At 37.1% G+C, this 57,671-nt stretch carries 59 protein-coding genes, 2 pseudogenes and 1 other annotated feature (1 of these 62 running past the window's edge); of the genes and pseudogenes, 11 read left to right on the forward strand and 50 right to left on the reverse strand.

Annotated elements, in window-relative coordinates; translation table 11 throughout:
- Nucleotides 1-97 precede the first annotated feature (97 nt).
- The 30 genes and pseudogenes from nusG to NML75_RS00150 form a co-directional block, all read right to left on the reverse strand.
- Nucleotides 98-634: a transcription termination/antitermination protein NusG gene (gene nusG / locus NML75_RS00005; protein ID WP_004254102.1), complete on the reverse strand. Its 537-nt coding sequence runs from the start codon at nucleotides 632-634 to the stop codon at nucleotides 98-100.
- 49 nt (nucleotides 635-683) lie between these two features.
- Nucleotides 684-860, reverse strand: coding sequence for a preprotein translocase subunit SecE (gene secE, locus NML75_RS00010; protein ID WP_004254104.1), 177 nt, complete (start codon nucleotides 858-860; stop codon nucleotides 684-686).
- 9 nt (nucleotides 861-869) lie between these two features.
- Nucleotides 870-1,022: a 50S ribosomal protein L33 gene (gene rpmG / locus NML75_RS00015; protein ID WP_001809375.1), complete on the reverse strand. Its 153-nt coding sequence runs from the start codon at nucleotides 1,020-1,022 to the stop codon at nucleotides 870-872.
- A 120-nt stretch (nucleotides 1,023-1,142) separates the two neighbouring features.
- Nucleotides 1,143-1,835 carry a phosphoglycerate mutase gene (locus NML75_RS00020; protein ID WP_070679035.1) on the reverse strand — a complete coding sequence of 231 codons (693 nt, stop codon included), beginning with the start codon at nucleotides 1,833-1,835 and terminating at the stop codon, nucleotides 1,143-1,145.
- Between the two features lie 133 nt (nucleotides 1,836-1,968).
- Nucleotides 1,969-2,337 (reverse strand): hypothetical protein, encoded by a 369-nt coding sequence (locus tag NML75_RS00025; protein WP_070679033.1) that lies wholly within the window; start codon nucleotides 2,335-2,337, stop codon nucleotides 1,969-1,971.
- Nucleotides 2,338-2,437: 100 nt separating this feature from the next.
- Nucleotides 2,438-5,230 (reverse strand): isoleucine--tRNA ligase, encoded by a 2,793-nt coding sequence (gene ileS / locus NML75_RS00030; protein ID WP_004254109.1) that lies wholly within the window; start codon nucleotides 5,228-5,230, stop codon nucleotides 2,438-2,440.
- 46 nt (nucleotides 5,231-5,276) lie between these two features.
- Nucleotides 5,277-5,488: a binding site (T-box leader), on the reverse strand.
- A complete protein-coding gene (locus NML75_RS00035; RefSeq protein ID WP_004254111.1) occupies nucleotides 5,486-6,292 on the reverse strand; it encodes a DivIVA domain-containing protein in 807 nt (268 codons plus the stop codon). Its footprint overlaps the feature before it by 3 nt.
- Before the next feature lie 16 nt (nucleotides 6,293-6,308).
- Nucleotides 6,309-6,563: a DivIVA domain-containing protein gene (locus tag NML75_RS00040; protein WP_004254113.1), complete on the reverse strand. Its 255-nt coding sequence runs from the start codon at nucleotides 6,561-6,563 to the stop codon at nucleotides 6,309-6,311.
- 8 nt (nucleotides 6,564-6,571) lie between these two features.
- Nucleotides 6,572-7,357, reverse strand: coding sequence for a YlmH family RNA-binding protein (locus NML75_RS00045; protein WP_254731003.1), 786 nt, complete (start codon nucleotides 7,355-7,357; stop codon nucleotides 6,572-6,574).
- Nucleotides 7,354-7,614: a YggT family protein gene (locus NML75_RS00050; protein WP_254731006.1), complete on the reverse strand. Its 261-nt coding sequence runs from the start codon at nucleotides 7,612-7,614 to the stop codon at nucleotides 7,354-7,356. The genes NML75_RS00045 and NML75_RS00050 overlap by 4 nt, the downstream gene beginning before the upstream one ends.
- On the reverse strand, nucleotides 7,614-8,162 hold the full coding sequence (locus tag NML75_RS00055; RefSeq protein ID WP_254731009.1) for a cell division protein SepF: 549 nt from the start codon (nucleotides 8,160-8,162) through the stop codon (nucleotides 7,614-7,616). The genes NML75_RS00050 and NML75_RS00055 overlap by 1 nt, the downstream gene beginning before the upstream one ends.
- A gap of 9 nt (nucleotides 8,163-8,171) precedes the next feature.
- Nucleotides 8,172-8,843 (reverse strand): YggS family pyridoxal phosphate-dependent enzyme, encoded by a 672-nt coding sequence (locus NML75_RS00060; RefSeq protein ID WP_254731012.1) that lies wholly within the window; start codon nucleotides 8,841-8,843, stop codon nucleotides 8,172-8,174.
- 5 nt (nucleotides 8,844-8,848) lie between these two features.
- Complete coding sequence (gene ftsZ, locus NML75_RS00065; RefSeq protein ID WP_006149538.1) at nucleotides 8,849-10,102, reverse strand: cell division protein FtsZ; 1,254 nt, start codon at nucleotides 10,100-10,102, stop codon at nucleotides 8,849-8,851.
- Between the two features lie 16 nt (nucleotides 10,103-10,118).
- Nucleotides 10,119-11,486: a cell division protein FtsA gene (gene ftsA / locus NML75_RS00070; RefSeq protein ID WP_070679027.1), complete on the reverse strand. Its 1,368-nt coding sequence runs from the start codon at nucleotides 11,484-11,486 to the stop codon at nucleotides 10,119-10,121.
- A 412-nt stretch (nucleotides 11,487-11,898) separates the two neighbouring features.
- Entirely contained in the window at nucleotides 11,899-12,996 is a 1,098-nt protein-coding gene (gene glf / locus NML75_RS00075; RefSeq protein WP_254731015.1) for a UDP-galactopyranose mutase, read from the reverse strand.
- 11 nt (nucleotides 12,997-13,007) lie between these two features.
- Nucleotides 13,008-14,420: a flippase gene (locus tag NML75_RS00080; protein ID WP_254731017.1), complete on the reverse strand. Its 1,413-nt coding sequence runs from the start codon at nucleotides 14,418-14,420 to the stop codon at nucleotides 13,008-13,010.
- Nucleotides 14,421-14,574: 154 nt separating this feature from the next.
- Nucleotides 14,575-15,528 (reverse strand): glycosyltransferase family 2 protein, encoded by a 954-nt coding sequence (locus NML75_RS00085; RefSeq protein ID WP_254731020.1) that lies wholly within the window; start codon nucleotides 15,526-15,528, stop codon nucleotides 14,575-14,577.
- A gap of 1 nt (nucleotide 15,529) precedes the next feature.
- A complete protein-coding gene (locus NML75_RS00090; protein WP_254731022.1) occupies nucleotides 15,530-16,534 on the reverse strand; it encodes a glycosyltransferase family 2 protein in 1,005 nt (334 codons plus the stop codon).
- A gap of 8 nt (nucleotides 16,535-16,542) precedes the next feature.
- Nucleotides 16,543-17,625: a glycosyltransferase family 4 protein gene (locus NML75_RS00095; RefSeq protein ID WP_254731025.1), complete on the reverse strand. Its 1,083-nt coding sequence runs from the start codon at nucleotides 17,623-17,625 to the stop codon at nucleotides 16,543-16,545.
- Nucleotides 17,626-17,632: 7 nt separating this feature from the next.
- Nucleotides 17,633-18,469, reverse strand: a complete 837-nt coding sequence (locus tag NML75_RS00100) for a LicD family protein (RefSeq protein ID WP_254731028.1) — start codon at nucleotides 18,467-18,469, stop codon at nucleotides 17,633-17,635.
- Between the two features lie 110 nt (nucleotides 18,470-18,579).
- Nucleotides 18,580-19,776 carry a polymerase gene (locus NML75_RS00105; RefSeq protein ID WP_254731031.1) on the reverse strand — a complete coding sequence of 399 codons (1,197 nt, stop codon included), beginning with the start codon at nucleotides 19,774-19,776 and terminating at the stop codon, nucleotides 18,580-18,582.
- A 20-nt stretch (nucleotides 19,777-19,796) separates the two neighbouring features.
- Nucleotides 19,797-20,591, reverse strand: coding sequence for a DUF4422 domain-containing protein (locus NML75_RS00110; protein ID WP_254724916.1), 795 nt, complete (start codon nucleotides 20,589-20,591; stop codon nucleotides 19,797-19,799).
- A 279-nt stretch (nucleotides 20,592-20,870) separates the two neighbouring features.
- Nucleotides 20,871-21,506 (reverse strand): sugar transferase, encoded by a 636-nt coding sequence (locus tag NML75_RS00115; protein WP_036756069.1) that lies wholly within the window; start codon nucleotides 21,504-21,506, stop codon nucleotides 20,871-20,873.
- 51 nt (nucleotides 21,507-21,557) lie between these two features.
- Entirely contained in the window at nucleotides 21,558-22,250 is a 693-nt protein-coding gene (locus tag NML75_RS00120; RefSeq protein ID WP_254731034.1) for a tyrosine-protein kinase, read from the reverse strand.
- A 10-nt stretch (nucleotides 22,251-22,260) separates the two neighbouring features.
- Nucleotides 22,261-22,953, reverse strand: coding sequence for a CspC family polysaccharide chain length determinant protein (locus NML75_RS00125; protein WP_049496023.1), 693 nt, complete (start codon nucleotides 22,951-22,953; stop codon nucleotides 22,261-22,263).
- An 8-nt stretch (nucleotides 22,954-22,961) separates the two neighbouring features.
- Nucleotides 22,962-23,693 (reverse strand): capsular polysaccharide biosynthesis protein Cps4B, encoded by a 732-nt coding sequence (gene cps4B, locus NML75_RS00130; protein ID WP_254731038.1) that lies wholly within the window; start codon nucleotides 23,691-23,693, stop codon nucleotides 22,962-22,964.
- 1 nt (nucleotide 23,694) lies between these two features.
- Nucleotides 23,695-25,143 carry an LCP family glycopolymer transferase CpsA gene (cpsA, locus tag NML75_RS00135; protein WP_254731042.1) on the reverse strand — a complete coding sequence of 483 codons (1,449 nt, stop codon included), beginning with the start codon at nucleotides 25,141-25,143 and terminating at the stop codon, nucleotides 23,695-23,697.
- 194 nt (nucleotides 25,144-25,337) lie between these two features.
- Entirely contained in the window at nucleotides 25,338-27,296 is a 1,959-nt protein-coding gene (locus NML75_RS00140) for a peptide ABC transporter substrate-binding protein (RefSeq protein WP_254731045.1), read from the reverse strand.
- Nucleotides 27,297-27,457: 161 nt separating this feature from the next.
- A pseudogene (locus NML75_RS00145) lies at nucleotides 27,458-29,415 on the reverse strand (peptide ABC transporter substrate-binding protein).
- A 169-nt stretch (nucleotides 29,416-29,584) separates the two neighbouring features.
- Entirely contained in the window at nucleotides 29,585-31,195 is a 1,611-nt protein-coding gene (locus tag NML75_RS00150; RefSeq protein WP_254731048.1) for a glycoside hydrolase family 13 protein, read from the reverse strand.
- Between the two features lie 153 nt (nucleotides 31,196-31,348).
- Here NML75_RS00150 and NML75_RS00155 point away from each other — a divergent pair, with 153 nt between their 5' ends.
- On the forward strand, nucleotides 31,349-32,833 hold the full coding sequence (locus NML75_RS00155; protein WP_006149519.1) for a DUF1846 domain-containing protein: 1,485 nt from the start codon (nucleotides 31,349-31,351) through the stop codon (nucleotides 32,831-32,833).
- A gap of 157 nt (nucleotides 32,834-32,990) precedes the next feature.
- Nucleotides 32,991-34,466 (forward strand): M protein trans-acting positive regulator PRD domain-containing protein, encoded by a 1,476-nt coding sequence (locus NML75_RS00160; RefSeq protein WP_254731052.1) that lies wholly within the window; start codon nucleotides 32,991-32,993, stop codon nucleotides 34,464-34,466.
- Nucleotides 34,467-34,543: 77 nt separating this feature from the next.
- Here the strand turns inward: NML75_RS00160 and NML75_RS00165 are convergent, their stop codons facing one another.
- The 7 genes from NML75_RS00165 to NML75_RS00195 form a co-directional block, all read right to left on the reverse strand.
- Nucleotides 34,544-35,071 carry a hypothetical protein gene (locus NML75_RS00165; protein ID WP_254731055.1) on the reverse strand — a complete coding sequence of 176 codons (528 nt, stop codon included), beginning with the start codon at nucleotides 35,069-35,071 and terminating at the stop codon, nucleotides 34,544-34,546.
- Nucleotides 35,072-35,175: 104 nt separating this feature from the next.
- Nucleotides 35,176-36,984: a glutamine--fructose-6-phosphate transaminase (isomerizing) gene (gene glmS, locus NML75_RS00170; protein ID WP_254731058.1), complete on the reverse strand. Its 1,809-nt coding sequence runs from the start codon at nucleotides 36,982-36,984 to the stop codon at nucleotides 35,176-35,178.
- 248 nt (nucleotides 36,985-37,232) lie between these two features.
- On the reverse strand, nucleotides 37,233-37,523 hold the full coding sequence (locus tag NML75_RS00175; protein ID WP_254731061.1) for a DUF5960 family protein: 291 nt from the start codon (nucleotides 37,521-37,523) through the stop codon (nucleotides 37,233-37,235).
- Entirely contained in the window at nucleotides 37,516-37,878 is a 363-nt protein-coding gene (locus NML75_RS00180; protein WP_254731064.1) for a hypothetical protein, read from the reverse strand. Before NML75_RS00180 ends, NML75_RS00175 begins: the two co-directional genes overlap by 8 nt.
- On the reverse strand, nucleotides 37,875-39,290 hold the full coding sequence (locus NML75_RS00185) for a Y-family DNA polymerase (RefSeq protein WP_254731068.1): 1,416 nt from the start codon (nucleotides 39,288-39,290) through the stop codon (nucleotides 37,875-37,877). Before NML75_RS00185 ends, NML75_RS00180 begins: the two co-directional genes overlap by 4 nt.
- A gap of 3 nt (nucleotides 39,291-39,293) precedes the next feature.
- Nucleotides 39,294-39,980 carry an XRE family transcriptional regulator gene (locus NML75_RS00190; RefSeq protein WP_254731071.1) on the reverse strand — a complete coding sequence of 229 codons (687 nt, stop codon included), beginning with the start codon at nucleotides 39,978-39,980 and terminating at the stop codon, nucleotides 39,294-39,296.
- A gap of 146 nt (nucleotides 39,981-40,126) precedes the next feature.
- Complete coding sequence (locus NML75_RS00195; protein WP_254731074.1) at nucleotides 40,127-40,639, reverse strand: GNAT family N-acetyltransferase; 513 nt, start codon at nucleotides 40,637-40,639, stop codon at nucleotides 40,127-40,129.
- Nucleotides 40,640-40,764: 125 nt separating this feature from the next.
- Between NML75_RS00195 and NML75_RS08810 the strand changes: the two genes are divergently transcribed.
- Nucleotides 40,765-40,896, forward strand: a complete 132-nt coding sequence (locus tag NML75_RS08810; protein WP_261674156.1) for a hypothetical protein — start codon at nucleotides 40,765-40,767, stop codon at nucleotides 40,894-40,896.
- Between the two features lie 40 nt (nucleotides 40,897-40,936).
- Here the strand turns inward: NML75_RS08810 and NML75_RS00200 are convergent, their stop codons facing one another.
- From NML75_RS00200 to NML75_RS00210, 3 genes are all read right to left on the reverse strand, one after another.
- A complete protein-coding gene (locus NML75_RS00200; protein ID WP_254731077.1) occupies nucleotides 40,937-41,509 on the reverse strand; it encodes a DUF6287 domain-containing protein in 573 nt (190 codons plus the stop codon).
- A 370-nt stretch (nucleotides 41,510-41,879) separates the two neighbouring features.
- Nucleotides 41,880-42,827, reverse strand: coding sequence for an AEC family transporter (locus NML75_RS00205; protein WP_254731080.1), 948 nt, complete (start codon nucleotides 42,825-42,827; stop codon nucleotides 41,880-41,882).
- A 77-nt stretch (nucleotides 42,828-42,904) separates the two neighbouring features.
- Complete coding sequence (locus tag NML75_RS00210; protein ID WP_254731083.1) at nucleotides 42,905-44,530, reverse strand: malolactic enzyme; 1,626 nt, start codon at nucleotides 44,528-44,530, stop codon at nucleotides 42,905-42,907.
- Nucleotides 44,531-44,888: 358 nt separating this feature from the next.
- On the opposite strand from NML75_RS00210, the gene NML75_RS00215 reads away from it, so the two are divergent.
- Entirely contained in the window at nucleotides 44,889-45,239 is a 351-nt protein-coding gene (locus tag NML75_RS00215; RefSeq protein WP_254731086.1) for a helix-turn-helix domain-containing protein, read from the forward strand.
- Nucleotides 45,240-45,363: 124 nt separating this feature from the next.
- Nucleotides 45,364-46,242: a LysR family transcriptional regulator gene (locus NML75_RS00220; RefSeq protein ID WP_254731089.1), complete on the forward strand. Its 879-nt coding sequence runs from the start codon at nucleotides 45,364-45,366 to the stop codon at nucleotides 46,240-46,242.
- Nucleotides 46,243-46,872: 630 nt separating this feature from the next.
- Here NML75_RS00220 and NML75_RS00225 read toward each other — a convergent pair.
- Nucleotides 46,873-47,373, reverse strand: coding sequence for a hypothetical protein (locus NML75_RS00225; RefSeq protein WP_021144854.1), 501 nt, complete (start codon nucleotides 47,371-47,373; stop codon nucleotides 46,873-46,875).
- Between the two features lie 136 nt (nucleotides 47,374-47,509).
- On the opposite strand from NML75_RS00225, the gene NML75_RS00230 reads away from it, so the two are divergent.
- Together NML75_RS00230 and NML75_RS00235 are read left to right on the forward strand one after the other, a co-directional pair.
- Nucleotides 47,510-47,698 carry a hypothetical protein gene (locus NML75_RS00230; protein WP_014713950.1) on the forward strand — a complete coding sequence of 63 codons (189 nt, stop codon included), beginning with the start codon at nucleotides 47,510-47,512 and terminating at the stop codon, nucleotides 47,696-47,698.
- Nucleotides 47,691-48,302, forward strand: coding sequence for a Fic/DOC family protein (locus NML75_RS00235; RefSeq protein ID WP_155124136.1), 612 nt, complete (start codon nucleotides 47,691-47,693; stop codon nucleotides 48,300-48,302). Before NML75_RS00230 ends, NML75_RS00235 begins: the two co-directional genes overlap by 8 nt.
- A 192-nt stretch (nucleotides 48,303-48,494) precedes the next feature.
- On the opposite strand, the gene NML75_RS00240 is transcribed toward NML75_RS00235, so the two are convergent.
- From NML75_RS00240 to NML75_RS00275, 8 genes are read right to left on the reverse strand one after another with little or no spacing between them, the layout of a single operon-like run.
- Nucleotides 48,495-49,250, reverse strand: a complete 756-nt coding sequence (locus NML75_RS00240) for an SDR family NAD(P)-dependent oxidoreductase (RefSeq protein ID WP_254731092.1) — start codon at nucleotides 49,248-49,250, stop codon at nucleotides 48,495-48,497.
- Between the two features lie 13 nt (nucleotides 49,251-49,263).
- Entirely contained in the window at nucleotides 49,264-50,457 is a 1,194-nt protein-coding gene (locus NML75_RS00245; RefSeq protein WP_254729405.1) for a thiolase family protein, read from the reverse strand.
- Nucleotides 50,458-50,491: 34 nt separating this feature from the next.
- Complete coding sequence (locus NML75_RS00250; RefSeq protein ID WP_254729350.1) at nucleotides 50,492-51,238, reverse strand: SDR family oxidoreductase; 747 nt, start codon at nucleotides 51,236-51,238, stop codon at nucleotides 50,492-50,494.
- Nucleotides 51,238-51,876, reverse strand: a complete 639-nt coding sequence (locus NML75_RS00255) for a hypothetical protein (RefSeq protein ID WP_254731095.1) — start codon at nucleotides 51,874-51,876, stop codon at nucleotides 51,238-51,240. Before NML75_RS00255 ends, NML75_RS00250 begins: the two co-directional genes overlap by 1 nt.
- Nucleotides 51,877-51,910: 34 nt before the next feature.
- Nucleotides 51,911-52,393 carry a tautomerase family protein gene (locus NML75_RS00260; RefSeq protein ID WP_254731098.1) on the reverse strand — a complete coding sequence of 161 codons (483 nt, stop codon included), beginning with the start codon at nucleotides 52,391-52,393 and terminating at the stop codon, nucleotides 51,911-51,913.
- Between the two features lie 10 nt (nucleotides 52,394-52,403).
- Nucleotides 52,404-53,243, reverse strand: coding sequence for a Cof-type HAD-IIB family hydrolase (locus NML75_RS00265; protein WP_254731101.1), 840 nt, complete (start codon nucleotides 53,241-53,243; stop codon nucleotides 52,404-52,406).
- The gene (locus NML75_RS00270) at nucleotides 53,191-53,964 is read right to left on the reverse strand and encodes an AfsA-related hotdog domain-containing protein (protein WP_254729358.1); all 774 of its coding nucleotides are present in this window, start codon (nucleotides 53,962-53,964) and stop codon (nucleotides 53,191-53,193) included. The genes NML75_RS00265 and NML75_RS00270 overlap by 53 nt, the downstream gene beginning before the upstream one ends.
- Nucleotides 53,954-54,346 carry a carboxymuconolactone decarboxylase family protein gene (locus NML75_RS00275; RefSeq protein WP_254729360.1) on the reverse strand — a complete coding sequence of 131 codons (393 nt, stop codon included), beginning with the start codon at nucleotides 54,344-54,346 and terminating at the stop codon, nucleotides 53,954-53,956. Before NML75_RS00275 ends, NML75_RS00270 begins: the two co-directional genes overlap by 11 nt.
- A gap of 157 nt (nucleotides 54,347-54,503) precedes the next feature.
- On the opposite strand from NML75_RS00275, the gene NML75_RS00280 reads away from it, so the two are divergent.
- Entirely contained in the window at nucleotides 54,504-54,866 is a 363-nt protein-coding gene (locus NML75_RS00280; RefSeq protein WP_201061648.1) for a MerR family transcriptional regulator, read from the forward strand.
- Between the two features lie 602 nt (nucleotides 54,867-55,468).
- Here NML75_RS00280 and NML75_RS08830 read toward each other — a convergent pair.
- Nucleotides 55,469-55,810, reverse strand: a pseudogene (locus NML75_RS08830) (helix-turn-helix domain-containing protein); the annotation flags it as partial.
- A gap of 158 nt (nucleotides 55,811-55,968) precedes the next feature.
- On the opposite strand from NML75_RS08830, the gene NML75_RS00290 reads away from it, so the two are divergent.
- The 3 genes from NML75_RS00290 to NML75_RS00300 form a co-directional block, all read left to right on the forward strand.
- Complete coding sequence (locus NML75_RS00290; RefSeq protein WP_201041728.1) at nucleotides 55,969-56,412, forward strand: hypothetical protein; 444 nt, start codon at nucleotides 55,969-55,971, stop codon at nucleotides 56,410-56,412.
- 278 nt (nucleotides 56,413-56,690) lie between these two features.
- Entirely contained in the window at nucleotides 56,691-57,113 is a 423-nt protein-coding gene (locus NML75_RS00295; RefSeq protein ID WP_201041727.1) for a hypothetical protein, read from the forward strand.
- Between the two features lie 2 nt (nucleotides 57,114-57,115).
- A protein-coding gene (locus NML75_RS00300; RefSeq protein ID WP_201041726.1) for a replication initiation factor domain-containing protein crosses the window boundary here: on the forward strand, nucleotides 57,116-57,671 show its 5' portion. Its footprint extends 473 nt past the window's final position; 556 of the gene's 1,029 nt are visible here — the first part of the coding sequence; the start codon lies at nucleotides 57,116-57,118; its stop codon lies beyond the right edge, outside the window.

Below are 57,671 nucleotides of genomic sequence, written 5' to 3' on the forward strand. Positions count from 1 at the left end.
ACTCTTTCTATTATACCTACTTTTAGAATCCTGTCAACTAGTTTTTTAAAAATTAGTTGACAGAATTCTAGATTCACAAGTAGATAAGTAACTGATATTACAATTCAGCAATTTGATTCAAGTTTACTTCTGCTACTGTATCATTACCAAACATTGAAATAATCATTTTCACTTTGTTATTATCAATTTCAGTAATTTTTCCTGTGTAATCAGCAAAGGCACCGTCAATGATTCGAACTGTTTGACCAACTTCAACATTGATATCGAATTCTTGAACCGTTTGTCCCATTGATACCAAGATATCTCTGATTTCTTGTTCCAAAAGCGGAGTTGGTTTAGATCTGTTTCCGTGTGAGCCAACAAATCCCGTAACGTTTGGTGTATTACGAACCACAAACCAAGCTTCATCGGTCATAACCATTTCTACAAGGACATATCCTGGGAAGCGATTTTCTTCAACTTCTTTTTTCTTCCCATTTTTTTCAACTTGCACAGTTTGAGTTGGAATTTCCACACGTAGGATATTATCCAACATATTATATGTTTGTGCACGTTGCAAGAGATTTTCTTTTACTTTATTTTCATAACCAGAATATGTTTGTAGGACAAACCATCCTTTATCAAAACTATCCATCTTTTTTCCTTTCTTAATGGTAAACTTCTTTCAGCCTATTTATACTATCTTAAAAAATGTTAATGAATCGGATTAATCCGCTAACGATTAACTGGTCAAAAATATAAATGATGACAACAAAGAAGGCAGTGTATTCCATGATAGATTTGAAATCTACCCAACTTTGTTTTCGAGTTGGCCAAGTTGTATCTTTAAGAAGTGTAAAGATATCCTTAATAAAACCCATTCTTATCTCCTATCTCGTTTCTCGATGTGTTGTGTATTTACCACAATGTTTACAAAATTTATTTACTTCTAAGCGAGTCGGTTTTGGATTCCCACTAATTTTAATTGAGTAGTTTCTTGAACCACAAACCGCACAGGCTAAACTTGCTTTTTTAAGTGCCATAGCGCCTCCATCTTATCTATTATAACAAGAATCCCTGTCTTTGACAAGTTAAATTACACTCTGCATTTTCCTATTTTCAAAATAAAAAAGCCTAGGAATAATCCTAGACTCTATTTTACATTATTTACCAAGGTAGTATTCAGAAACTACGTTCAATTTTTCGTCAAATTCGAATACCAATGGTGGGAAGTTAGGGATTTCCACATCCATGATTTCGTCGTCTGACAAACCTTTGATGTGTTTTACAAGAGCACGAATTGAGTTACCGTGTGCACCTACGAATACGTTTTTACCATCTTTAAGTGCTGGAGCGATTTTATCTTCCCAGAATGGAAGGGCACGTTCCAAAGTAACTTTCAAGTTTTCAGCATCTGGAATTACTGAGTCATCAAGTGAAGCATAACGACGGTCAGTGTGAGCTGAGTACTCATCATCACGAGGCATTGCTGGAGGCAATACATCGTATGAACGACGCCAGATGTGAACTTGTTCATCACCAAATTGTTCAGCAGCTTCAGCTTTGTTTTTACCAGTCAAACCACCGTAGTGACGTTCGTTCAAGCGCCATGATTTTTCAACTGGAACCCAAAGTTGGTCAGATGCTTCAAGTGCAAGGTTAGTTGTTTTGATTGCACGTTTCAATACTGAAGTGTAAGCTTGGTCAAATTCAATACCAGCTTCTTTGATCAATTTACCAGCATCGATAGCTTGTTGAGTACCTTTTTCAGAAAGATCTACGTCAGCCCAACCTGTGAAAAGGTTAGCTTTGTTCCATTCAGACTCACCGTGGCGAGCGAAAACCAATTTTACCATTAGTTGGATTCTCCTTTTATTTTTCGAGGTTTCCCTCGTTTATCTATTCTATTTTACACAATTTTTCACAAAAAAGCTAGTTAAAATCAACGAAAAAGAGAAGAGCGCTTGAACTCTTCTCTTAGACAATCATTTATCCTTCAATTTTAAATTGTTTCAAGCTTGCTAGGTACAGAGCTCCACCAATCACAAGAACAATTCCACCAATCCATCCAAAGAAAGGAATCAAGGCAACTACAGAACCAACGATAAATAGAATCGATGGTGCTAGCGAAATACGTTTGTCATCCTTATAATAGACAAGTGAGAGAATTCCAAGAATGAGGGTCGCAATTTTCACCAATGAGAACACAATGAAAATAATCCCCAATACCACTCCTGCAAAATCTTCATCCTCAGAAATAGCTGCAAGAAAAATAATAAAAAATGGTAAGAAAGCCAAAATAGCTCCTGCAATAATACCAATAAATCCATCTACTTGTGCAAGTGTTTTTGTCTTCATAAATGTCTCCTTTTATTTTGATAAAGTATATTATACCATATTTTTATTAAAGTTTTAATTTTTAAAAAAATACAGGAGTAACTCCTGTATTTTTGTTAGACTATTTAGCTTCAAATCCTTCTGCTACTGCATCCGCAAAGTTTTCTTCAACGATGCTTGCACAGTGATCGCAGATAGTTGCATGGTAGCTACGTTCTGCTGTACTTGGGTCGATACGACGACAACGGTCACAAACTTCACCAGCCGCACGGTCAACTGTGAAGGCTACATCTTCAAAGGCCACTGCAGCTTCTGGAGCTGATCCTTCAGCGATGGTCAATTCAGAGACGATCAAGAGTTGGGCTACATTGCTATCAACAGCTCCAAGAAGAGTTTTCACTACTTCATTTGGATAAACTGTCAAGTGAGCTTCAAGTGATTTACCAATCACTTTTTCATTACGTGCTTCTTCCAAGGCTTTTTGAGCTTGTCCACGGAAGTCCATAAAGGCTGCCCATGTATCCAAGATTTCCTCTTGGTTGGCAAAAGTTTGAGCTTCTGGTAATTCTGATAATTGAACAAAGTCTTCTGTTTCAAACTCGAGATATGACCAGATTTCTTCTGCAGTGTGAGGAAGAATTGGTGTCAAGAGTTTGGTAATTTTCACAAGGATGTCATAGAAGACTGTTTGCATCTGACGGCGTTCGAGAGATTTTGCACCTTCGATGTAGACAACATCTTTGGCAAAGTCAAGATAGAAAGCAGACAAATCAACGTTGATAAAGTTCACTAGGGCTTTATAGATTGTCAAGAATTCGAAGTTTGCATAAGCGTCACGAATGGTCTTAACAAGCTGATTAAAACGGATAGTCATGTACTTATCAACAGAACGAAGTTCTTCGTAAGCTACTGCATCTTCAGCTGGGTTAAAATCAGAAGTGTTAGCAATCAAGAAACGAAGGGTGTTACGGATCTTACGGTAAGTTTCAGAAACTTGACTCAAGATATCCATAGAGATACGTACGTCGTTGCTTGAATCAACACTTGTTACCCAGAGACGCAAGATTTCCGCACCAAATTGTTTTTCAACATCGCTTGGAGCAATGGTATTCCCAAGAGATTTAGACATCTTCTCACCTTTACCGTCAAGGGCAAAACCTTGCGACAAGATTTGTTTGTATGGTGCTACACCATGATTAGCCACAGATGTGATGAGAGATGAGTTGAACCAACCACGATATTGGTCAGAACCTTCTAGGTAGAGGTCTGCTGGATATTTAAGTTCGGGGCGATTAACTACGACACCATTCCATGATGAACCTGAGTCAAACCAAACGTCCATGATGTCTGTTTCTTTCTTGAACTCGCCATTTGGTGAACCTGGATGTGTAAATCCTTCTGGCAAGAGGTCTTTGGCATCACGTTCCCACCAGATGATTGAACCATGTTCTTCAAAGAGTTGAGCTACATGCTCGATGGTTTCAGCTGTCATGATTGGTGTACCATCTTCTGCATAGAAGATTGGAAGAGGAACTCCCCAAGCACGTTGACGAGAGATGACCCAGTCACCACGGTCACGAATCATGTTGTAAAGACGGACTTTACCCCACTCTGAGTGGAACTTCACTTTTTCAATTTCGTCCAAGATTTCTTGGCGGAATTTAGATACAGAAGCAAACCATTGAGGCACTGCACGCCAGATGATTGGTTTTTTCGTACGCCAGTCAAATGGGTAAGAGTGAGAGATTTCTTCTTGAGCAAGAAGTAAATCACCAAGTTTTTCAATAACTGTTGGCACAACCTTGTCGTAGAATTGACCTTCGAACTCTGCTCCAGCATTGGCCATCATGATCCCGCGTTCGTTAACAGTCACAGCAACTTCAAGCCCATTGGCAACACCGACATTGTAGTCATCCTCACCAAAACCAGGAGCTGTATGGACGATACCAGTACCAGAATCAGTTGTAACATGGTCACCAAGGATAACGAGTTCATCTACTGCTGTATCCCATGGGTGCTCTGTCACAATTTGGTTCAATTCTGAACCACGGTAAGTAGCCAAAACTTGAACATCTGCCCAACCAAATTTCTCAGACAAACTGTTCAACAATTCTGAAGCAACCACAAACTTACGAGTTTCGCCAGCTGGTTGCACCAAGACGTAATCAATATCCGCACCGACTGTCAAACCGCGAGAAGCTGTGATGGTGAATGGAGTTGTTGTCCAAACGACGATATAAGTATCAGTGTCTAGAACACCTTTGCCATCTTTGACCTTATTGGCATAGTAAAGGGATGTTGAAACCAAGTCGTGGTATTCAATTTCCGCCTCAGCAAGGGCTGACTCTGATGACCATGACCAGTAAACAGGCTTCGCTCCACGGTAGATATAGCCTTTATTAGCCATTTCACCGAAGACACGGATTTGCGCTGCTTCATAGTCAGGAGTTAGTGTTACATATGGATTTTCCCAGTCACCAGAAACACCCAAACGTTTAAAGTCTTCGCGTTGTTTATCTACTTGAGACAGAGCGTATTCACGGCAAAGTTTCAAGTATTCAACAAGGTCCATTTCTTTGCGTTTAACACCTTGTTTTGCCAAAACTTGTTCAATTGGCAAACCATGAGTATCCCAACCTGGGATGTAAGGTGCATAAAAGCCTGACATAGACTTAGAACGAACAATGATATCTTTAGAGATCTTGTTCATGGCATGTCCTACGTGGATGTTCCCGTTGGCATACGGAGGACCATCATGAAGCGTGAAATGCGGTTTTCCTTCATTTAATTCTTGACGACGTTGATAAAGTTTAGCTTCATCCCATTCCTTTTGCCAAACTGGCTCTTTGGTCGGAAGACCAGCACGCATTGGAAATTCTGTTTTCCCAAGATTGAGGGTTTCTTTAAGTTTCATGTTTACTCCTTTAATGTAAATTGATAATATAAAAACCACGACTCGCAAAAAGGACGAAAATCGTGGTACCACCTTTGTTCGGAAAAAGACCTAGTCTCTTTCCCTCTTTTCCCGTAACGTGGGCAACGTCAAATCTTACTATTTTCAGATTTGATACTAAGAGAGGATAAACTTACCAACAGGGATTGTAGGACTTCCACCATCTCCTACTCGCTAGAAATTTGATTGATAAATTCTTGTTCTCTAATGAGATTCTTATAAAATTAGAACTGATTCTTGTTGAGTGTCAGCATCATCTTGAGGTCCTTCCTCATGTGCTGGCTCAACAGGAGTTTCAGCAGCTGGCAGAACTTCAACTTCAGTTGACTCTTCAGCAGCTTGTTCAGCCTCTAACAATTCTTTGTTAGCAGCTTCAATACGCGCTTGAAGTTCTGCAACTTCTTCTGGAGAAAATTGACGAGTCATGTCAATTGGTTCTTCATCATGATATGAAGATACATCTTCACCTAGAACCTCTTGGACGACTTCCTTGAATGCTTCGTCGCTCGTTTGAAGATAAGTTGCAGTCGGACGCAAAATTTCTTCCCAATCTGATGAATCAACAATAGCCAACTGACTTTCGATTGTTGATTTCAAACGTTGGTGGAAGACGCGACTCTTGTTCTTCAACTCTTCAGTTTCTACAGCAACTTTTTTAGCATTATCTGTTGCTTGTCGCAAAATTTCATTGGCTTTATATTTTGCTTCATCAAGCAAGCGTTGGGCATCTTGCTCAGCCTGCTTAATGATGTTATTAGAACGGTCGTTCGCAGCTTGTTTCACACGTTCAGCTGTGTCTTGAGCAATCAATACTGACTGACTCAATGAATCTTTGATTTCATCAAAATAAGATAGACGCTCTTCTAAATTTTTAATGTGCTGTTCTTTTTCATGATTACTACGAACCAAATCTTCATAGTCACGAACAACAATATCTAAAAATTCATCAACTTCTTCACGGTTAAAACCTCTAAACTGAACACCAAAGGTTTTATCCTTAATTTCTAACGATGTAATTGGCATATTTTTCCTCACTTATTTAATAAAAAATAGAATCATGAATTGCTTCTGGTTCTTGCTCGTTTGTTACTGTTCTTTTAGGAATATCAGTCGTATAGTCGGAAAGACGTTCTTCTAGTTTTTTGATGTAGAGTTCAGTTTCCTCTTTGTTTCGGATTAATTCCTCTAATTCAAAATAAATCTTATCTAGAAATAGGTCAACTTCTTCCTGATCGTAGCCTCTGAATTTTCTTGAGAATTCTTTATCAGTAATTTCTTGTGGTGTAATCGACATGTTTATTCTCACTTGCTTAATAGTAGCTGGACTGTTAATTTTTTCTTATCCTTTTTGGTTTGACCGTTTTCTTTGAGTAAGATAATTCGACCAAAGCGTCTGACGCTGATTAAATCACCAATTTTTACCGGATAGTCCGATTTTTCAACTATATGATAGTTGACTTGAACCAACTTTTTTTCAACCAGAGCCGAAGTTTGGGAACGAGATAATTTCAATATGCTAGATAAGAAGGTATCCAGACGAAGACTTGAAACCAAGACTTCTTTTTCTTGATAGTCATCTTTGGATTCTATCATATCTGAAAAAGGACATTCTACTAAACTTACAGGCAACTTGGAAATCTTTTGAATTCCATCTTGGAAAAGAGTAGTAAATCTTCGATCGACAATAATTTGGGCTTTTTCTTCTGTCACCAGAATATCTCCGAATAACTTACGGTCAATACCTAGTCGATTGAGAACTGTACCCAATATCTTTGAATGGGTCAGTTGCTGAAACTTGCTAGGATACACAATCTCAAGCAAGGTCATTTCAAAATCTTCCAAACTTGGCGTGAAGTAATCGGGCGCTAAAATAACCCTAGCGTACTCCGAAGAGATATAACTCGTACTAGAGAAGACTTTTAGCCCTCTATTATTTCCCAAAGTTTCCAAGATAAATACTTGGTGAGGATTTATAAAAGGAGATAAAATCAGTGCATAGTGTTCCTCAACTTGACTCAACCATTCCAAGCCCTTATCGATGAATGGAATATCCTCCGTTGCGAAATGTTGGTAAAGTTCCTTGCTCATAATACGACCAGCAAACTGATGAGATAGCGGCTAATCATCCGCAAGAGAATTAGGGCTATCCAAACAGAGAAATCCAAACCTGCGATTTGAAGAGGTAGACGTTTTAGAGGCTCAAGAATTGGTTTACACAAAGTCTCTAAAAATTTCCCCAACTGTGTGTTATAGGCATTTGGAAACCATGATAATAGAGCAAAAGCTACAAGTATCAGTGAATAGATATCTGTAGCATTTTGGATAAAACGAATTATTAGAAACATTAACGTACTCTATTTCTCTTCATGTCAAAGTCGTATTCTTCGCTTTGAGCTTCTTCAGGTAAACGAATATCTTCAATGTTTACCACAACACCAACAGGTGTCAAAAGATACATTGTGTTCGCTACTTTTCTTAACTCACCAGCAAGAACATGACGTGCTCCATCCAAGTAATCCAAACAACGACGAGCTTGAACTTCTGTCATATATTGGAAGTCAATCAAGATACTCTCATTTCCAGCCAACAAATCAACAATATCTGTTGCATCTTCGTAACGGCGTGGATAACGAACATCGATGGTTACTTTTTCAGTAGAGCGATGGCTTTCAATTGCTAGTTGTTGCTGACGCGCATGAAGTTTTGTAATATTTTTCTCTTTTGCTTCGACTGAAGAAGATTCTTGAGCAGCAGCTTGCTGTGGCAATTCTCTTTTTTGAGGGACCGAAGCTAGTGAACGTTCAGGTTGTGCAGCTACAACTTCTGAAGCAACTTCATCTCCATCTTCTGTAAAGTAATCTATAAATTTATCAAATTTATCTTTTAATGACATGATTATTTCCTATTTAAAAAATGCTGTACCAATTCGAACAAAAGTCGAGCCACATTGAATCGCTTCTTTGTAGTCACGACTCATTCCCATACTTAGTTCTGTCATTGGCATATTGGGGAATTGTTGTTCACGAATGTATTGTTGCAACTCTTGCGTTTCTTTAAAGATTTTTTGCAACTCTTCTGTTTGGGCCTCAAAGGGAGCCATGGTCATGAGACCAACATACTCGATTTGATCCAAGCTAGACAAGTCTGGCAGGACTGTCAATAGTTCCTCTTTTGAGAAACCATGCTTGCTTTCCTCTCCAGAAATATTGACCTGCAAAAAACATTTAACGGTTCGATCGGCACGTTTTTGAATCTCTTGGGCTAATTTCAAAGAATCTAAAGCGTGAAAATAATCAACATAAGGAATGATATCCTTGACTTTTCTTCTTTGTAAGCTACCAATCAAGTGCCAAGTAACATCTTTATCACTTAAAGCATGATACTTTTCAAGAAATTTGTCAACACGGTTTTCACCGATGTGTTTGACTCCTTGGTCAATCAAATTTTCTGCAGTTGCAATATCAACATATTTTGTTACGGTAATTACAGAAACCGAACCGTCTTCACGGCCGGTTTCTTGAATTGCTTTTGTAACCTGTTGAAATACCTGATTTGTATTTTCTTTTAAATCCATCTCTATTAACGGTTTTTAAAGAATGGTGGTGTTTCCAACTCATCTTCGTCAGAAGCTGGTGCTTCAAAACGCTCAACTGGAGATACGACTGATTCACCTTGACGAACAATTGAATCACGTCTCAAGTCCCAGTCACCAAAAGCTGATGCTTTAGGCGCTTCAGTGTGACGTTGTGAAGGAGTTGGAAGTTCAGCTGTTTCTGCCAAATCAAAATGACGGTCATAAGTGTGTGTATGTCCAGATTTTACTGGTTCACGGAATGACGCTTGTCTTGGTTGGGGCGCTACAACTTTTTCGACTGCATCTTGACGAACTCCAGTTGCAACAACAGTTACACGGATTTCATCTTTCATTGATTCATCAATAGAAGTACCGAGCCAGATATTTACGCCATGTCCAGCAGCTTGATTGACGATTTCAGAAGCTTCTTCCGCTTCAATCAAAGTCATATCCAAACCACCAGTTACGTTAACGATAACATCTTCCGCTCCATCAATAGTTGTTTCAAGAAGTGGTGAGTAGATAGCTTTACGAGCTGCTTCGATAACACGCTCTTCTCCGCTACCGATACCGATACCCATAAGGGCATTTCCTTTGTTTGCCATTACTGTCTTCACGTCTGCGAAGTCCAAGTTGATCAAACCAGGATTTGTAATCAAATCTGTAATCCCTTGAACACCTTGACGAAGAACGTTATCTGCTTCAGACAAAGCTTCAAGAAGTGGAGTTTTCTTGTCAACAATTTCTAATAAGTTGTTGTTTGAGATAATCAAGAGAGTATCAACATGTTCACGTAGTTCGTTGATCCCTTGGACTGCGAATTGACCACGTTTGCTTCCTTCGAAACCGAATGGACGTGTCACAACACCGACAGTCAAAGCACCTAAACCTTTAGCGATACGAGCGATAACTGGTGCAGCACCTGTACCAGAACCACCACCCATACCAGCAGTGATGAAGACCATATCTGCACCACTGATAGCTTCAGTAATTGCTTCTTCGCTTTCTTCAGCAGCCTTACGACCAACTTCAGGCTGTCCTCCAGCACCAAGTCCGCGAGTTAATTTTGGACCAAGTTGGATAACTGTTTCAGCTTTTGTACTGCTCAAGGCTTGCACATCTGTGTTGGCTGCGATGAACTCAACACCTGAAACGCCTTCGTCAACCATGCGGTTAATGGCGTTTCCACCGCCACCACCGACACCAATTACTTTAATTACTGCACCTTGTGCTGCTGCTGTATCAAATGAAAATGTCATATTTTATTCCTCTATCCTATTCATCAAACATGCTTCCGATTAAGCTACGGAATCGGTCAGTCAATTTTGGTTTTTCTTCTGATTGATTTGGAGTTGCTGATTCAGCAGTATAAGTTGGTTCTGCTGATTCAGTTGAAGTTGTACCAAACACTGAACGTTGAGAAGCTGCAGGTTTTTCCTGACTTGAAGTTCTGAAATCAATTGGTTGTTGACGTAGAACTTGGTCTCCTCTGATAGCTCTTTGAGCTAAAACATTCACTTCTGTAAGACTTCCAGCAAATTCTGACAAACTAATCACATGAGCAAATGCAGGATTGCGGATACCTACTTGGTTTGGAACATAAAGTTTCACACGAACTCCAAGTACTTCTTGGGCAAGCTCAACGATACCTGGTAGAATAGCATTCCCACCAATCAGAGCAATACCTCCCGGCAAGTCCAACAAATGTCTTCTTTCCAAATCTTGTTTGATTTGTTCAAAGATGTGTTTCAATCTAGCTGAAATAATTTGAGCCAAGTATTCTTCTGTAACTTCAACAGGTTCTACTTCACCAATCACTTCAACTTGGAAAGTTTCTTTGCTTGCAAGTTGCGGATAAGCTTCACCGTAGTTAAGCTTCAAACCTTCTGCAATCTTCTTAGAAGTTTTAAGAACTTTCGAAATGTCTTTAGTGACGTAATCGCCACCTTCTTGGTAAACATTTGTGTATTGAAGTTCTTGATTACGGATAGTAGCAACACTTGTTTGGCCACCACCCATATCGATAACAGTCGCTCCAAACTCACGTTCGCCTTCGTTAAGAACAGAGTTTACAATTGCAAGCGGTGAAATGATCACGTTATCGACTTGAACTCCAACACGTTCTACAGTTTTACGAAGGTTGTGAAGAATGGTTCTTGGACCTGTATAGAGAAGTCCACGCATTTCCAAACGAACACCCATCATACCACGAGGGTCACGAATACCTTGGAAACCATCTACTACAAATTCTTCTGGCACAAACGTAATCACTTCACGATCAGGTGTCATGCTCTTAGTCAAAGCTGATTTGACAACATTCTCAACATCTTGATCTGTAATTTCTTTTGTATCTGATGTTACAGGAATCATTCCTTGAGTTGGTTCCACTTGCAACAAGTTTGCTGGAAGTCCAACGTTTACTGATTTGATTGAAATCCCTGCTTTTTCTTCTGCTTGAGAAATAGCAGATTTGATAGCCGTTGCTGCGGCTTCGATGTCAACGATAATCCCATCCTTGACACCTTTACTTTTGGCGTTGCTAACACCGATTACATTTACTTCACCATCTACAAGCTCAGCAACTAACACTTTAATTGAGCTTGTTCCAATATCTAAGCCTGTAAAGAAACCATTTCTAGTCATTACATTGCGTCCTCTCTATCTTCCAAGTTTCACACTTTGATTTTTTAACAGCTACAAGAAGGCATAGCTATTCACAGAATATTATATCACAAAAATCCGATTCGTGCCTAATTTTTTGTGATTTTATCGAAGGTTTTTCATTAAATTTATTTTAATATTCCATTACAAGCCCCTCTTTTTTATTTTTTCTATGAAAAACAGTGTAAAAATGTCAGAAAAGCTGAAAAATGGCTATGAAAATCCCTATCTTTTCCAAAACTGATATATCCATTTGCAATTATTTTCCTATTCATTTTCAAAGCAAGGGGTGATATCAAAATACACTAGGCTATACGCTCCCCTTTTTGCATGATATTATCGTTCATTTTTATCTTCCTAAAAAAGAAAAAAGAAGCTAGAAACTAGCTTCTTTTTATGAAAATTCTTTCTCTACTACCTCAAGAGCACGTTCAATGACCACATGCATGTCGTAGTATTTATAGTCTGCTAGGCGGCCACAGAAGATGACCTTGTCATTTTTGGCTGCTTCTTCTTGATACTTAGCAAACATAGCGTTGTTCTTTTCATCGTTGATTGGGTAATATGGTTCGTCTCCACGTTTCCAATCAGCAGGGTACTCACGAGTGATAACCGTCTTCGGTTGAGTACCATACTCGAAATGCTTGTGCTCGATGATACGAGTATAAGGAATCTCACGTTCTGTATAGTTGACCACAGCATTCCCTTGATGGTTTTCCTCATCCAAGACTTCGTGCTCGAATCGAAGGCTGCGGTATTCTAACTCCCCATGTTTGTAATCAAAGTACTGGTCAATCATCCCTGTAAAGACAACTTTTTCCGCTGAGCTTTCTAGCTCTTCACGATTAGCAAAGAAATCAACCCCAAGTTCTACTTCTACATCGCCTAACATGTTTTCGATGATGACGTTGTAGCCACCGATTGGAATCCCTTGGTAACGGTCGTTAAAGTAGTTGTTATCAAAGGTCAAACGCACCGGAAGACGCTTGATGATAAATGGAGGAAGGTCTGTTGCAGAACGTCCCCATTGCTTTTCTGTATAGCCCTTGATCAATTTTTCATAGATATCCGGACCAATCAACTTGATGGCTTGTTCTTCAAGGTTTTTAGGCTCAACATCTTTCATATCAGCTGTTTGCTCTGCAATCTTATCCTTGACTTCTTGTGGTGTCTTAGTTCCCCACATAGCGTAGAAGGTATTCATGTTGAAAGGAAGATTGTAGAGGCTGCCCTTGTAGTTAGCCACTGGTGAGTTGATATAGTTATTGAATTCAGCAAACTGGTTCACATAGTCCCACACTTTTTTGTTAGAAGTATGGAAAATGTGGGCACCATACTTGTGGACATTGATGTCTTCAACATTTTCACAGTAGATATTTCCACCGATGTGATCACGTTTGTCAATCACTTTTACTTTTTTTCCACGTTTTGTAGCTTCATGTGCAAAGATTGCCCCAGACAAACCTGCACCAACGATAAGATAGTCGTACATAGTTAACTCCATTATTTCTTAATGATTTGTTTTAATTCTTTTACATCTACCACTTTCAGAGATAGAATTGCAAAAAGATAAATGATTCCGCCAAGCACTGCAAATGCTAGAACATTTAGGGTTGGCGAAAAATGTATAACTGTTTTTGAACCTAGCAAAATGCCATACATGATAGCTGATGCTAGAATAATTTTTGTCATAGATCCAATAATAGGAACTTCTTTTAGGTATCTGCGGGTAAAGTACAATTGAATCGCCCACACTAGCGCCTCTGTTAAGACAGAAACAATGGCTGCTCCGATATAACCAAGTTTAGGAAGGAATAATAAGTTTAATCCTACACTGATAATTGCAGGAGCCGTTGTTGAAATCATGAATTCTTTATTTCGGTTATGAGGAATCAATATCTGAATTCCCATAATATTGGTCCAACCGATGAAGAACATACGGAAGATCATAATGGCAATTGCATAGCGTGCATCCTGAAAATCTTGACCAAGGAAAAATTGAACAAAATCATCATTGACAATCAAGATCCCTGCCATCATTGGAAAAATGACTAAATTATAAATGAGGAAGGACATCTCATGCATCTTATTGACCGCCTTATGATCACCTGTGGCTAATAAATGCGCAACACGAGGTAGCATAACACTCCCCAAGGAAGTTACCAAGGTCAGAAGGATATTTACCAACTTTAGAGCCTGGTCATAAATCCCTACATCCTTTGTAGAGGCTAAGGCTCCAAGCATGGTACGATCTAGCGTTACATACAAGGAAATCGCCACTTGTGGAAGGAACAATAAGATGACGGGTTTCAAATGATGCCTAGCATATTCTATGTCAAAATGAGGTCTACCGATAAACTCTCGAGCAGGCAACCACATACTTAGTTGCCCCAAAAGCTCAAATATGGTTAGTAAAAAAACATAGAGATATAGGTCGTTTGCAGATTTGACAAAGAGAAAGATAGAGGTAACTCCAACGATTTTAACCGTGATGTTTCGAACAGTAATCTTTCGAAAATCCTCCAACCCTTGAAAGAGCCAAGAGATGTCTAAACCTTTAGAAACTAAACTCAAGCCTAGAATGTAGGCTACCGGATTTTGCATAAAGGGAAGAGCCATACAAAGAAGGCCATACAAGGTTAGAGAAAGAAAAGTTGCACCTAATTGCAGGGAGTAGATTCCCCAAAAGTTTTTTTCGATTTCCTTGCGATGCCCTGAAATGACCTTTGTTCCATAGTTAGCAACTCCCAGTGTCGCTAATAGAATAAAGTAGGTGACAATGGAATTAAAATAACCATAAGTTCCTAAATCATCCGAAGAAAAGACCCGTGTCACATAGGGAGTCGTAATAATCGGGAGTATAATCACCAACAATTGATAAGAAAGATTGTAGGCGTAGTTTTTTAATACTTTCATGTCAATCCGTCCTATTTATAATCAATCCGTGAAATTAGAAATTGTGACCGAACAGACTTATAATGGGCAATTATTCTAAAAGCTTCTATCATATTTCCTCTTTCCTACATTTTTTTGATATTTGTTGCAAATTAAATTGGTTTTATGCACGATACTATCGTAGCAACAAATACAATTTAGGGCTAAACATAAAAATAAGGTATTTTAGTTTTACTTTCCATGATAGCTTACTATTTTTTAGCAACTCACTCATTTCGACTTTCAACAACTCTTTATCTTTTGAAAAATCTTTTAAGCCTGAGTCAGCTTTTGCACCAATCACTACAAAACCACCTATTAATTTTTTAGCTTGCAAAGCTTGCTTTAATGCCGGGCTCTGAATGTACTCTCTTTTAACAACTTCCTCATTTTTTGCAACAGCTTTAAAGAAATCATATCTTTTTTCAGTAAATGTTGAACGAACTATACTCCCTTCCCTACGATAGTAATTGTAGGTTTCAAGCGGGCTTATCACGATTCTTTCAGCCAAAGCAAGGTGTTCTCCTACAACATAAAAATCCTCATAGATTTTCCCAACTGGAAAAGGGACGCGTTCCAATATGCTTTTTTTATAAAGCTTAGCACAGGCAGAAACCGTTGCAACTTTGTCGTCCAACATTAGTTCCAAGGCCTTCTCCTTTGTAATCACACTCAAGCTTTCATAGTCTGACTGTTTAAGATGATAAGAACTATAATCATCATACTTTGAAGTTGCTTTGACCTTTGTTGAAATCAAGTCTGCTTGATGTATTTCTTGTATTTTTACTATTAATTCAAGCGTGTAGTCTTCAAGGTAATCATCTGGATCTAAAAAGAAAATCCAATCTGAGTTGGCTTTTGTAACTCCAAAGTTACGCGCATCAGATAAGCCTCCATTTTCCTTGTGAAAAACATGGATATTTTCATATTCTCGGGCGTAATCTTCACACAATCGAGGAGAATCATCTGTTGAACCGTCATTAACGAGGATTACTTCAAAATTTTGATAGGTTTGTTCCAGCAGGCTATCTATCGCATAGTGCAAATAGTCGGCAATATTATATACCGGAACAACGATGCTAATAAACATCCTAAACCCCTCTCTCTTTTTCTTTCTTTTTAGAGTATTTCTTCAAAATTGGATTAAGTATTAAGGCCATTGCAAACTTGGTCTTATAGTTCAAATAAGACAATCTGTCAATTTTTTTCGTAGGAATATAGTCATATGCACTTTTCTCAATTTTGCTATATAGTTCTTTCAAGAGTGTTTCGGAATCAGTAACCATCCAAGACAAATCAACCTGCAAACTGATGAGATAATCTAAGGTTTCAGAAACTACTCGGTTTAAAACGGGATCACTTTCAATTTTTGTAAAATAATCTAGAATTGAATTTGTAACAGTCAAATGGTGACGGACATTACGCTTCATACTCTCAATATTCATACTTTGCTCTGGTCTACCTATGTAGTATTGATAAATATCATAATTCCAATAACTGAAACTATGAACATACTCCAAAGGAAAAAGCGTGTATTGAATATCAACATAAAATGTTTTTTCACTTAAACGAATCTTGTTTTCCGACAAGATTGATGTCTTATAAGTAACCGAGTGCATCGGGATGCGAACATCCGGAATTCCCATGTATTTTTTGCCAATTTCATACTTGTCTACGAAGTCATTTCGTACTGTAGTATTATTGTAGACATGCTGCTCTGTAAAGTCTGTAATCACCATATCCACATCAACAGTTTCAAGAGTATCTAAAAGCTTTTCAAATTCTGATGGAATAACCCAGTCATCCCCATCAATTACTTTAAAAAATTTTCCCTTTGCTTCTTGAATACCGCGATTGATAGTTGAACCATGACCACCATTTTCTTTTGTAATGACACGGCCATCCAGCAACGAATCTTGGGCTAATATTTCTTCTGCTACTTTAGCAGTATCGTCTGTACTTCCATCGTTAACAACCAGTACTTCAAATTTATTTTTATAATCTGATTGCACTTGTTGGAAAGACTCCAGCCCTTTTGAAACGTAGTCCTGAATATTATAACTAGGCATTACAATTGTTAACAAACAATCCTTCATCTTATCTCCTAAATCGTCTCAATTAGTTCAATCCACTGCTTGAGAATTTTATCTTTATCGAATTTATCCATATTTTCTTTTGCGTGTTCTGAGAAAGACTGTCTCAAAACTTCATCTCCCATCAGTTCAAGCAATTTTTGGCTCAACTTATCCGTATCATAACACTCAACCAAATAGCCATTAACTCCATCTTCAACAATTTCGTTCGGTCCTGTCGGACAACTAAAGCTAACTATAGGAAGATTGTATTGTTGTGCTTCCAGCAGAACTAGAGGTAAACCTTCATAGCGAGAAGTCATGACATAAATCCCTTTATCTCCATAAATCAAATCCTGATTTTTTTCGAGTCCTTTTATGACTAACTTATCCTGTAAATCATTTTCGTTGATTAAATTTCTGATTTTGTCCACTTCGTCTTGATTTCCGGAACCGTAGATTTCCCAAGTCCAGTCAAACCTTTTCGCTAACACTTTTTTCGCGACTTGAACAAGATAATCATATCCTTTTTGATAGTCAAAACGGCCAACCGTCACAATTTTAGTTGATTTTTTATTATAGGATACATCTGAAAGAGCAGCCTCTTTCCAATTATAGATGTAGCAAATTCTTTCATCAGAAACACCGTATTTTTTTATATAATTTTCACGGTCTTCTTGAGTAAGGGTCACGAGTTTATCAGCAAATTTCGCTCCAATATATCTTTGTATCTTCTTAACTTTAGTATCAATATCTACTATAGAATTTGTATGGTCGCAGGAAACAAATTTTGTTCTCAAACCAATTGTGCTTGCTACACCAACTGTATTCATACTCATTCCGATTCCAAAAACAATATCAATGTTCTCTTCTTTCAGATAGTTTCTCAATAACTTGACCGCTTCGAGAAAATTTTTACTCATTGATATTTTCTTTGATGATAAATTTTGATATCGAACCGATTGTTTCAGCGAGAAGAAATTGTTTTCTGTAGAAATCATCGAGAGAAGATGAACTTCATACATAGTTGATAACTCATTTGCAAGACTGGTTGCTACTTTCAGTCCTCCATCTGTTCTATCAATACTCCATTTCACTAAAGCGATTTTTTTCATCTTTAAACTACACTTCCCCTTCATTTTCACCCAGTGAGATAATCTCGTAGTGGTGAAGAGCCCTTTTATCTTCTGGTGGCAATTGCATATAATCCGCTCCGTAAATGGCTGTTAGATATTCTTTGTATTTGTAAGGACAACAAAGTTTAAGATCTTCAAACTGTAATAGGACTGGTTCTCCAAAGTAATCACTCGGTACTATCTCTCTTAATTTGTAAGCTCCCGTAAAATTTCCTGCGTAAGCTTCATCAAACGAATATTTTTTTATCGTTTGCAAATATTTTTTCTGTGCCCAGGTAAAGGAAATAATCTTCTCAATACTAACAGCATTCGCAAAAGCAATAATTATCTTTTCAATGAATGGTCGATTTTCTTTTTTCTGATTCACCAAACTATTGAATTGCGAGAGTTGAACCATCATCCTTGCATACAAGTATCTTAAAGAATGAATTTTTTTCTTTAAAGCATTAGAAGGCATACCATCTAGCGGGAAAATGTCTATCCACAAACTTTCTACCAATTCTTCTTTACTATAATTCATGATGATTTTTGTAGAATCATCTCGAATCACAGAGAAAGCCTTTTTATAGTTTAATGTATCTTCGCTTAAAAACTTGTAGTTTTCTGGCAAGACATTTGAAGCTATTTTTTTAAACTTTTCGTAATCCTCTCTCGGCATACCGATATCGATGTCATCATCCCAAGGTATGAATCCTTTATGACGTACCGCTCCTAGCAAGGTTCCACCTAGAGCATAGTAGGTTAGGTTATTTTCTTCGCAAATATTAATAAACTCTTTCAAAATAGATAAAATCTTATCTTGAATGATTTTGATATCCGACATACTTTCCTCCTATATATAAATCGAAATAAAACCGTCTTACCAGTCTATGCTCTTTTAAGTTCTCGTTAAATACTTCTTACCATTTCACTATACGTTTTTTCAAATGAATATTATTTTAACTGTTCATCACCTTCATCAGAGAACTGATAATCTGGGTAGATTAAAGTGCCTACCAAGATCCAAAAAATATTGTTATGAAGATAGAAATTCAAATCATCAATCATGGAATGAAAACTCATTAATATCAAAATCAGAGCAAGAACCCACTGGCGTTTCTTAATTACTTTAGACAAAGTCAAAGTTAGGACTGAGAGCATCAATCCCAGGATGAGTAAGCCAAATCTTTGTAAAACTTGAACATACAAATTGTCTACATACAGATAATAGGTCTGATAGTCCCTAACTCCTTCAACAGTCAGACCATTTCCATTCCATTCAACCTGTCGTCTAAAGAATCCATAACCATACAGGTTTAAAGATTTGTTTGCCAAGTATATACGACCACCTAACATACGGTTTACTTTAAAAAGAAGGTCATTGATAAAAGAATGACTTGAATTGAGATAGATAACAGAGACCCAAAAACTTATAACTGCATTAACGATAAAGGTCAGTTTAAAAACTTTAAACACATGTCCTAGTTTAGAGAATAGTTCAGGGAACCACTTTATTAGCAAACTGCTTAGCAAAAGTACACAGGAACTATAAAATGTTAAACGAGAATCCGTTTTACCATATAACCAATAAACAGAAAGAGCTAACAGCAGCCATTGCCAATATTGGATTTTATTTTGCTTCAAATAAAACACAATAGCGACTATATTCATTAGTAAAATAGAAGGGTAGAGAGCATATCTAAAACCTAGGTAGCTCCGTACTCGAGAACCAGAAATTTCAAGATAATTCGTTATTATTCCTAATTTTGCGCTGATGATAACAAACAACAACAAGCACATACTAACGACTAAAGAAGTTTGTGCTACCTTCTTAAAAGGAACATCTCGTAAAGCGTAAATAAATAATATACTTACAGAAAGTTCTGAACTGAGAGCTGTCATTTTCCCTACGATAAAATAAATTAAAATTGTTGCAAACAATCCAATGAGAGCTCTATAATCATATTTTCTCTTGAAAGACTCTTTTAGGAGCAAAAGAAAGATTGAAAAAGCTATCGCTAATTTATAAACTGTTCCAGGCAGATATCGAGCATAAAAAGTTACATTTAATATCGAAACCGTTAAAAATATTCCTAAAGCAACAAGAGCTAGAAGCTCTGGCAAAGATTTTATTTTTACTACTAATTTCATCCTTATTCTTTTATCCCTATCTAAAAACTCTGTCCATATTTTTTCCCGAAGAATTTTGCTTGTAGGAAGGATTTTCCTTTTTGAATCAAGTCAATTTTCTCCATATAGATAAACGGTATCTCTTTTACCCGCAAATCTTGTTTTGCCAACCAAACATTGAACAAGCGTTCACTGATACGACCAAACAATCTAGCATCAAAAGCAGAATAGTCTGTAATATCCAATCTCTTATAGAGCTCATCAATAATCGGGAACAACCATTCACAGTAGGCTGCTACATTTTCTTTGGACATGATAAACATATTGAACATATAGCCACTGCGTTGTTTCATGACCTGATCAAAAGCATCGATATAGTCCGGTCTCAACTCGCTAACAATCTGGCGTGTTACGTCTAAATGATTGGCATCATGCGTATGTGCATAGTGTGAGTATAGCGTTTCAATGTAGTATTTCCGTTTTTTTGGAACGATTACATCACTTTCAGCCAACAAATCTTGCAGTTCTGATTTAGACAGGATAATATCATTCATATCAATCGTTTCACTATATGAGTGACGTTTTGCCGTGAAATAGCGACGATAGTGTACCAAACCAAGATAGTCACATTCTAAATTTTTCCACGCCCAATAAAGTCCAGTTAATTCGCAATAATAGGGGTTCAAACTTGAAATATTGTCTCCTTCATTATCACATTGGTATCCTAACTTTTCTTTTCCTTCACTACCAACATGGATAGGTAGGTAAAGATCAGTATCAGCAGGCATGGTAAATTGCTTGTGTGTTGCCACGATAATTTTATAATTCTTTGTCATTTTAACCCCCTTCATTTAGATTGAACTGTTTGCGCTAAAAAAGAAACCAAACACTAGCATCCTAGTTTCACAGAGTTCACCTAAGAAACTAGTTGACTCTTTTGCCATGCCTCTATTAGACTACTCAGATCATATAACTCTGGAAGCATATTTCACCATTTTAAAATGGTAAAACACCCTTTCCAAATTCTAAAACATGACTACCAGTATTTGATTTCGTATCATTTTCATTTTGAACTCATCAACAGATTATAAAATCCTAAAAAACTTATCTGTTCTTTAATGAGCCCCTTTTCCTAGCAAAACTTGCTTAATGGTTAATAAAAATATCTTTACATCCAATTTGAAAGATTGATTTCTAGGATAATATAATTCCATCTCGCAACGTTCAGGATAATAGACTTCACTTCTCCCAGAAACTTGCCACATACCTGTTATCCCTGGCTTCACTGAAAGCAGAAGTTTCTGTTCCTCTTCGGAATATTCTTCTAACTCCTTATCAAGGATTGGCCTAGGTCCTATAAAGCTCATCTCACCTCGCAAAACATTTATAAACTGAGGAAATTCATCAATACTCGTTTTTCTAATGAAATTCCCAATAATCGTTAAGCGTGGATCTTCGTTAGGAGGCAATTTGTAGCTATTGTCAATATATTTTTGATGTAACTCTTTATTGGCCAAGAGAATTTCTTCAGCATTTTCAACCATTGAACGAAACTTAATAATTTTAAATTTTTTCCCATTCAAACCTACTCGATACTGAGTAAAGAAAATGCTACCCTTATATCCTTTAGCTTTATATATGATGAAAATAATCAAGGAAGCTGGAAAGGCTAATACAACAGTTCCAACCAATCCAATAAAAAAGTCTGCAAGTTGCTTAAAACTTTTGTATAAGACTTCACTAATCTCCACTTAAACTTAACCTACTTTTCATATAATCTTCTTTTTAATATTTACTTTTTCTTATTTTTTCCCATAGGAACCATAGTTCCCGTATGATCCGTAAGAACCATATTTTTCAAGCTGAATATTAAATTTATTCAGAATAACTCCTAAGAATGGTGTTCCTGTTTGCTCTAACTGGTCTTTAGCTTTTTGAACTTCTCTCCGTTTTGTTGCAGAAGCTTCAGTTACCAGGATAGAGGCGTCGCATTTTTGTACAATAATCGCTGCATCAATGACAACTCCGATAGGGGCCGTATCCACAATGATATAGTCAAAGTATTTGCGTAAAGTCTCAATCATTGCTTCAAATTTGTCACTTTGAAGCAGGGCAGTCGGGTTTGGTGAAACAGCCCCTGATTGAATGACAAACAAGTTTTCTACGCTTGTTTCACACAACCCATGAGATAGATCTTTGGTTCCTGATAAGTAGTCTGTCAAACCTGTAATTCTTTCTCGAGACTTAAAGACACCTGACATTACCGAATTTCGAATATCGGCATCAATAAGGAGTGTCTTATAGCCTGCACGCGCGAAAGCCCAAGCTATATTGGTTGAAGTGGTTGATTTCCCTTCTCCAGGTCGAACTGAAGAAATAGCAATCACTTTGAGACCATCTCCACTCAACTGGATATTGGTCCGTAATGCGTTATAATACTCCTCAGCTTTTTTTACAGAGTTTAATCGTTGTTCTGATAATTCTAACTTTGCCATGTTTACTCCCTTACTTTAATTTCTCTAGATTTGGAATAACTCCCAAAAGTGAGAGATGCATTACTTCTTCAATATCCTCTGGACGTTTCACTCGATCATCCATTAATTCAACTAAAAGCACGATAACCGTGACGAATCCTACACCTGCTATAGTGGCCATCATTGTATTGCGACGAATGTTTGGTGAAGATGGTGATGTCGCTGGTCTTGCTTCCTCAAGTGTGGTTACATCCGACACTCTTGTTACAGAAATGATTTTCTGAGCAGCTACTTCTCTAAGTGCATTGGCGATACGACTCGCTTCCTCAGGTTTCCCATCTCGAACTGAGATTGATACGATACGCGTATCTGCAGGAACTGTTACTGAGACTTTTCTCCCAAGAGTTTTGGCATCCATCGTTAAGCTTTGATCAGCCACCACTTTTTCAAGAACATCCTGAGAAAGAATGATCTCACGGTAGTCTTTTACCAAGTATGAGCCCGCCTGCAAGTCTTGGTTCGTCAAACCTGGCTTATCCCCCTGGTTACGATTGACAACGTAGATGCGAGTGGTACTAGCGTACTGTGGCTTAATCACAAACGAGCTATAAGCGAAAGCTGTCACGCCTGCTACTAGTGCAACTAAGGTGATGACAAATTTTCGTTTCCAAAGCACTTTTACTAATTGCAGTACATCAATTTCAAATTTATCTTGTTCTTTCATCATTTCTCCTAAATAAGTTGATCATTTATAATGTTTGATGGGTTTGTTTCAAAAAGTTCACGAGCTTTTTCTGCTCCATATTTTTTAGCAATGAGTTCATAAGCTTCTCTCATATAAGGTGGACGATTATCCAGGTTATGCATATCGCTAGCCACTACATGGACTAAGTCCTTGTCCAAGAAATACCTAGCACGTTTTTTCATAAACTTGTAGGTGTCACCAAATAGTCGCGGCTTTAAGACACTCGAACTATTAATCTGCATATAGCAACCCATATTGATGAGTTCCCTTACCTTTTTATCATCATTTTCTAAAGCGTGATAACGCTCAATATGAGCAACCACAGGCGTAATCCCTAACATGAGAACTTTTGTCAAGGCGCTATGAATATCTCTGTAGGGAGTATTCATACTAAATTCAATCAAGGCAAAGCGTGTGTCATTAAGCCTTGGAATTAAATCTTTTTCTAACTTTTCCAAAGCATCGCCAGAAAAATAAATCTCAGCCCCATATACTACAGTCAAATCCGGAGCGATTTCTTGAGCCATCTGTTTGACTTCACTAAAATTAGCTGCAATTTTGTCTTCTGGTGTTTCAAACATCCCTTTTCTGCGATGAGAGGTCGAAACAATAGTACGTACCCCTTGTGCGTAAGCTTCCTCAAGGAGAGCCTTGCTCTCAGCTTTATTTTTAGGTCCATCGTCAACATCGAAAACAATATGTGAATGAATATCAATCATCTTAATTTCCTTCCATGGTATCTTTAATGGCCGCCTTAACAGTCTCCAAGCTTGTTGGATCGATTTCCAACATGTAAAGATTGCTATCTGGCATAGCGTAAGACGGAAGATCCATACGACCAGTCCCTTTCAGATCTTGATTGGTTACTGTATATTTCCCTCCGCTTGCCAACTGAGCATTGACAAGACTTACCATTGTTTCTGGTGGCATATTGGTCTGAACTGAATCCTGCAAACCTTGAATAACGCCATCGTAGTTTTTCAAGGCTTCTGCCGAAGTCATCTTTTGAATAATGGCTGTAATGACTTTTTGTTGGTTACGACCGCGATCTCCATCACCATTTGTCAAAGAGTAACGTTCACGGACAAAACCTAAAGCCAATTCTGAATCAAGATGAATATTTCCAACCGGGTAGTGCTTGCCATTTGTATGAGCAGTAAACTCTTGGTCATTATAGACGTCAACACCACCGAGAAGGTCAATCAACTTCAAGAAAGAAGTGAAGTTGAGGCGAGCATAGTAGTTTAAATCGATACCATAAAGATTTTCTAAGGTATGAATAGAAGCATCTACGCCATAGATACCCGCATGCGTCAACTTATCATTTTGGTTATTCCCGCCATCTGCGATAGGAACGTAGGCATCTCGAGGAGTTGTCGTCAAAAGAATCTTTTTGGTATCTTGATTCACTGTCATGATGATATTGACATCTGAGCGCGAAACAGAACTGATAGGACCATAGGTATCAATCCCGCTAACATAAACATTGAAAGAATTTCCTGTCGCAACCTTAGGCGCTTCCACTTTCTTTGTCAAATCCTTGGTATAGATTTTCTTGATCTTTTTAGCATGGTCAGGGTATTCCTGCTCAATCAGATTTTCAAAGACACCGTTTAAGACTATTGCTTTGGTTTCTCCATCTAACAAACTCTTATAGGATGCTAGGTAAGAAGAAGCTTCCTCAACTGTCAATTCCTTGCTTTGAGTTGTTTTAATGTCATCTATCAATTTTTGAATATTCTCAGCATCTGTTCCTGTTGGAGCAGTTACACTAGAAAGTTGAGAAACGTTATTAATCTCACTGTCTGCTAGCACTGCCACACTCATAGAGTAGCTTGAATAATTTGAAGTTGCGTTAAATTGATTGGCGAGCCCTACAAATCGATTGACAGCTACTAATGCTACCGAACTAAATAAGACTGAGACTAGCAGTATTATCAAGGTAAAAATTTTAGCTTTTCGATTTACTATCAGCAACAGAGACAATAACGCGATAAGAACTAAAACCACTGCCAAGATAATATTAAAATAGCTGACCGCTAAAATCTGATATTTAAAAATCAAAAACAATAAAAAAGAAGCTAGAACAGCATAGATTAGCAACAAACTTACATTTAAACTTTGCTGAAATTTACCAGATTGACTTTTTTTTATACGTCTATTTTTCATGGAATACCTCTTCAAAACATTTTAGCTTAATTATATCATAAATTACCTCTCAAGACCATCAACACCAATCAAGAAAGCGCTCACTTTTGGGAAGTGTTTTCGTTTTTTATATTTACTATAGTTTTTGCTGCTTTTTGTGTTTCCAAAATACAACTATAATAAAAAATAGAGCTCTTAAAAAGCTCTATTTTTTATTATTTAACGTGACTTTCGAATTCTTTTTGACTCTTTTCGACTGAGTTTTTACGTTCTTGTTCCCATTTGGCTTTAGCTTCGTCAAATTGAGCAGTTGTTACCACTTCTGTTTGCAATTTCATGTACTTATAGTTACTTCCAGTACCTTTGATTCCGACAAGTGAGTAAGCTCGTGTAAATGGTGTCACACGTGTTACCGAAGCTCCACCACCGTTTGAATTTACAGGGAGCAATAGCGAACTATCAATCAGCCAAGCTTGTGCGTCTGCATAATTTTCATAACGTTTGGCTACGTCTGTATTTTCTGCATCTGCCGCTTTCAATTTTTGAGTATATTGGTTCAATCCGATATTTGTAATCTTATCAGTATCCTTGCTTGGATCAAGTCCTAAAATCTTGAGATAGAATCCATCCTCAGCGTTGAAAGGATTGAGATAAGTCGATGGATCTTGGTAGTCTGCAGACCAACCATCCAAGTTCAAGTCATAGTCATGATCAGCTGTGGTTGGCGCTTGGAATGTCGCATTAGCATAGTCTTCTGTTGAAATTTGAACGACATCAATCACTACATTTTCTGCCCCAAGAGTTGATTCGACAGATTGTTTAAGCGAATGAATCTTCGGAAGCAAGGTTTTGTTAACTTGGTCTACAGGCAAGTCCAAATGAATTGGGAAGGTCACACCTTGTGCTTCTAATTCTTTTTTAGCCTCTGCAAACTGAGCTTGTGCTTTTTCTTTATTGAAGTAGCCGTCTTGAGCATCTTCAAGATTCATATTTGACCACTGTGTACCATAGTTTACCAACTTAGATGAAACTGTCTCACCAAAAGTCTTGTCACCTACTTGCACGAAAGTTGGTGGCACAAGTGTGTTACGAAGAGTGTTTTTAGCTGCTTCTTCTCCATTAGACTGAGCTGAGTAGGCTGTACGGTCAATGGCAAAGTTGATTGCTTGACGGAAATTTTTATTTAAAATCGCAGCTTGGGTAGCTTGTTTTTGCTCATCGCTAGTCTTAGCTGTATGATTGTATGTTTGGCGATTAACGTTAAAATTATAGTACCAAGAAGTCGCATCCTGCAAGCTATAGACGATGTTGTCCTTGTATTTTTCCTTTGTCTTAGCAAAGTTTGAACTATTTGGATAGACACCAGCAGACGAGTAGGCTCCGCTTTCGAAATTACGGATCGTCATATCTTGGTCAGAACCATCAACATAAGCCAACTTAACTCTTTCAATCGTCACTTTTTCTTGGTCATAGTAATGAGGGTTCTTCATGTACTCGAGTGATGATTTTGATGTGAATTCTTTTAACAAATAAGGACCACTGTAGAGAATGCTATCTGGTTTCAATTCCCCAAATTCTTTACCTTTAGAAGTCAAGAACTCTTCATTGACAGGGAACAAGATACTATTGGTAGTCTTAGAGTTCCAGAATGGTTCTGGACGTGTCAAAGTATATTGGACAGTGTAATCATCTACAGCTTTCACACCAACATTTGAAAAGTCAGTATTTGCGCCTGTCACATAATCATCTAATCCCTTGATTGAGTTCTGAATCAAATCGAGAGCTTGACTCTTGTTATCAGCTGCATACTTGATACCTGTGATGAAATCTTGTGCTTTGATTGGGGCATACTCTTCCCCGTCAGCAGTGAACCATTTTGCATCTTGACGAAGTTTATAAGTGTAAGTCAAACCATCCTTTGAAACACTCCAATCTTCTGCAAGAGCAGGAATGAGATTTCCATAATTGTCATTTTCAAGCAAACCATCTACCAAGTTGGTTACAACAGCGGTATTATCACCAGAGTAGTCCAACAGGTAGTTGAAGGTTGTTGGATCGGCACCAAATGTTGACGAGTAGGTTTTAACATCTGATGCTGACTTCCCACACGCTGTCAATAAGACCGCCGCAGCAAGCGTCAACCCCGCTCCAATCAGTCGTTTTTTGAGTTTCATGATTCATTTTCTCCTTAAATGTTAGGTTTTATGACATATAGCTATTCTATCAAATTTTGCCCCAAAAGTAAAGTTATTTAATTATTTGCCCTCTCGTCAGTATATGAAAAAAAGAAAGAAATCCCGCATAAAATCAGAATTTCCTTCATCGTTGTTTAGGATTATTTAACGTGGTTCGCTAACTCTTTTTGATATTTAGCGTTTGTTTCAAGTTTCTCTTTTTGCCATTTCTTAAGAGCTTCTTCGTATTCTTTAGTGGTTACAATATCATTTTGCAACTCTAAACCTTTAAATACAAACGGATCTCCCTTGATACCAACTTGAGAGTAGGCTTTCGAAAATGGTACTGTACGACTAACTGTAGGAGAACCTCCTGAAGATGCTACAGGAATGAGGAGTGAGCCCAAGCCTGTGCTTTAGCATATTTTTCATAGCGTTTGTTAAGGTCGGTTGTTTCTGATGCTGCGTCATCCAAGAGTTTCTTGTACTCATCAAGTCCAACTTGAGCCATGACTTCTGGATCTTTACCTTTTGTGATACCCAAGTGTTTAAGGGCAGAACCCTTCTTAGCATCCAAGATATTTAGATAGGTAGCTGGATCTTGATAGTCTGGTCCCCAACCAGTTCCGTTCAAGTCATAGTCTTTTTGAGAAGGAACCTTAGCTTGAGAAGTAATACTCATTTTCTCATTATCTGTCATTTGAAGCACATCTATGACAACATTTTCAGTTCCAAGCGCTGCTTCGACAGATTGTTTGAGGGAGTTGGTTTGTTGAACAGCAATGACATCTGTCTGTTCAACTGGAATATCCAAATGGATTGGGAAGGTTACACCTTTAGCTTGCAATTCTGATTTTGCTTTTTCAAAGGCAGCTTTTGCTTTTGTTGGATTGTAAATAGTGTCTTTACCATCTGTCAAAGCTACATCTTTCCACTGGTCTCCGTATGTTACCAGTTGCTCTTGAGCCAGTTCTCCGAAGGTCTTTTCACCAACCTGAACATAGTCGTAAGGTACAAGGCTGGTACGAATAATCTTGTCTGCACCTTCTTCACCATTCATCTGAGCAGAGTAAGAATGACGGTCAAGAGCAAAGTTGATTGCCTGGCGGAAGTTTTTGTTGAGAAGCGCTTCTTTTGTAGAAGTCTTTTGAGCTTCATCTGTCTTTGCTGTTTTATTGTAAGACTGACGATTCACGTTGAAAGTAAAGTAATAGCTGGTCGCTTCTTGCGGACTATAGACAATCTTATCCCCATATTCTTGCTTAGTTGAATCAAAGTTTGAACTTGTTGGGAAGAGACGAGCTGTTGTATAGGCTCCTGATGAGAAACTACGAATCAATGATTCTTGGTCAGATCCATCGTAGAAAGTAAGTTTGACGTGGTCAATCTTAACATTGTCTTTATCCCAATAATTTGGATTTTTTTCGTACTCGATCACTGATTTTGAAGTGAAGTTCTTCAAAATATATGGTCCATTATAGAGAATACCTGAAGGTGTTGCTGCACCATAATCTTTACCTTGAGAATTCAGGAATTCTTCATTAACTGGGAGCATAGTCGCTGTTGTTACCTTAGAATTCCAGAAGCTTTCTGGTTGGTTCAAGGTGTATTGAACAGTGTAGTCATCAATTGCTTTAACTCCAACTGTTGAGAAGTCATTGCTTTCACCACTGACATATTCTGCTAAACCTTTGATAGAATCTTGGATCAGACTTAAGCCATCTGACTTACCATCAGCAGCATGCTTCAAACCAGTCACAAAGTCTTGGGCTTTGACCTCGGCGTACTCTTCACCTTCAGAAGTATACCATTTGACACCTTTACGTAGTTTGTAAGTATAAGTCAAACCGTCTTGTGAAACCGACCAGTCTTCAGCAAGAGATGGAATCAAGTTTCCGTATTTGTCATTTTCCAAGAGTCCGTCGACCAAGTTAGCAATGACGTCCGATGTTGAACTTTTACTAGTAACGCTATAGTCCAACGTTGATGGATCGATGGCATATACGTATGAAAATGTTGTAGGAGCATCTGCTTTTTTCTCTGTCTTTCCACAAGCCGCTAAAAGAAGAGTTGCACTCATCGTTATCCCTGCTACTGCGAGCAACTTTTTCGATTTCATCGGTATTCTCCTTTAAAATACTATTTTTCACCATTATACCCTATTTTTTTATAAAAGCAAGGGTTTTCATGCAATTTTTTAGAAAATTCAAAATAATATTTTTTTAAGAAATTTCTACACTTATTTTAGAAAAAAACTCAAGCATCTTGGATACTTGAGTTTTTAAGGTTTAATTGGTCAATTCGACACAGAATGCATCCCAAGGAGCTAGTGTTAGTTGCTCGAGTTTTTCTTGAACCTCGGTGTTAGCAACTAAGATTGATTTGAGAACTCCATCAAAGTGAAATTCTTGTTCTTGACTTGAGAGGTTAACGACTACTAGGAAACGGCGTTTCCCATCCTTGCGAATATAGGAAAAGATTTTCTCAGCTGTTTCTAATAATTCAAAGTCAGCTTGAACCAACCAGCTGTTCTCCTTGCGAAGTTGGACTAGTTTTTGATAGGTATAAAAGATAGAATCTGGATTTGCTAAAGCCTCTTCTACATTTATCTTCGCATAGTTTGGATTAACTCCCAACCAAGGCTTCACATTTGAAAATCCAGCATAATCGCTAGCATCCCATTGCATTGGGGTACGGGCATTGTCTCGCCCTACTGTACGAATACTGTCCATAATTTGCTCGAGTGGAACACCTTGCTCAAGCGCTTCTTTGGCGTAGTTGACAGACTCAATATCTTCAACTTGCTCCAAGCTTTCAAATGGGAAATTGGTCATACCGATTTCTTCACCTTGATAGATATAGGGTGTCCCTCTCATCAAGTGAAGTAAAATCGCAAAAGCCTTGGCTGACTTCTCACGGTATTGGCCTTCATCACCCCAGATAGAAACGATTCGTGGAAGGTCGTGGTTATTCCAAAATAGGGAATTCCAGCCCTCTTCAACTCCTAATTCTGTCTGCCATTTATTGAAAATCTCTTTTAATTTCCCAACATTTAGCTCTTTTTGGTACTGCCACTTAGGTTGTCCTTCCTGATACTGAAGACAGATATGTTCAAACTGGAAGACCATAGACAACTCTTGACCTTCTGGATTCGAATAACGTTTAGCTTCTTCTGGATTTGCTCCCCAAGTTTCCCCTACTGTCAAAAGGTCTTTGCCACCGAAAGTAGCCTGATTCATTTCCTTGAGGTAGGGATGAAGCATGGGACCATTGTTGACAATCTTCTGGTCAGGTATCTTCCCAATCATGTCAATAACGTCCATACGGAATCCACCAATCCCTTTATCAATCCAGAAATTCATCATCTCATAGATTTTATGACGGAGCTCTTCGTTTTCCCAGTTGAGGTCTGGTTGTTTCTTACTGAAAAAGTGTAGATAGTATTGACCCGATTTTTCATCATATTCCCATGCAGAACCACTAAAAGTAGAGGTTAAATCATTGGGTTTATCTCGCCAAATATAGTAGTCACGTTTGGGACTTTGAGGATTTTCACACGCTTCAATAAACCAAGCATGCTCATCGGATGTATGATTGACAACCAAATCCATAATGATTCGAATATCTCTTTTTTTAGCTTCAGCAATCAGCTCGTCCATGTCTTCCATGGTTCCAAAGATAGAAGCAATGTCTTGATAATTGGCAATATCATAACCATTGTCATCCATAGGGCTATCGTAAACTGGCGAAAGCCAAATTGCTGTAATCCCAAGCTTAGCTAAATAATCTAACTTGCTAGTAATTCCAGGCAAATCACCAATTCCATCCCCATTACTATCCTTAAAACTTTTAGGGTAGACTTGATAGACTACGGCATTGTGCCACCATTTTTCTTGCATCTTTTCACCTCATTATTTTAATAATCTATGGTCTATGATAGCGCTTTTCATAATTTTATGCAAGCGTTTGCTTTATCTTTTTTTCTTACTTTTGTGACTCTCTAGTTTCTTATCTTCTATTTTTTTTATATAATAGAAAACAGAGGTAAAAAAATGAAAAAACAAGCTTTTAGTTCTGAAAAATATTTGAATCTGCAACGCGACCATATCTTGGAACGCATCAACCAATTTGACGGCAAACTCTACTTGGAGTTTGGGGGCAAGATGTTGGAGGACTTCCACGCTGCCCGTGTACTTCCTGGATATGAGCCGGATAACAAAATCAAACTCTTGCAAGAGTTGAAAGAACAAGTCGAGGTTGTTATTGCCATTAACGCTAGCAATATCGAGCACTCAAAGGCTCGTGGAGACTTGGGCATTTCATACGACCAAGAAGTGCTACGTTTGATTGATAAATTTAACGAACTTGGTATCTTTGTTGGTTCTGTTGTTATCACACAATACGCCGGTCAACCTGCTGCAGATACCTTCCGTAATCAATTAGCAAAAAATGGGATTGACTCTTATCTCCACTACCCAATCAAGGGTTATCCGACAGATATGGACCATATCATCTCTCCTGAAGGTATGGGGAAAAACGACTATATCAAAACGAGTCGCAATTTAATTGTCGTGACTGCTCCTGGACCTGGTTCAGGTAAGTTGGCAACTTGTATGTCCAACATGTACCACGACCAACTGAATGGTATCAAATCCGGTTATGCTAAGTTTGAAACCTTCCCAGTTTGGAATCTACCTCTCCATCATCCAGTTAACCTGGCTTATGAGGCTGCTACTGCAGACCTTGACGATGTCAATATGATTGACCCATTCCATCTCCAAACTTATGGAGAAACTACAGTCAACTACAACCGTGATATCGAAATTTTCCCTGTTCTCAAACGTATGCTCGAACGTATCTTGGGTGAATCTCCTTATGCATCTCCAACTGACATGGGTGTAAATATGGTTGGTTTTGCAATCACTGATAACGATGCTGCAATTGAAGCATCAAAACAAGAGATTATCCGTCGCTACTACCAAACAGTTCTCGACTTTAAAGCCGAAAAAGTTGCTGAGTCTGCTGTCAAGAAAATCGAACTTCTCATGAATGATCTCGGCATCACGCCAGCTGACCGTAAGGTTGCTGTTGCCGCTCGACAAAAAGCTGAAGAAACAGATGGACCTGCTCTAGCACTTGAGTTACCTTCTGGTGAAATTGTCACTGGTAAGAACTCGGAACTCTTTGGTCCGACAGCTGCTGCCGTGATCAATGCTATCAAGAAGTCAGCGAACATCGATGCCGAAACCAAGTTAATTGAACCAGAAGTGGTAAAACCAATCCAAGGTTTGAAAATCAATCACTTAGGTAGTCGCAATCCACGTCTTCATTCTAACGAAATTCTCATTGCTCTTGCAATTACAGCTATGCAGAATCCGGATGCAGACCGTGCTATGAAAGAACTCGGAAATCTCAAGGGAAGCGAAGCTCATTCTACGATTATCTTAACAGATGAAGACAAGAACGTTCTCCGTAAATTGGGAATTAACGTAACCTTTGATCCATACTACCAATACGATCGTTTATATCGTAAATAGATTGAAGACTCGTAGGAATTTCTTATCAAGCATCACCCCTCTTCGATAGATTTCGAATCTCTCTTAAGGGGTGACTTTCTTTTATGCTAGAATTCTGACAATCTCCAATTATCTTCTTTTCTAATTATTCTAACATTACTTCGGGAGTTTATTAAAAATGAGAGAATTACTCAGCCAAAAAGAGCAAAGGCAATTAAAGATTTTAGAATATTTGTTTGAAAACCCTGATTGGATTTACCTAGATGATTTATCTAAAACCATTGGACACAATGCTCGCATCATTAAAAGTGATATCAAAGAATTACGTGAAATCTTTCCTGATTTTGATATTCGACACTCAACTGCGGGAATTATGATGGTGAATACAAAAAATAATGGCATCGAGCGAATTTACCAATATTTTTTACAGACGTCTGAGTATTTTCAAATTTTAAAAGCATTTTTCCTTTTGGACAGCCCCTTTACCTATGAGCATCTTGCCGAATCTCTGGATATTTCCCTTCCTTCTTTGAGAAAGAAAATTGCGGATATCAATAAGACACTTGATGGAACTTACCGCTTTAAGCTCAAGGTAACCCCAATCTCTATTATTGGAAATGAAAAAGATATTCGATTTTTCTTCTCCCAATTTTTCCACGAAGCTTATAATTTTCTGGACTGGCCATTTGAGGAGGTTAAGGAAGAAAATATAAATGATTTTGTCTCTTTCTTCATCAATTTGGCGAAATTCCCTGCAAAATATCAAAATCTTTACCAAATCAGAACGAAGGCTACAGTCGATTTGCACCGAATGAAGAGAGGATATTTCGTTCAGTTATCAAAACAAAACATTTCCTGGTTAAATCCTATTTTCGACCAACTACCCGATTTTCAACATCAGTTACAAGAATTGGCCCAAGGACTTAACATTGATATCAATCCGGAAAATCTCTATCAAATCTTCAGTCCATTTGCTGAACCTAGCCTCTTCTTCACAGTCGAAGACTTTCTAGCTGCTCGTCAATCTGACGAAAAAGTTAATTTGTCCTATCATGCTGCACGAGACATTCTGGACAACTTAACTCGAAAATTTGGCGTCCAATTTTCAAATACGGATACTTTAATTTGGAACTTGCACAATACTGCCTTACTCGAGCGAAGAGAAATCAACTCCGAATCGATCATTTCACAAAATAAAGACTATACACTTGGAAAGATTAAAAAATTCTTCCCTAATTTTTATGAAGCAACAGTCTTTGAAATGATGCGCTATAAGAATATTATGGGACAAAAGGAGAAGATACCTGCTCTTTCTCACCTGATCTACACCCTGTTTACTCACGCAGAGGGGCTTACAGATCAATTATTTGAACATAAAAAGAAAGTCAAAGTCTTAGTTCTCAGTGAGTATGACTTTGCTCATCCAGAATTCTTAATATCTCTCTACGAATTCCATACTTCAAATAACATCCAGTATGAAACTTGGGATAAAGAAACCCTAAATATCGAAGAAATTAGGCAAAGTGACTATGACGCTATTATCACTAATTTTGATATTAAAGAAATCGATAATAAGCGAATCATGAACATTAGCCGACTATCTATTCTGCAAGTTGTTAACGAACTTAATAAGATTTCTATGCAAGATTTATAATTTTAAAAACCTCCTAGAAAGAATCTAGGAGGTTTTTAGTAATCTATGTTTTTCTACAGAATCATGAACCAAACACATTATTCAAAATCAACAGTCTTATTCTTAATCACAAGCTTAGTATGAGCTGTTATATATTGTCGGTCAAGGGTTGTTGTAACTTCCCCTTCACCATTTATAATATGCCAAGCTCCATCTTTATGAACAACCATAGCAACTTCTTGTTTGTTTTTATCTTCATTCTTAACAGCCAAGGCATAGGCGTCATCGACCCCTTCTAGCAAGAGTTCTTTGTTGCTACTGAGTGTCAGTAGATAATAGGCTCCGTCTCGAACACCAATATCGTATTGTTGATTCACAAATATGGTTTTGTCGTAGCTAGGTCTTGGTTCAGAAGTCCCTGATCCATTTCCAAGAATACTTTTAAAAGTACTTTTTTGTTTTTCTGACTCTGCCTGTTCTTGAGATTTGATAAATTCCTGAACTGCAGCAATCTTTTCACTCTCTTGTTTCTTTGCAGCTCTCATTTGATGAATAATGACAGTCCGAATCAAAAACGAACTTGCTAACAAGAGTCCTATGATAGATGAAATTTTCCCCTTTTTCATTTCCGCTCCAATCTCCTTATACTTCACTATTAACGACTTTTCTATAGTATAACAAGATTTTTATAGGATGACAAGAAATGTTAGCATTTAGTAACAGGACTTCCTTATTCTACCGTTACAGACTTAGCAAGATTCCGTGGTTTGTCCACATCGAGTCCACGGTGTAGGGTTGCAAAGTAAGCGACTAATTGTGTTGGTACGACCATTGAGATTGGTGAGAGGTAAGGGTGTACGGTCGTAAGAACGATATCGTCTGTATCTTTTGCAACATTTTCCTCAGCAATAGTAAGGACCTTAGCACCACGCGCTGCCACTTCTTGGATATTTCCACGAGTGTGGTTAGCAAGAACTGAGTCTGACAAGAGGGCCAAAACAGGTGTCCCATCTTCAATCAAAGCAATGGTTCCATGCTTGAGTTCTCCTGCCGCAAAACCTTCACACTGGATGTAAGAAATCTCTTTGAGTTTGAGACTGGCTTCCATGGCTACATAGTAATCTTGACCACGTCCGATGTAAAAGGCATTGCGAGTTGTTTCAAGAAGGTCACGAACCTTAGCATCAATCAATTCTTTTTCTGAAAGAGTTGATTCGATAGACTGAGCTACGATTGACAATTCGTGAACTAGGTCAAAAGCTTTGGCTTTTTCATTCCCATTTGCTTCACCAACCGCTTTTGCAAGAAAGGCAAGAGCTGCGATTTGCGCCGTATAAGCCTTGGTTGATGCTACAGCAATTTCAGGTCCTGCATGAAGAAGCATGGTATGGTTTGCTTCACGAGAAAGAGTGGATCCTGGGACGTTTGTCACTGTCAAGCTTGGGATTCCCATTTCATTAGCCTTAACCAAAACCTGACGGCTATCAGCTGTTTCACCAGATTGGCTGATAAAGATGAAAAGTGGTTTCTTGCTGAGAAGTGGCATACCATAGCCCCACTCAGAGGAGATACCGAGTTCAACTGGCGTATCTGTCAATTCTTCTAGCATCTTCTTAGAAGCAAATCCTGCATGGTAAGATGTTCCAGCTGCAAGGATGTAGATACGGTCTGCATCTTGAACAGCCTTGATGATAGCTGGGTCTACCACTACTTGGCCAGCCTCATCTGTGTAAGTTTGGATCAACTTACGCATCACAGTTGGTTGCTCATCGATTTCCTTGAGCATGTAGTAAGGATAAGTTCCCTTACCGATATCAGACAAGTCAAGTTCAGCAGTGTAGCTAGCACGCTCACGACGATTGCCATCATAGTCTTGAACTTCAACGCTATCAGCTTTCACGATTACCAACTCTTGATCATGGATTTCCATGTATTGGTTAGTTTCACGAATCATAGCCATGGCGTCTGAGCAGACCATGTTATAGCCTTCTCCAAGGCCAATCAAGAGAGGTGATTTATTCTTGGCCACATAGATGACATCTGGATTTTCAGAGTCGATCAAGGCAAAAGCATAAGAACCACGGATGATATGAAGAGCTTTTTTGAAGGCTTCAAGTACTGACAAGCCGTCTTCTTCTGCAAATTTTCCAATCAAGTGAACGGCGATTTCTGTATCCGTTTGTCCCTTGAAGTTGTGTCCTGAAAGGTATTCTTCCTTAATTTCAAGATAATTTTCGATCACCCCATTGTGGACCAAGACAAAACGTCCTGTCTCAGAGAGATGTGGGTGAGCATTATCTTCTGTTGGTTTCCCATGAGTGGCCCAACGAGTATGTCCGATACCAGTTGTTCCCTCAACCCCAGCTGTCTTAGCAGACAATTCTGCGATACGTCCAACAGCCTTGACTAAATGGCTCTCAGCACCACCTAGAACAAAAATCCCCGCAGAATCATAACCACGGTATTCGAGTTTTTCAAGTCCTTGAATCAAAATGTCAGTTGCATTTGTGTTTCCAACAACACCAACAATTCCACACATAGTATATACGACACAGACCAGCTGTGCTTTCTCCTTAAAATTGGTATAGTCTGATTTTCTGTTTTTAGAATCAGCGAAAACAGTATATACTTGTTTCTTTTACTTGTCAAGAATAAAAATTGGTATAGTTCAATTGCTTTTAAACAGCAAACAAAAAACCATTCAAGAAACAGCTCTTGAACGGCTGAAAATTATAGTTGTTTTCAGTGTTATTATTGCAACAAATATATCTAAGATAAGAATTTTTACTAATGATTTCGCCCCAGTCCAAGATAGGTATAGGTTCGAGTACGTGGACAATCTTTTTCCATCTTCACTCTAAAATAAAACCGATGTTCCCTACCGTCCTTGGCATTTTCCTTGTTCAAGACAAAGTAGTCCTTTTGGTTCATAGCCATGGTTCGTAGAATGTCGTCAATCAAGAAAGTCAAGGGTACATTCATGGCAGAGTATTTTTGGAAATCTTCCTCAAAACGAATATAGTCATCTGAAAAATAATCCATCTGCAATTTGTTTTCATATAACTCTTTTCTAGTCATCAACTTCCTCCTGACAAAGTTGAATTGCGAGAATATCATCTAGCCTGATTAATCGATAGCCTTCATCCGTTCTAACCGAGATTTCTTGAGGAGATAATTCTCTTACTTCACCCAATATCGTGTTTTTATGTTTTTGCTCCTTGACCACAAAAGAGCCTTTTAGTCGCCCAACGTAGAGCTGGGAAAGTAGCAACAACTTCTCGACTGAATTCAAATCTGTCGATAAATCCACACGATTTTTTTCTGCACTGAGTGAACTCGTATACTCCGATAGAAAAAAGCCCATCCACTTCTGCATGCCTGGATCTTGATAGTCCCTCGCAGATTGAAAGGGCAAATAAGAGCGATCAATCATTTTAGTCCATCTAATCCTCCAGCAGAGTGCCCTCCGATCAGCTTACTTCTGGCAATACTTCTCGATGAATCCTCTAAGGCAGTCGCCTTCAAAAGGGAAGTAAAGCCGAATTGTTCTCGAATGGAATCAATGGCTGTCTGGAGCCTTTCTTCTTTTTCTACTTTATCAACATCATCAAAAAGGGAAATCAAAGCAAAGGATTCGTCCACAAATCCTGAATAACTAACGGCAACACTTCTGACGGCTCCAGAAGTATATTTGCTATGGAATAATTTCAGTACATAACTGACTAAAAGACTGGTATTATTGGTCGGCTCCACCTTCATCTGGGTATGGATGGAGCGTTTTTGTTCCTGCTTAGAAAACCCAAGATGAATAGACACAACTGTCGTCTTCTTTCTGGCCCGTCGAAGCCTGATAGCCACCTGCTCAGCCATCTCTCGAAGGATAATTTCGATGTCTCGCTGCTTGACATAATCTCTCGGTAAAATTTGCGAATTACCTAAGCCGTGAGATTTGGCTTTATAGGGCTTGTGAACATTACTCTCATCAATTCCATTGGCATGAAACCACAAGCGAAGGCCAGCTTGGCCAAGTTCCTTCTTCAGGACATCAGGATTGCTATTGGCTAATTCCTTAATCGAATAGATTTCCAAGCTATTCAAACGCTTCTCCATCCGATGCCCAATCCCCCAAAAGTCGGTCATTTTTGGAATGGACCAGACCTTATTTCCCACGTCCTGGTAAGACCAATTGGCTCGCATAGTCGGTGTGTGCTTGGCTTCATTATCCAAGGCCAACTTAGCAAGCAGGGGATTGGCATTCGACATACCGACTGTCGAGTAAATCCCGGTCTGTCGCCAGATATCCCTCTGGATACGAGCCGAAAGCATGTCCAGCTTATCTTTACGAGAAATCTGCTGATCTGGGACAAAATAATTGAGCGAACTGGTTAGATCAATAAAGCCTTCATCAATTGAATAAGGATAAATATCATCTGGACTTCCATAATTCTGGAAAATGCGCTGAATTTCCATGTTGACTGCGATATACTTATCCATCCGAGGAGGGACAATCACGGTCACCCGAGCCCAGTCTTCGATAAATTTCACATAGGCTGGGTCTATCCGTAAACCTTGTTTCTTGGCATTGTAGTAGGAAAATTTACGCGTCTTGATATCAAAGGGGAGGTCATAGGCACGCCCTACATTTGCTTTCCCAAAGACCTTTTTAAACATAGGTGAGGAGGCAAGAATAAGCCCAACAGAATTATCCGCCCGACTCATGACACAAAGGGAGGTTTTGAGGGGATGGAGCCCTCTTCCTACACACTCAACGCTAGCATAAAAGGACTTCATATCGACAAAGGCAATATCACTTTTGGGCTCTCTGGAATAATCAAAGTAGCCCATAGGCTATCCCTCCATGGGTACGAAATTGCCCACGATAATACCCACAATCCGCGGATCTTCTTCGTAAGAAATGTGAATATCCTTATATTTAGGATTGATGGAAACCAAACGTAAGCCATCTTCTTCTCGGTAGACCCGTTTGATATAGGTCTGATTGTTGCAGACCACTGCATAGACAGCACCGTCATAATCAAATCCGGTCTCCCGAATCAGAGCTACTGAACCATTTTGATATTTGGGTTCCATGGAATCTCCAGAGACCCATGAAGCAAAATCGTGAGCTAGTTCCTCATTAAAGTAAACCGTATCAAAGTTTCGATCATCATAAACCGAAGCACCAATCCCAGCTGACATGCGTTCATAGACATGATACTCGAAAAGTTTTTCTGAAATAGCAGTCACCTTCTTGGCTTGTTCTTCTTGAGCCAAGTCGCGAGCATAGACTATCACCTTTTCTTTTCCTTTATTGGAAAGGCTATTATAGAGACGGACAATCTCGATTTGAGTAAAATAGCCTTTTGGTACTTTTAAAATCTCTTCTAACTGTTTAACTTTTTCTTTAGAAGGCTCCTTGACTCCACGCTCCCAAGCCGAATAAGCCTGAAAACTAATCCCAAGCTTCTCTGCAATCTCTTTCTGTGTTAATTTTAGCTCTTTTCTCCGAGCCTTAAGTTTTTCTGGTTGGTACATGATTTACCTCCTAGCCTGATGTTTTCATCGTAAGTTGACTTTATTTTTAAAATTCAACCATTTTGGTTTAGTTTTATTATATAAAAAAAGTAGACGAATGTCTACTAGAAATGTTGAGTTTTGGCAAACGACTGGTAATGATGATGCTATAGATTCCTTATCTCAAATACTGCCGTATGAATCCACTCGTTATGCATTTGAAAGTCATTTTCTATGATTTTACTAAAGGTGAAACCATTTTTTAAAAGCACTCTCTGAGAGGCCTGATTGTCCCTCGCCGTCCCTGCGATAATCTTATGTAAACCATAAGTAGTAAAGGCCTTTTCTAAAACGAGTTTAACCGCTTCACTTGCATAACCTAAATTAGTAACATTTTCTCCGATCCTATATCCAAGTTCTGCTGTTTTTCGATCATCCTCTAAGACACTTAAATTGATTCTTCCGACCATAGTACCTTGTGCATCTCTAATAAGATGCATGTAGACATCATGATTCTCTTGTTCCCTTAACAATTCCCTTGTAATTTCTTTAAAGCCTTCTGAATCAAAATAGGTAGCTGGTCTAGGAGGTAAATTCCGCTCAAAATACTCCCGATTTTCTTTTTCAAAAGAATAAACATCTATGCTATTTTCTTCAGACATCAGCTCTAAACTTATCATTGTAAACCACCTCCTATCATTCTATAAATTCAAATGTACTCATGTTCACACAAAGTGACATTTACAGAATTTACAGAGATATCTTAATTTATTCATATCGTATCTACATTATAACACAACATACTATGAAGAAAAATAATACCCGTCAAGGTCCTCATAAATTCCAACATCTTGCTAAACAGGCTGGAACGCCTATGGAAGCTATTTTTGAAGCATACTTGATTAACCTTCATAAAATGATCACAACTCACAAATAAAGAAGAAAACCACCCCAAATTTGATGAGATGGTTAATCATTTAGTCTACTTTATAAAAAACTTGTTCTGAGCTAGTTGGAGCAGCTTGACCAGCAGTAAGTCTGTTTTTACTTAAGTCAGAATCTAACCCATCTATAATAAGTCCAGCAGGGTAAACACTCATTCCATACCCTGTAAAACCAGATCTAACACTGAATTCAATAGTTCCATGGTTACCCATGCTCACTTTCTCAATGTTCCCACTGTTTACTAATCCATTTTTATCAAATGTAAACTCTTGGCCAAGTCCATTTCTCCACGTTCCAACTAGAGTAGAGAAATCTCCATTTAGAATGGCTTGCTCATCTATTTTTTGTGATTTAGCATTCGTTTGCTCTTCTTGTGTCGAGAGTTTTTCCTCAGTAGTCGTAACACTATCTTGAGTAGTCGTTGAACTAGTGGTTGTTGTACTAGTCGCTGTCGTACTAGTAGTAGAAACCTGTTCTGTTGTAGCATTTACTGCTTCTACATCTTGCTTCTTATGATTAAAGAAGAACACAAAACTTATCAGTACTATAGCAATTAAGCAACTTAACAGAATCAAAATCCAATTGATGCCTTTTCCTATTTTCATTTATAACTCCTTTATATTATTCGTATTTAATTATATCATACTAAACTCATACTAGGAAGAAATTGTATAAGACAAAGACTAGTGGTGTGATTTTTGGGGGTGAACTCTATTGAGGATTAAAAAAGAACACCCCGAAAGGTGCTCTTTGTAAGTATAGTCATTCTTTCGAAGAACGTTTACTAAATTGTGATGCTTTACGAACTTTTTTCAATCCTAGCTTGAAAAGTCTGACTTTTAGGACAGCTCAAAAGCGCTTGATAGGAAACGTCCGAAGAGTTTCTGCCGATTTTGATTTCAAGAAATAGGAATAGATGTATCTATGATAGTGCAATTTCTTAACACAAAACTTTCAATCCTATCCTCTTCCTTCTTATCCTAATAAAGTTTGTAATATTGGAATAACAACGATAAATAGAACCGTACTTAGAGTCACCACATTCGTAGAGAATTCCACATCTCCTTTTCCCTGACTAGCAAGGATTGGGAGAACAGCTAAAGCTGGTGTAGCGGACTGAATCATAAAGGTCTTAAATTCTACTGTCGCCATATTTGGTGCAAAGAACTTCAATACAAGAAGCATGATTAGAGGAGCTAGGATAAAGCGTCCAACTAAAGTGACAATTGTATCTTTATCAAAAGTAATAGTTTTCAAGCCTGCCTTTGCAAGAACGATACCAATATAAATCAGAGATAGGGGAGTGACGATATTTCCAACATAGGTTAAGGTATTCGTTGCGAAATCTGGAATAGAGATTCGAAGAATCAAAAATAGTAGAGCCACAAGAAAACCTACAAGCGGAGCTGGTAGCAATTTCTTCCAGTCAAATTTACTTGTCTTCTTGCTTTGACCCGATTTACTGTCACTCGTCATCAAATACACGCCCAATGTCCAGGTGGAAATCGTGTTGGTGATATAGTAAATTAAGAAATAAGGAAGAGCCTGATCCCCAAAAAGAGCAACGTTTAAAGGTAAACCAATAAAAATAGTGTTGGCATTCACAAAGGTATTAATCATGGTTCCTCGCCGTCCTGAACGAACCTTGAAAACCACAACTGCAATATAAGCTACGATATAGCCCAAGATAAAGGCCACAAATGTATAAAGGAGACCTCCAGAAAGACTGATTAGTTTATCTAGTGTTAGGTATTTCATCACCGACACAAAGATTGACGCTGGCAAGGCTACATTCATGATCAAACGAGATAGGTTAGGTCCAAAGGCATCTCCAAACCATCCCTTCACCTGAAGAATATACCCCAAAACAATAATAGCGATAATCGGAATGATACTCGTAATCGAGGTTAAAAAGAGTGACATAGGTATCCTTTCTAAATTACTTAAGTCCACAGCCCATACAAATCTGTCGCTAGCAAAGGATAGACAGCAACAATGAATTATTTATACTCTGGATACCACTTCAAATCACGAACTGCTTTGGCCATATCTGTTTCCTTAGCACGCGCAAGACCTTGCTCTTGTGCTTTTTTAGCGACTGCTTCTGCTACTTTAATAGAAACATCTGCTACATACTTGAATGGTGGCAAGACAGGAGCTCCTGGTTGGCCTGGATTGACAATACCACTCAATGAATGAGCCGCTGCTCCAATCATTTCATCAGTCAAAAGACTTGCTTCAGAAGCCAGCATACCTAGACCAAGACCTGGGTAAATCAAGGCATTATTGGCTTGACCAATCACGTAGTCGACACCTTTATAAGAAACCGTATCAGCAGGAATTCCTGTTGCGACAAAAGCCTTGCCATCTGACCATTCAATCAAATCTTTGGCACTAGCTTCTGCTAGTTTGGTTGGATTTGACAAAGGGAAGATCATCGGACGCTCTGTATTTTCACACATAGCCTCTACTATTTCTTTAGTGAAGGTATTAGACTGAGTCGAAGTTCCTACAAGAATGGTTGGCTTCACAGTCTTCACTACTTCAAGCAGATCAGTCAACTTGTCTGCATTACTAAAGTCAGCACGTTTCTTAGCAAACGGTTTTTGTTCAGGGGTTAGGTCATCCATGTCATCAAAGAGAAGACCTTGTTTATCAACCATAAAGAAACGTTTATAGGCTTCTTCTTCAGAAAGACCTTCACTCACCATTTCACGAAGAACACGAGAGGCAATTCCTGCACCCGCAGTACCACCACCATAGCAGAGATAAACTTGATCTGTTAATTTTTCACCACTAATATCCAGTGAACCAAAGATACCACCTAAGGTAACGATTCCTGTACCTTGAATATCATCATTAAAAGTTGGAATTTGTTTCCGGTATTTTTCAAGAATATTGGCAGCATTCGAGCGGCCGAAGTCTTCCCAGTGAAGGTAGAGTTTAGGAAAGAGACGTTCTGCTGTTTGAACAAATTGGTCAATGAAGTCGTAGTAACGATCTCCGCGAACCCGTTCGTGACGATTTCCTAAGTAATTAGGATTGTTACGAAGTTCTTCACGGTTAGTCCCTGCATCAATAACTAAAGGAAGAACCATAGAAGGATCGATTCCAGCAGCACCCGTGTAGACCATCAATTTCCCAACAGAAATATCGACACCATTTGTTCCCCAGTCCCCGATTCCAAGGATTCCTTCTGCATCTGTTACAACAATGAGACGAATCCCGCGATTCCCAGCAGCATTTTTCAAAGTGGCTTCAATATTTTCAGGATGATTGATATCAAGATATCCCGCATATTGGGGATCTACAAAGAGGTCACTATAGCCTTCAATGGTATCTGCAATGGTTGGATCGTATATAATTGGATTGAATTCCTCCAAATGTTGAGAAAAGAGGTAATAGAAAAGAGTTCGGTTGGTGTTAAAAATTTCCATTAGGAAAAGACGCTTTTCCAAATCATTGGCTTTTGTTTGCATTTGTGCATAAGTTTGCGCCGCTTGCTCTTCAATCGTTTGAACATACGGTGGCAGTAAACCAATAAGACCTAGTTCCTTTCGCTCCTCTAAGGTAAAGGCAGTACCTTTATTGAGGAAAGGGTTGTTTAAAATATCATGTGCAGTCATAGTGCAACCTCCTTTTTACTTCTATTATAACACTTAAAATGAATTGTTTGGAAAACTTTGTTGTCTAAAAAATACAATCATGTACGCATATGTTATAATGAGTCTACGAAGACAATTTTCTAATAAGCTCTTTATACTTAAAACACTATTGTTAATGGCACTTTAGGTTGTTATATTTTATAAAGTTCTGAACTCATAAAACTCTCGATGATCACTCTTTACTAAAAGTTTCGAGTAAAAGAAACTAATCATACAAATTGGCAATCCGAATTAAAATAAATATTATATAAGTTCGTTATACAATACTTTGTATTTTTTAAGATGTTTTTTTGTCATGCAAAACTTGTATTCTATTTATATGACGAATAAAAACTATTTACAACAATATATTTCCAAAAAAGTGAAATATTTTCGAACACAGAAAAAAATGAGCCAGGAAGAACTTTCGGAACAAGCGGGGCTCGGGCTTAAGTATATCAATCAACTTGAAAACCAAAATGTGAATCTGACCATTCACAGTCTTGAAAAAGTGATTGTCGCCCTAGAGATGACCCCAGAGGAATTTTTCAATTTTGATAGCCTTGAATCAACCTCTGATAAGACCGACAATCTTTCACTCAAAAGAATCAACATGAAGATTAAACAGCTTCCTATTGATAAACGAGAAAAGATGTTGGTCATTTTTGAAAGTATCTTAGATAATCTTTGAGATTCCTGACTCACTTACATTTTAACCAGCGAATACTCGTATAGTCAAATTGTAGGATACGGATAAAATTTATTTATCTGGTGATTTCCACTTATGTTTCTCCAATTAATGAAAGTGAGCCCATATGAATTTAAAAGATCTACAATATTTTTATGACCTCTGCCAGCTTCAATCCTATACGGAAGTAGCAAAACTACATAAAGTCAGCCAACCATCTATTTCTTATGCCATCAAGCGCTTAGAGGAATCTTTTAATTGCAAATTGATTCACCATGATCCTTCACATCGTTCCTTTAAATTAACTCCTCAAGGTCAAATCCTTCTAAAGCATACAGAAAAGATCTTATCTGAGGTTATTTCTACTCGCAAAGAAATTAATCGCTCCTTGGCACAATACTCTACTGTAGGATTCCCTCCTATTATCATTCAGTATCTCTTTGCTGCCTTAAACGAAAAAGATAAATTCGATTTTTTAAAAAAAGTACGCCCTATCCGCGGTGGCTCCGTAGAGTTATTAAATCTTCTCCTCAAGGGAGACCTTGATGCAAGCCTACTCGGCTTGATTGAACCACTCAATCATCCTTCAATAGAGACACATGAACTCTTTCATAAAGAACTGTATGTCGTTTTATCAAAGAACCATCCTCTTGCTGCTGCTCCTTCCCTCACTTTTGAAGATTTAGTAGATCAATCCTTTATACTTTTAGACGAACACTTTGTTCACCTGAAAGCTTTTGAAATACTTAATCAAAAGCATCAAAACAAGGCAGAAATATTCTTCAAGAGTGACGACATTGTCATCATTAAAGAACTTTTAAAGAAAGGGATTGGCCTTAGTTTACTGGCTGATATCGCACTTTCTGATGAAGATGATGACTTAATAAAAATCCCTCTAATACCGGAGGACCAGATAACATTTACAGTTTATTATGCTTATCTCAAATCAGCTACACTGTCATCAGAAGTAGAAGCCTTATTTAATCTCATTAAATCATATGAATAGAAAAAAACTCTAACTATCAACTACCTGATAGCTAGAGTTTTTTTACATTATAGGTATTAGACTAAAGCACGAAGAAATAGGATATAATCGCCGAATTTTTCATTTACCCGATACCCTTCAAGGAGATTTCTAATTATAAATCTACAAGATATCAATAAAAAAGAACACCCCGAAAGGTGCTCTTTGTAAGTATAGTAATTCTTTCGAAGAACGTTTTGAGTGCAGTGGTTGCCATCCAATCAAACATCGCTTCGCTTGTTTTCTTGGGGCAACTGTGCATAGCATATCTCTATGCGACTAAAGTCGCTAGAGCTATCCTAATTGAGCACCACCAATTCTCATAAAAAAAAACACCTTGCAATATGCAAAGTGTTTTCGTTTGTATTCTGCTGTCCAGCAACGAATTAACGTTTAGAGAACTGGCTAGCTTTACGATCTTTCTTAAGACCTGGTTTGAACGACTTTTGTTTGACTAAATTTCAAAAGTCTTTAATATCAAGCATTTCTACGCTTTTCTGAAAGCGTTATTTCAATTAATCTCAACTAATTTCATCTGAATGGTGTGAATTTTACCCCAAAATTACAAAGAATTGAGCTGATAAATACTAAAAGTTCACACCATTGGTTAAATTATTTTTTGTTACGTACGTTTTTCTTAGATGATAGACCTCCTAATTTATTTCTTATAGCATTTGAGCAAACCTCCGTTAGAGGTTCTCCTATTGCCTCCTTGTAATTAAATCCCAATAATTGCATAGTCTTTAAAGTATCCTTATTAAGTAAAGCAACTAATTGTTTCATTGAATCTTCTTTCCCATCTTCAACACTAGTAAATGAAGATAGCAGAGAAATAACCTGTTCTAAAGTGTTGTGCAAATACTCAATATCTTTATCATCAATATGTACTTTTTCATATTCTTCTTTATATGCCTGAGCAATTCTGATTGCCTGTTCTCGTTCCGAAAGTAACTCATTTACAATTTCATCATAAGTATTTCGTAATTTATCAGCATTACGTTCTTCCTTTAATGATTGAATTTTACTATTCACTAGTGTTGTTGTTCCTTTAAATGTTAGAGTTCCCAACTCAATCCCTGCTTTTACTAACGCTTCTGTAATATATGCCTCCATGCTACACCCCTGCTATTTCTTTTTATGATAAAATTATTTTATCATAAATTCATACTTTAATAACAGTCTCTATCCTTTAGGTGAAAATACCGATTTTATGGTATAATAAGGATAACTCTATACAAGGAGGTGTGCCATGACTCTTGATGTAAATAAAGAAGAATTAACAATTTTAGGGATTCCCTTTGATAACTTTTCAGATTTTGATACTGTCTGGTATGCCATTGGGTCATCAATGATTGAAAATTATGAACCTACTGTTCAAGATGTGATTGATTTAAAAACTTATGTTATCAACAGACGAAAGGAATTGAATATTGGTTAAAAATCAATACGAAGGCTATGAGTACATTGACCCCAATCACCAATATACCTATCCAAATTCTACAGTCTTAATCAACAAACAAAATATTACAAATATTGAAGAAGCCTACCGGAATGAGCATTTATTCGTTACTAGAAGGCTTGCAGACTTGCGCTTGAAAACCATAGAAGTCTACTCCATTAGTGATATTTTAGCCATTCATAAATATTTATTTCAAGATGTCTATGCTTGGGCGGGACAATATCGCAAGGTGAATATCTCAAAAAGCGGGAATCCCTTTATGCCAATACAATCTTTCAGTACTGCCCAAGACTATATCAACCATCTTATTCATACCTATTATCAAACTGCTAATTCAAAAAATAAAATTATTAAACAATTAGCAAAAATTCTTGATAATCTTAATTATTTCCATCCCTTTCGAGAAGGGAATGGACGAACTCAACGAGAAGTTATTCGTTCCTTAGCACTATCAAAAGGTTATTCTGCACAAATACGTGTGGAGCAAGATGACGAGGTTTACAATCTTTATATGGACGGAACAGTCTATGGAGATTTAGGAAAGTTAGAAGAACTACTTGGTAAAATACTGGAAAAATTGTAAATTAGTCTACAAAAATACTTCTATATTTTTAAATATCCTAAATATCACAGAAAATTATAACTTACCAAGGTTTAAATCATAATAGATAGACAAAAAGCTTCTGAAATCTAACATTTCAGAAGCTTTTTTCTTGTCATAAAATGGCTGCAACTATTATTATTCAATACATATTATCTCTATTTATTAAAATAATTAATGATTAAGTAGTGGTCCACTAAGATGAAATTCAAAATTTGTAACATCAACTAAACCAACAACTTTGTCACTTTGATATAATTCCATCAAAAATTGTGCCATCTCTTCACTTGTGTGATATTTAGCAAAATGCTCATCATAATTGTATTCTTTCGAATCTGTAGCAACTTGACCGAATTCCGTTTTTGTGGCAGCTGGAGCTAAAACCTTAGCTTTTAATTGATGTTGATTTGCCTCTAGTTCCAATGCCAAGCCTTCTGTAAAAGCACTGACATAAAATTTACTTGCACAGTATGTAACTGCATTTGGAACCATCATGTATCCGCCTCTAGATGATAAGTTAATCAATTGAGCGCCTTTACAATCTTTATAATCTCTCACATATAGAGTTGATAGAATTGTTAAAGCTTCAATGTTTAGATGGATTAATGTTATTATCTTTTCTAAATCTTGATATTCAACCTTATCATAATTTCCAAAACCTGCATTATTTATTAGAGTAGTAATGTGATATTTTTTCAAGCTTTCATAAAGTTCAAAAACATTACTGGACTTCGATAAATCAACAACTTTAATAACAACATCTAAATCCGGATAATGGTTCAAAATCTCTTGCTTCAATTTGTCTAGTCGTTCTTGACGCCGAGCAATTAAAATAAGATTCATTCCTAATTTTGCAAATTGTCTTGCTGTCTCCGCTCCTATACCAGCACTGGCTCCAGTAATACAAGTATAATTCTTCGTTTGTTCCAAACTATTTTCTCCTTTACAGATTGCTATTTGCATTTTTTATAAGAGTCGCTGCTCCCATTCCGCCACCGATACACAGAGAAGCGATTCCATAATTTCCTTTATTTTCAATCAACTCATAAATTAGAGTAGTCAGTATTCTGCTTCCTGAAGCTCCAACTGGATGCCCTAAAGCAATGGCACCACCCTTAGGATTAACCTTATCCATATCATTGATTCCCAATTGTCTTATGCAAGCTATTGATTGTGCAGCAAATGCTTCATTCAATTCAAAGATATCAATATCAGTTATATCCATTTTTTGCTGAGTCAACAATTTCTTTACAGCAATTTCTGGTCCCATTCCCATTAATCGAGGTTCTAAACCTACTAACGAAGAATCTATCCATTCTGCTAAAGGAGTTAATTTGTAATCATAAAGAATTTTTTCTGAAACTAGCATAAGGATAGAAGCACCATCATTTATGCTTGACGAGTTTCCAGCTGTGACTACTCCTGACTCTTTAAAAGCACTTTTTAGTTTTGCTAATTTTTCAATACTTGTATCAGAGCGAATATTTTCATCAGTTACAATTAGATTCCTTCCTTTTCTATTATCTACTATAATATCAACAATTTCTTTTTTGAAGCCTCCATATTCTGTTGTATAAGTCGCCTTCTGATGACTTTCAACAGCATATTTATCCATTTCTCCCCTTGTAATAGAATATTTAGATGAAATGTTTTCTGCTGTCATTCCCATGTGATAATTTCCAATAGAATCAATAAGAGAATCTTTGAGCATGGAATCAATTAAAATACCATCTCCCATTTTGTATCCTACTCTTGCTTTATCTAGTAAGTATGGAGCATTAGACATACTCTCCATTCCTCCAACTAAAACAACTTCCGCTTGTCCTGACATAATAAGAGAAGCACCTAAATTAACACTTGACAAGCCTGAACCACACACATCATTAATGGTAATTGCTGGTATGGATTCTGGAAGTCCTGCTAAACGACTTGCTGTTCTAGCTGGATTTTGTCCTTGACCTGCCTGCAATACATTCCCTATCAATATTTGGTCAATTTTTTCTTTAGGTAATTTAGATTGTTTAAGTACTGCCGATATAACTTTTGCTCCTAGTTCTGAAGCTGAAAAAGTTGATAGGCTTCCTCCAAATTTACCTATAGGCGTCCTTTTAGCACCTACAATAAATATTCTTTTCATATTTGCCACTTCTTTTCTATTTGTAGAAACAAAATTACAAACCTGAGTACACACCATTGTCAACATTTATTGAAGTTCCTGTTATTATATTATTCTTTTCATCTGCTAAATATAATACAGCTCGTGCAACATCTTCTGGTTGAACTAATTTTAAGTGTGGGTCTGTCAGAAATTGTAACTCTTTTTTCCCAGAAGCTAAAATTTGATTAATTGTTTCTTTCCAAAGTAAAGATTGAACCGCTCCAGGATTTACTGCATTAACGGTAATATTTGTTTCTGCTAGCTCAAGCGATAAAGCTTTAGTAAAAGATAGCAATGCGGCATTAATCACTGAACCTACTATAAAAAACGGACTTGGCTGTTTCCCAAAGGTACCTACGATATTAATAATTCTACCATTATTTGCATTCTTCATGAGGGGAATAACTTCTCGAGATACCCTAATATATCCTAGTAGCTTTAAATTAATATTTTCTATCCAGTTAATATCTGATATTTCTCGGATTCCTCCTAATGGACCAGCCCCCGCACTATTAATCAATAATTCTATTGTATTGTACTTATTTTTTATAATTTGAAAGGTACTTTCTATATCCAACAAATTTTTTAGATTAACAGAATATACTTCAATATTCTCTGGTGAATGATTTTGTAAATTTTTCAATTTTGATAAATTTTGAGCAAAGGCAATAACTTTATAGTTATTTGAGATTAACGATTCTACAATCTTATATCCGATGCTTCCTGTAGCACCTGTTACAATCGCAATTTTTTTATTCATTATTCTACCTTTTCATATTCAAAAGTTTGTAATCCTTGCTCACCACTTTTAATATGGTCATGACCCGCTTCTTTAATAATTTGTTTGTATTCATCAGTCAAAAAACTAGCTCTGTACTCATCAGGATTCCCTTCAAATTCAGTAACAAATAGTACTCCTGGCACAGTAGAGAAAACTGAATGAAAAGCTAGAAAAGAAGTAACTTTATCATTTCTTTTTACAAATTCAAAGATACGGCGCTTCCTCCATTCTAAATAAGAATCAATGTCGGATAATGGAACTTCAATTGAACGAAGTTGCATATATTTTGTTTTTGGAATAAGCTGTTTACGTCTAATCACATCCTCTACTAATCCGACAATAGACTGATGGAAATCACTTTGCATGTATTTTGCTTGAGCTTTAACAAAATGTTTAAATTCATCACTTTCTACAAATTGTTGGATAACTGAAAAATTCGTTACTTCATATAAAACAACTAAAGAATTTTTTGTTAATCCTTTATATAAAACAGAATTCTCAAAGAATTTTGACACTTTACTATTTGTCCATATTTTAGCTGCTTCATCTAGTTTTCCCTCTTCTACTTCCCACTCCATTACTGCAAGATAAGGGGCTTTCATAATTTTTAAATTCATGGTTATTTCCTCCTTATGTTTTATACCAATAAATCTATTTGACTTCTCGACTTTTATTTAAGAATTCTGGATTTCTTCCACTGATTCCATTTTGAAACCAATTTTCAGGGGTAATTTCTCTAATATAAATGACAATATTATCGCCAGATATTTTATACTTTGTCGCAAAATATTGTGTTAATTGATTAACTAAGCTAGTTTTATCTCCAAGTGATAATCCTGTCCACGTATCAATTGAGATAGTCACAAGTTCCTCTAAATCCATATTAGAATTAGGAGAGGAGTAATAGTCATCTGTCGTAACAGAGATACGTCTACTCAAAATTCCAAACTTAGAATTAGCAGGTGATACACCACCTCTAGAAATTTCATTATCTCCTACAATTGATATATGTACTTGAATTTTATCAGGAAGTACATTCCATTTTTCTATAACAGAATCTGTAGTAACTTTTATGATTTCTTGTTTTTCAATAGATGAAAATTTTTTATTTGAAATAATAGTTAGTAACGGCATTTTCTCCTCCTTATAGCAGATTTTGTAAGGCTTTTAGCACTCCATTATCATCATTACTTAACGTAATGTAATCAGCAATTTCCTTTAACTCTTCACATGAGTTTCCCATTGCAATACCTATACCCGAATTTCTTAACATTTCAACATCATTATAACTATCACCAAAAGATATAATATCCTCTTTTGATATATTTAAAATCTTAGCAAGTTGAAAGACACCTCCTCCTTTTGATGTATTTTTAGGAAGAATTTGTAATAGCCAAAAATTTTTATCTGGAATTAAAACATATGAAAAATTTTTAAATCTATTCTTAATTTGTTTTAAAATGCTATCTAGTTCACTTTTTTTTGAAAGAAATAACAATGAAATTACATTTTCTTTCATGGTTGATAAATCCACTTGTTTTATTTCAATTCCCAAGTGCTTGGCATATATTTTAGATGTCGAGGTGATTTTATCAGTTATAACTTCATTAGTTAAATTCAAATGTAGAGGTATTTGAAATTGTTTATGTAAATTAATAGAAAATTGAACAATTTCACTTGGAACATAATTTTCATAGTAACAATTTCCATTCTCTAAGTTTGAAATTACAGCACCATTATGTGAAATAACTACTTTAGAAATATTGAGCATTTTTAATGGATTGTAAACTGCAAGAGGCATTCTACCAGTCGCAAAAACTATTACTAAATTACCAAAGTTTTCACTATTTATAAAGTTAATTAACTCTATCGGTAGTTTACCATCTGAATCTAGACTTGTTCCATCCATATCTAAAGCAAGAAGTTTAAAATCAGATAATCTCTTTTTTAGACTCAATAATTGGCCAATTTTCTTGTTCTGCAATATTGTAAGCTCCTTCCTTTAGTAGTTTTCGTTTATTTCTATAAGCTTCTTTTGTTCTAAAAGCATAGGCTCCAAGGTAACCTTTTGCAACAAGTTTATCTTCTTGGTATACACCAAAAACGGTATACATAGCTCCTCCATCGGCTCTGTTAATAGGGATAATATGAACGATGAATGGGATAAATGTTTCAATGTATTGGAAATATTCAATCTTCAAATTAGTTAAGGCTAAAGATGAATCATACTTAAGATTATTAATATGAAATGCAGCTAGCATTCCTTGCCGAATAATCTCAAATAATTTTATGCCATCAACATGGTCAGACATATGGTCACTATCTAATTCTTTCCAATCCGAGTACGCTCTGAATGCAATGCTTTTACCAAAAGTTTCATATTCTGACAGAAGAACATTTTCTTGATTTTCCTTATGAGCCAGTTCTTTAGGCAAATAGGTTCCGTTATTAGATAATTTATATTGAATATCTGTGGGCAATTTAACCATATCAATCAAGTCATACGCCTCTTGAGGTGATAAATAATCCCACTCAAAATCATTTTGAATAGCCAATAATTGTTCTGGAGTTAGAACTTTCCCGTCTTTTTCAACTTCCTCGATTAAAGAACCATAAATCGATAGAATTTTCGCCAACTCATTACTATTGCTATATAAAATAATGTTCTCAGACGGATTGCCTAAATTAGTTAATTTAAATTTCATTAATTTTATCCCTTTCATTAAATACTTCTTTTGCCACATCAACAGCATTTAAAACTTTTGGAAAACCGACATATGGGATACATTGGATAAATGTTTCAAGAATTTCTTCCTGACTTAGACCAACATTCAAAGCTCCATTAATATGAACTTTAAGTTGAGGTTCTGTTCCACCTTGTGACAGCAAACTTGTAATAGTAATCATTTCTCGCTGTTTTAGGTTAAGTGACTTACGATTATAAATTTCGCCAAAAGCAAATTCTAAAATATAATTTCCAATATCCCCTGCCACTCCATCAAGGGCTTTTATGACTTCATCACCAACTTCACCATCTATAGTCTTCAGATATTTCAAACCAATTTTTCGTCTTTCTTCCACTTCCATATGGTATTACCTCCTCTCCTAGCTTTATATCAAATTCCTTTGATGCTATGTATTTTACATAGTAAAGTGCACTTTATGTCAAGAGAAAACTGAAATTTTTTTTTGATTTTTTTAAAAATTATGCTAAAATAATTAAAAAAAAAGGAGGGGAAATATTATGGCTCACTATTCTATTGGAGAATTTGCTGAAAAAACTGGACTTTCTATCCCCACACTTCGATACTATGAGCAAGAAAAATTGATTTACTCACACAGAGAAGAAAATAATCGTAGATACTATGATGACTCTGATATAGCGTGGACTCAATTCATTATTAGATTAAAAAAGACGGGAATGTCTATTAAAAATATGCAAGAATACGCTGACCTAAGATATAAAGGAGACTCCACAATTCCTCAACGACTTAGACTACTATTTTTTCAACTTGATGAACTTCATAAGCAACAAACTGAAATTAACCAACATATTGATTTTCTTGAAAAGAAAATTAAAACTTATTTAGGTATTAATCCTAATTAGCACCATTATTATTTTCTTTATCCAAAAAAGGGATTGAAATTTTATTTTCAATCCCTTTTTATTATGCTATTTACTCTTATTTTCCTAAAAATTAATACAAATCAGCAAAAATAGAATTATTCATACTTATTTTTTTCATTTCCATTTTTAAGGTATTATCACTCACATCAGTCTTTACATTTTAATCTTCTTTAATTTAGTCATATAAATTAAAGAAGATTATTTAATTTACTCTCGTTTTCTAACAATAACTGTAGAGGTGATTTTTCACGGGCAATTTCATCACCATTCTCTGCTACAACGTATTTACCATTACCAATACTAGTCAATGGTTCCCCATCTTTATTAAGTATTGGTTTACCTTGAGTTAAATAAATCAGTTTGTCAATTATGGCTAACTCATCATCACTCATATACTGCAATCTAGATAATGCACTAGGTTCAAAAGCAAGTTCGTAGTTACTTTCAATATCATCTTTATCTTCTGCCTCAACTAGCTTACCACTAGGAATATGTTTATAAAGCTGATGGTCGGTTTTGGGAGATATGATAGGGACTCTCTTTAATAGAAATGCTAAATTATTAATCGTATCACTAGTATAACCTTCTATACTATTATATTTTTCTATTTGATGAGCTAACTCATCAAAAGATTTAACTGCTTGTATGATATTATTAGCCTTTTCTGTGTATTCATCTGTTTTAAGAACAGCTTTTTCCAGTTCAATATCTTGACTTGTCCCAAAAAGTTGTACTGGTGTTGCTTTAAAAAAGTCCGCAATTTTATCTAAGGTCGCAAAAGTTGGATAGCTTTTGCTTTTTTCGTAATCAGAAATCGATTGTTTTCCAATATTTAGTTTTTCCGCCAATTCTGTCTGACTGATCCCTTTTTCCTTACGAAGTCGAGAAAGATTAAAAGCGAAATTATGAATCATATAAGTCATAGGTAGCTCCTTTGTTTTGGTTGTTATTTATTTTAACAATTTAAAACTTATTTTTCAACAAAATACTTGACATATAATAAAAAGGATATATAATATAGATATAAATAGTAAAAATAAGTTTTAAATACATAAAATAAATTTAAGTTAAAGGAGAATACATGACTAATTACTTTGACTATCATCAAACAATAAAACAAGTTTCAGGTTTAAATTCAGTCTCTACGCTAAAAAAATGGCGTTTAAAGATTGAACGCTTAACAGGACATACCTTTGAAGAAAGCCGAGTACGAACAGGCAAACGTTCTTACAGTAAGGTTACTCTCTTTACTGATAGTGACATTGAGCAGTTGCAACAGATTGCCTATTTAAAAGGCAGTCTGGGACTAGAGAAAGCCATTCTCAAAGTCTATCCGCCAACCCGTGCCTCACCTGTTCCCTTGACTAAACAAGTACAGGGACTAGCTGTTCAAGTGTCTCAACTGAACAATCAGGTTGAGGGACTAACCAGAGATAATCAAGTTCTAACCTTGCGCCAAACCGCACTGGAAAAGCGCATAGAGGTCTTAGAACACCCTAAGAAGCGAACACTCTTTGGCAAGTGAGCACGGTACAGCACCAACGCTGTGGGCGAGTGGTCAACACGGTAGCCCACAAGGCGGTAGGGGCTCGAAACGGGCGAGACTTGCCATTAAAATAAGTGCCCCACTACTAATAGGGGGTACGAACGTACACGAAAGTAGGGCTAACCCCTTGAGACGTCTGGGGTTAAAGCCAATCAGTTGATGTTTTCGCTGAAATCCCTTGGGAGAGTAAGGTTCAAAGCTAATTCTGCGTACGTTTAGAAAAGATAACTACTTAAAAAAACACAAAGGAGAATACGATGACAAACTTAACACTAACTGACACAACACTTAAACTTGGCGAATTGAACCTTGATAAAAGTCAATTCATGCTTCCTAAAAAAGTAGTGGTACTTTCTGCTCGTATGAGTTATAAGTATCAAGAGATAAATGGCGAACAAGTCCGAACAGACGAACCATCCAAACTAGTTTGTAGCGTTCAAGATGCGGATAAAATCAAAGTGTTAAAAGAAATGAACATTGCCATTGAGGAACTCAAAGCGATTACGCTTGAAATTCATGACAACCTCGACAAAATTACAAAACTAGCAGAAAATGACGGGTTGCTTGATAAGACCGTTGAACTCGTCAATCCTCAAGTCCGTCTCATGTGGAACATGACTCGTAGTAACTGGTCTGGCGTAAAACTAGTGGCAAACGACCTTAAAATCTTTGGTAATTAAACATGGACAACAGCGTGAGGATTGACTACTTCGCTGTCACTGTTAAAGATGTTCCACCAGAGGAAGTTTTGGAAGAAATACTGCTCATTCCCCAAGATAAGTTTGCGCTTAATGCTTGGGGAATAAACAAGTATCAACGCCATTATGCTTGTTCAGACATCAAGGTTTACTTTAACCAAGTCTTAGATAACATGGGGGTCTATCTGGAACTTAAAGGAAAAGGTTGTCGTCAATATGAGGAATTTATGGCAGGTAACGTTAATAACTGGGTAGCTCTGGTCACACGCCTGTACCGCTATCAGGTCAACTTTACCCGAATAGATATAGCTAATGACATCTACGATAAAGCATTATCCGTTCAAACCCTCTATGCCTATTGTAAACGGGGCTTGTGTATCACGAGAGCACAATATATGGACTATCACGAGCGGTCAATTCTTGAAACGGGCGAACGAGTTGGTGAGACGGTCACCATAGGCGCACGAGGAAGTCAACAATGGTGTGTTTATAACAAACTCATGGAACAAAAAGGAAAAGGTAAAATCACTGATGAGACCC

It is taken from the genome of Streptococcus sp. CF4-3 (assembly GCF_024295385.1).
Lineage (GTDB): Bacteria > Bacillota > Bacilli > Lactobacillales > Streptococcaceae > Streptococcus > Streptococcus infantis_I.

Coding starts and splice junctions, on each gene's coding strand:
- NML75_RS00275 (WP_254729360.1), bottom strand. CDS start 54,346: ATGGAAGTGGAAGAAAGACGAAAAATTGGTTTGAAATATCTGAAGACT.
- NML75_RS00110 (WP_254724916.1), bottom strand. CDS start 20,591: ATGACAAAGAATTATAAAATTATCGTGGCAACACACAAGCAATTTACC.
- NML75_RS00080 (WP_254731017.1), bottom strand. CDS start 14,420: ATGAAAGTATTAAAAAACTACGCCTACAATCTTTCTTATCAATTGTTG.
- NML75_RS00270 (WP_254729358.1), bottom strand. CDS start 53,964: ATGAAATTTAAATTAACTAATTTAGGCAATCCGTCTGAGAACATTATT.
- NML75_RS00180 (WP_254731064.1), bottom strand. CDS start 37,878: ATGATTGATCGCTCTTATTTGCCCTTTCAATCTGCGAGGGACTATCAA.
- NML75_RS00190 (WP_254731071.1), bottom strand. CDS start 39,980: ATGTACCAACCAGAAAAACTTAAGGCTCGGAGAAAAGAGCTAAAATTA.
- NML75_RS00210 (WP_254731083.1), bottom strand. CDS start 44,530: ATGACTGCACATGATATTTTAAACAACCCTTTCCTCAATAAAGGTACT.
- NML75_RS00100 (WP_254731028.1), bottom strand. CDS start 18,469: ATGTCGGATATCAAAATCATTCAAGATAAGATTTTATCTATTTTGAAA.
- NML75_RS00280 (WP_201061648.1), top strand. CDS start 54,504: ATGGCTCACTATTCTATTGGAGAATTTGCTGAAAAAACTGGACTTTCT.
- NML75_RS00050 (WP_254731006.1), bottom strand. CDS start 7,614: ATGTTTCTAATAATTCGTTTTATCCAAAATGCTACAGATATCTATTCA.
- ftsA (WP_070679027.1), bottom strand. CDS start 11,486: ATGACTAGAAATGGTTTCTTTACAGGCTTAGATATTGGAACAAGCTCA.
- NML75_RS00035 (WP_004254111.1), bottom strand. CDS start 6,292: ATGCCAATTACATCGTTAGAAATTAAGGATAAAACCTTTGGTGTTCAG.
- NML75_RS00250 (WP_254729350.1), bottom strand. CDS start 51,238: ATGAATAAAAAAATTGCGATTGTAACAGGTGCTACAGGAAGCATCGGA.
- NML75_RS00120 (WP_254731034.1), bottom strand. CDS start 22,250: ATGGCAAAGTTAGAATTATCAGAACAACGATTAAACTCTGTAAAAAAA.
- cps4B (WP_254731038.1), bottom strand. CDS start 23,693: ATGATTGATATTCATTCACATATTGTTTTCGATGTTGACGATGGACCT.
- NML75_RS08810 (WP_261674156.1), top strand. CDS start 40,765: ATGAAGAAAAATAATACCCGTCAAGGTCCTCATAAATTCCAACATCTT.
- NML75_RS00040 (WP_004254113.1), bottom strand. CDS start 6,563: ATGTCGATTACACCACAAGAAATTACTGATAAAGAATTCTCAAGAAAA.
- NML75_RS00260 (WP_254731098.1), bottom strand. CDS start 52,393: ATGCCGTTACTAACTATTATTTCAAATAAAAAATTTTCATCTATTGAA.
- NML75_RS00090 (WP_254731022.1), bottom strand. CDS start 16,534: ATGAAGGATTGTTTGTTAACAATTGTAATGCCTAGTTATAATATTCAG.
- NML75_RS00095 (WP_254731025.1), bottom strand. CDS start 17,625: ATGAAAAAAATCGCTTTAGTGAAATGGAGTATTGATAGAACAGATGGA.
- NML75_RS00200 (WP_254731077.1), bottom strand. CDS start 41,509: ATGAAAATAGGAAAAGGCATCAATTGGATTTTGATTCTGTTAAGTTGC.
- NML75_RS00150 (WP_254731048.1), bottom strand. CDS start 31,195: ATGCAAGAAAAATGGTGGCACAATGCCGTAGTCTATCAAGTCTACCCT.
- NML75_RS00045 (WP_254731003.1), bottom strand. CDS start 7,357: ATGAGCAAGGAACTTTACCAACATTTCGCAACGGAGGATATTCCATTC.
- NML75_RS00105 (WP_254731031.1), bottom strand. CDS start 19,776: ATGAAATTAGTAGTAAAAATAAAATCTTTGCCAGAGCTTCTAGCTCTT.
- NML75_RS00215 (WP_254731086.1), top strand. CDS start 44,889: ATGACGAATAAAAACTATTTACAACAATATATTTCCAAAAAAGTGAAA.
- NML75_RS00025 (WP_070679033.1), bottom strand. CDS start 2,337: ATGAAGACAAAAACACTTGCACAAGTAGATGGATTTATTGGTATTATT.
- NML75_RS00295 (WP_201041727.1), top strand. CDS start 56,691: ATGACAAACTTAACACTAACTGACACAACACTTAAACTTGGCGAATTG.
- secE (WP_004254104.1), bottom strand. CDS start 860: ATGGGTTTTATTAAGGATATCTTTACACTTCTTAAAGATACAACTTGG.
- ftsZ (WP_006149538.1), bottom strand. CDS start 10,102: ATGACATTTTCATTTGATACAGCAGCAGCACAAGGTGCAGTAATTAAA.
- NML75_RS00160 (WP_254731052.1), top strand. CDS start 32,991: ATGAGAGAATTACTCAGCCAAAAAGAGCAAAGGCAATTAAAGATTTTA.
- NML75_RS00290 (WP_201041728.1), top strand. CDS start 55,969: ATGACTAATTACTTTGACTATCATCAAACAATAAAACAAGTTTCAGGT.
- NML75_RS00155 (WP_006149519.1), top strand. CDS start 31,349: ATGAAAAAACAAGCTTTTAGTTCTGAAAAATATTTGAATCTGCAACGC.
- NML75_RS00255 (WP_254731095.1), bottom strand. CDS start 51,876: ATGAATTTAAAAATTATGAAAGCCCCTTATCTTGCAGTAATGGAGTGG.
- NML75_RS00185 (WP_254731068.1), bottom strand. CDS start 39,290: ATGGGCTACTTTGATTATTCCAGAGAGCCCAAAAGTGATATTGCCTTT.
- nusG (WP_004254102.1), bottom strand. CDS start 634: ATGGATAGTTTTGATAAAGGATGGTTTGTCCTACAAACATATTCTGGT.
- NML75_RS00175 (WP_254731061.1), bottom strand. CDS start 37,523: ATGACTAGAAAAGAGTTATATGAAAACAAATTGCAGATGGATTATTTT.
- NML75_RS00225 (WP_021144854.1), bottom strand. CDS start 47,373: ATGGAGGCATATATTACAGAAGCGTTAGTAAAAGCAGGGATTGAGTTG.
- NML75_RS00055 (WP_254731009.1), bottom strand. CDS start 8,162: ATGTCATTAAAAGATAAATTTGATAAATTTATAGATTACTTTACAGAA.
- NML75_RS00140 (WP_254731045.1), bottom strand. CDS start 27,296: ATGAAACTCAAAAAACGACTGATTGGAGCGGGGTTGACGCTTGCTGCG.
- glmS (WP_254731058.1), bottom strand. CDS start 36,984: ATGTGTGGAATTGTTGGTGTTGTTGGAAACACAAATGCAACTGACATT.
- NML75_RS00060 (WP_254731012.1), bottom strand. CDS start 8,843: ATGGATTTAAAAGAAAATACAAATCAGGTATTTCAACAGGTTACAAAA.
- NML75_RS00085 (WP_254731020.1), bottom strand. CDS start 15,528: ATGTTTATTAGCATCGTTGTTCCGGTATATAATATTGCCGACTATTTG.
- NML75_RS00220 (WP_254731089.1), top strand. CDS start 45,364: ATGAATTTAAAAGATCTACAATATTTTTATGACCTCTGCCAGCTTCAA.
- ileS (WP_004254109.1), bottom strand. CDS start 5,230: ATGAAACTTAAAGAAACCCTCAATCTTGGGAAAACAGAATTTCCAATG.
- NML75_RS00125 (WP_049496023.1), bottom strand. CDS start 22,953: ATGAAAGAACAAGATAAATTTGAAATTGATGTACTGCAATTAGTAAAA.
- cpsA (WP_254731042.1), bottom strand. CDS start 25,143: ATGAAAAATAGACGTATAAAAAAAAGTCAATCTGGTAAATTTCAGCAA.
- NML75_RS00245 (WP_254729405.1), bottom strand. CDS start 50,457: ATGAAAAGAATATTTATTGTAGGTGCTAAAAGGACGCCTATAGGTAAA.
- NML75_RS00020 (WP_070679035.1), bottom strand. CDS start 1,835: ATGGTAAAATTGGTTTTCGCTCGCCACGGTGAGTCTGAATGGAACAAA.
- NML75_RS00165 (WP_254731055.1), bottom strand. CDS start 35,071: ATGAAAAAGGGGAAAATTTCATCTATCATAGGACTCTTGTTAGCAAGT.
- NML75_RS00195 (WP_254731074.1), bottom strand. CDS start 40,639: ATGATAAGTTTAGAGCTGATGTCTGAAGAAAATAGCATAGATGTTTAT.
- NML75_RS00205 (WP_254731080.1), bottom strand. CDS start 42,827: ATGTCACTCTTTTTAACCTCGATTACGAGTATCATTCCGATTATCGCT.
- NML75_RS00230 (WP_014713950.1), top strand. CDS start 47,510: ATGACTCTTGATGTAAATAAAGAAGAATTAACAATTTTAGGGATTCCC.
- rpmG (WP_001809375.1), bottom strand. CDS start 1,022: ATGGCACTTAAAAAAGCAAGTTTAGCCTGTGCGGTTTGTGGTTCAAGA.
- glf (WP_254731015.1), bottom strand. CDS start 12,996: ATGTACGACTATCTTATCGTTGGTGCAGGTTTGTCTGGGGCAATCTTT.